Consider the following 50,570-nt stretch of genomic DNA (forward strand, 5'->3'; position numbering starts at 1 on the left):
GCTTGTGTAAATCACCCAACCGCCAGTGCTAAATACCTCACGCGTGCCCACTGGAAATCCCTAGTCCACTACACCTATAAAGTCATTTTAGTAAACGTTCGACGTACTCGAATGCTTTGGCATAATCCCGTCGTGAACCTGGCCTGCCGAACTTCGTTTCCAGAACTTCCATCGCCTTAGCCGGCTGACCCAACAAAATGTACGCCGCCGCCACGTAGATGTAGAAGTGGCGCTGGGCGGGAATACGCTCGTCCTTGGATTCGTAAAAATGAGTCAATGAAGCAACAGTTGTATAGTCATCCAGGAAAGGAATGATCCATTTCTCGATATAACCCTGGATCGAACGGACGCAAAGGACGTAATCGTCTTCGCGACCGTAAGTGAACCAATAGATATGGGCTTTCTTAGGAATTACGAAGTCCACAGGTTGCGCAAGTGTGATATCGGTTGTTCCAATCGCTCCATGCTGTCCTCCGACAATTTCCGATGCTACTCTATTTACCTCGGGGAACTTCAATCTAAGCCACGGATAAATGTGCGCATTGGCCCTTGAATCGAGCGCAGGCTTGAAGGTAAAATGAATTTGCAATAGTTGCTCGCCAGCGTCGCATCGCCGAATGTAATCAAGTGAGTTCCTGTCGCGCGAAAATCCTTTATCTTCCATGGTGAAATCGAGTTTCGCAGCAATCGCTCGACAAAGATTGTTGTGAACATCTTTTTTAGTTTCGTTCATCGGCGCACCTCAATTGCACGCTCGATAACGATCTGGCTACTCTGCCCGACGCCTTGTGCTGTATTCGCACGACTCGAATTAAGCCTGAAGTCGAAATCGCGCTGAGCCGGCGTTAATCTTCCCGTTCCAGATTTCGTTTCAAGCCCGATATACCTGCCGCCTGGAGAAATTGCTGCCCCGTCATAAACTCGCAATTGCCCAGTCGCATCCCGAACATATACAGGATCGCTAATAACACGCCAACCGGACTTTTGTCGAACCGCATCGAAGGTGGCCTGCTCTGCAAGATATCCTGGACGTACTTCACCTCCGGACTTTGATAAGAACCGTCCAAGGGCGTCTCGCGGTTGTTCGACCAGAGCTCTATTTGGCCCCACCAAAATCTCATTGAACCTTGCACTCCCGGCAACTCCGGCGAATTCATCGGCGTGGAGGGTGCGGAAGGTGGCTCGAGTGCCGGCGAGGCCTAAAAATCCCGCGCCGGTCTGCAAGGTGCCCTGCACGTACTTGCCTTGCGAGAAGGACTCGGCGCCTTCGGCCAACGAGACGCCGCTGGTATAGGCATCGTAGGCGGCGACTCCTTGCGCAGCCGTGTACGCGCCACGGTAGCCCTGCTGCGCTAGTTGTGCGAACCGCACCCCGCTGGCCGAGATCAGCGCCTCGCGTGAAACGGTGGCCGCGCCGACGGTGATCTGTTGGGTCCACGTCCCATTGAGCCCCGAGGCATCCCACGCGTGTTGTGTCTCTTGCCCGTAAGCAAGCCCGAAGCTGAATGTGTTCGCCACCTGATACGCGCCGGCCCGGAGTCCGCGTCCCGCGCCGTAAGCCATCTCCCAGCCGACCGACTCCGGCGTCGTGTCGGCGCGGGGCGGACGATAATTGAAGAAGCGCCCTGGATCGTCGATCATCGTCGCGCCGAGGGTCGAGAAGGACGAGGCGACAGCCGCGGCGCCAGTTCCGCCAAATCCGCTTCCCAGACCAAAGCCGGCGGCCTGAACCACGGTCCGCTGCTGATCGAGGGAAAGGCCGGCGAAACGTTTGGCGGCCAGTCCCGTGGGATCAGTGGCATTGACGGCATCATTGCCGACGTAGCGATAGGGATTGATGTCATCCCAGGCGGGGTCCTGGCTCAAAAATCTTGCGGTGTCGGGGTCGTACCAGCGGCGGTCGTAGTAGTGGAGTTTGACCGTGGCGTCGTATTCCTGGCCGGTGTAGCCGAAGAGGACGTCGACGGCCCCGTTCGAGTCGCTGGTGACGCGGCCGAAGCTGTCGAACGTGCGGCGGTCGATGATCGCGCCGGCGTTGTTACTGACGTCGCGGACGGTCCCTTGCTGATCGGCGTGCAGCCAGCGCAGCTCGCGCCCGCCGCCGACGAGATCGGCCTCGTCCAACAGCACCTGATCGACCAGCGGGCCATAGGCGTAGCGATGCCGAACGTCCGCCACGCCGCTCCCCCCAGCGTCGTTGTCGAACAACTCGAGGATCACCTGATCGAGCTCGTTGTAGAGATAGTGCGTGACCGAGGAGGGGGGCTGCGGCGAGGGGAAGAGGTTCGTCGTGTCGTAGAGCCGCGCCACACGCCGATCACGGTAATCGTACAGATACTCGACATGGCTGGTCTCGAACCCACCGACCGCCATGGAAGTGATGACCGACACGAGCCGGTTCCGATGATCCCAGCCATACTGGGTGAATTCGCCGCTGGTCTTGTGCGTCCGCGTGAGTTGGTTCCCGTCGGCGTCGTACGTGTAGGTGTACGTGCCGTCGTCGATCACGCGGTTCAAGGAATCGGTCTGGTAAGCGGTCGCCAGGCCGGGGGCGGACGAGGAAGTGCGGTTGCCCGTGGCGTCGTAGCCGTACGATTCGTCGTTCGCGCCCGAGTGGTTCACCCCCAGCAACTGGCCGGTCTGGTCGTAGCTGTAGGCGTAGGTGCCGAAGTCGGGCGTGGCCGTGCGTCCCAGGGAGGCGAGCCGCCCGTCGGGCCGGTAGGTCAGGTCGTAGGCGGCGATCGCCCCCTGCAGCCCGAAGTGCGCCACGCTGGTCTGCCAGCCCGCCGGATGCTGATAGGCGTAGGCGCTGCTCCCCACGGGCGTGGCCCCGTGAAAACGCTGGAGACCGGTCAGTTCGCCGGCGGCGTTGTAGGCGAAGGTGATCTCCATCGGCGTGGCGTCGACGCTGTTGCCGCCGTGGATCACCGAACTGAGCCGCCCCGCCACGTCGTAGGCGGAGCGCCTTTGCAGCACGGTCGCCGGGCCGCCGGGGGGCTCGTAGCGCGTGACGTGATGCTGCACCTGGCCGTCGCTGAAACGCGTGTCCTGCGCGCGGATCTTCGCCAGGCCGTAGGGGCCCGTGTAGTCCACCTGCCCCACTCGTCCCGCCGCATCGATGGCGATCTCGTACAGCGTGGCCTGCTCGGGACTGGAACCCGAGTCCCCCACCCGCGTCAGCAGCCCGTCCGGATCGTACTCGTAACCGAGCGAACGAACCGGCGTCCCGCTGAACGTCCCGCCGGTCCGCCACTCCTCGGTGACCAGCCGGTTGAGTGCGTTGTAGACGTAGAGCGTCGTGTTGTTGCGGCGGTCGGTCTGGTGCGTCAAATTCCCCGCCGCGTCGTAGAAGTACCCCACCGTCCCCCCGACCAGGGCGCCGGCGCTGGTGAACTGCTGCTCCGCCCGCAGGCGATTCAAGGCGTCGTAGGTCCACCGCGTCGTGTTGCCCGTCGCGTCGATCAGGGCCGTCTGGTTACCGAAGGGGTCGAACTGGTGGACCGTGACGAAGCCGCGCGGATCGGTCACGCGCACCGCGCGGTCGAGCCGGTCGTACTGATACGAAGTAGCTTGCGCGAGAGGGTCGGTCTCCGCCTGAACGTTGCCCGCCGCGTCGTACGTGGTGGTCCACGTCGAGAAGACGTTGGCGCCGTCCATGATCCGCCGCGTGGTCGGACGGTTCAGGGCGTCGTAATTGAATTCCGTCCGCCGTGCGAGAGGATCGGTTTCGGCAATGATATTGCCCGCCTTGTCGTAGGTGGTGATCCACGATTTTCCGTCGTTGTCGGTCACGCTCGTGCGACGGTCGAGGGCGTCGTAGCCGAAGTAGGTGTGCCGCGTGGCCACCGAGTGGACGTTGTCCAAATTGGAAACGTCCAGGACGTCGACCGCCTCGTCCAGTAGGTTACCGTTGGCGTCGAAGATCGTCACCACGTGCCCCACCAGGATCTGGGTGCCGCCCCCCCCTGGATAACGCCACTGCCGCGTGTGCGTCAGGTGGTTGAGCGCGTCGTATTCATAGCTGAAGCTGCGGCCGCGCCGATCGTCGGTCTTGGCCACGTTGCCGAAGTTGTCGTACGTGGTTCTCGAGATTTGATTGAGGGCGTCCTTTTCCTCGATCTCGCGCCCCAGGCGATCGTAAGTGAATTGCGTGGGATTCAGCCGCGGGTCGATCACCTTCGTAAGATTGCCGAGCTTGTCGTACTCGTAGCGCCAGACGGGCGAAACGTAAGCCGGGCCGCCGCCGTCCGGGTCGGAATCGACCCGCCGAATGAGACGATTCAGCTTGTCGTACTCGTAAAGCGTGGGACGTTCGAGCTGGCCGCCGCCGGCGGAGACCAGCGTCAAGACCACGTTGCCGACCAGGTCGTAACTCGTCTTCGTGCTGGTCAGCAGGGCGTCGAGATGCTCGATCCGCCGGTTGCGCTCGTCGAATTCGCTGTAAGCCGTCCGGCCGAGCGGATCGGTCGCCGACACCTGGTTGCCCGCCGAGTCGTAAGCGACTGACGTAGCGCTGCGGACCACGTTGCCGCTGTCCAACCGTTCGCTGAGAACCGGGCGGTTCATGCGATCGTAACTGGTGCGGGTCTGGTTGCCGCGCGGATCCGTTTCCAGCGTGCGATTGCCGTTCGCGTCGTACGCGTACTGCCAGACGGGCCGCGTCTCCGGGCCACCGCCGAACGGGGCGGGCTGCGTCACCGTGACGAGCTCGTTCCGTGCGTTGTAGTCGTAGTTGGTCGTGTGTCCCAGGCGGTCGGTAAAGGATTTGACGTTCCCCACCGCGTCGTACGTCGTGGCCGTGCTGTAGAGCTGCGTCCCCGACGGCCCCCCCTCTTTGAAACGCTCGACCGTCCTGCGGTGCAGGCCGTCCACGTCGAATTCCGTGCGACGCACGGGCAGGCTCGTGTTGGGCACGTCCTCGGACACCGCCCTCAAGTCGCCGTCCTCGTAGTAGGTGTTCGTGATGCGACGGCGCAAGAGTGGGCCCGCGTTGTCCGGGTCGACAAAGAGGACGGAAGTCACGCGAGAAAGCCGGTCGTACGCCGTGTCCGTGCGAGAATTCAGTGGATCGATGACGGCGGTCCTGTTGCCCAGGTCATCGTAGCGGAAGTTCCAGACGGGCGAGCCGCTCCCGTCCGGATCGGGATCGGTGCGCTTGATCAGGCGTCCCAGCTTGTCGTACTCGAATCGCGTGCGGCGGCCCAGCGCATCGACCATCACGAGCGGTTGACCGGCCTCGCTGTACGAGACGAGCACCGTCGCGCCGTCGGCATGGATCGTTCGCCAGGGGCGATTGCGCGCATCGTAGTCGAGCCGCGTGAGGCCCCCCCTCCCGTCGGTCTGGAAGGCTACGTTGCGAATCGCGTCGTGCCCCATCACGAGCGTTACCTTGTCCGTGGGATCCCCCGCCGGCGGAACAAAGGTGGTCGAAATCGGCAGTTGTCGCAGGTCATACGTGTAGAGCACCGAGCGATCGTCCAGTGCGGGAGTGCGACCGTTCGGTTCGGTCGTCATCTCGACCAGCCCGTTGCGGAAATACTTCGTTTTCCACGTGCGATCGATCATCGCCTGGCCGGCGAACTGTTCCGGGCGGATCTCGACGATTCGCCGACCGAGCAAATCGTTCGTGTAGAGCGTGCGCTGGTTGTTGGCGTTGACGTATTCATTCAACTGTCCCAGGCCGAAGGAATCGTACTGGAACGTTTCGACCGCCGAGACCCCCGCGCTGATCCAGGTTGTCGTCGAGGCGACTTTTCCAGAGCCGAACACGTCGTAGGTATAGGTCGTCTTGAAATCGTCGGGAATTCCGCTCGACGCGGTGCCGCGCGGCTGCGTGACGCTTTGGAGCAGACCGTTCGCCAGGTAGGTCATTGCCGTCGTATTCTGCTCGGCCTGCCCCACCGCTCGCGTCATTCCAGTTACGTTGCCCTTCGCGTCATATCCATAGTTCGTGAGCGTGCCCACGCGATCCGTCGAGCTGGTCATCACGCTGACGAGGAAAGGATTATTTGGGTTGCCCCCCTCGTGCAGGCTTTGATAAGTGAAAAGCTCGTCCACCTGCATGTGACGGGGCGGGTTGGTGCCGTCGAACAAGTCGGTGATCGCATGAGTTGCCCCGCCGTAACGGAAGAACCGCCGAATCGCCGTCACGTTGCCCAAACGTTCATTCTCGCCTCCATCGCCGGGAATGAAGTACTGGTAGCCCTCGGATATCCCCAGGGGGCCGATGCGCTCGCGCACCAGCCCGTCGTTCCAGAGGGTGTATTCCGTGCCGCGATCGTGGTTGATTTGTTTCTCTAAGCCACCGCCGGCGTTGTAGACGAAGGTTTTCGAGTGGAGTCGCTCGTCGATGAATCGGGCTTCATTCTTGTGCTGGTCGTATTGGAACGTTTGAACGTAACCTTCAGGGTCCGTCACTTGGAACGCGCGCCCGTTGGGATAATACCGATAGGAGATCACCCCGCCGTCGGGCTGGGTAACTTGCTTCAGCTTGAAGTGAGTGGGGTCGAGCCGGCTGTTGCCATAGGCGTATTGAAACGTCGATTCCAACGTGCTGGACGACGAGGGAGACTTCACCTCGCGCAACAGTCCGTCATTGAAGAGGTAGCGCCACTCCCGACCCGCCATGTCCTGGATGCGGTCAAAGCGGTCGTCTCCCGCATTGTAGTGAAAGATCAGCCCGTTGTTGGTGGCGTTATGGATTGCCGCCCTCAACCGCACCGGGCCGCCATGCTGCGCGGGATCGTACTGGAAAGTAATAATATTTCCATTGCGGTCCGACATCTTGGTAAGAGCGCCATACACCTTCTCGAATTCCAGCGTGAAGCCTGTCTTGTCGCGCCAGAGGTAGTGTTCTGGCACGCCGCCGCTGGCTAGAACTCGTCGAAACTCGCCCCGGCGCGTGTCGGGAATGATATATCCGCCCGAGCCATTCGGCCGAAAGATGGTGCGGATCCCCTTGTCGTCCGTCCAGGCCACCGTGCCGGTCGGTTCGCCCGTGGGATTGAACTCGAGAAAATGACTATAGGTATGTGTCCAGCCGAGCCCCAAACCTCGATCGATCTTGAGCGACGAGTCGTAGTACCGGGCAAAGTTCAACGGCAAGCCCGGTCGCGGGATCTCGATATCGATCACCTCTTCATATACGGAGCCATTTGAAATATTGACCGGGTCGCCTTCGATATGACTCGCGACGGTCTTGAGAGGAGTTGAGTACGCATTTGCCTTTGTGGAAGCACCGCCGCCATTTCCCGAATTTCCTTGTTCATCCGCGATTCCGAAAATGTAGTAGAAGTCGCCGGGGACACTCTTTTCAGCCAAGTAACCTACGCCGGTCCAGTTGCCGCCCGTAATGACAATTGGATGCGTATGGACGCGCACGATCGCGCCATTGTTGAGGTACCCCCAGATCGTTCCCGCCGCCTTGGTGTCGCTCGACGTGCCGACGAGTTTAGGCCCCAGAACAGGTCCGTAGTTGTTGATGAGAGTGGTTAGAAACGATGCAAGATTCGGTGTTTGTCCCAGTTTCAGCGCTTGTACGAAGTTCGTGTCGCCGCTGTTGGCGTTGGCGATCTGCAGTGCTTTAATGGTCGAAATGCTTTCGGCATTGACCACTTCCTCCCAAACTCCATGCTCCAGCACCGATCTGGTAAACATCTGCAGCCGGGCACGATCAAATTCGTAGTCCGAATGAAGTGTAGACGCATCGGTGGCATAGATGTCGTGCCCCACGGTGTAGTTCACGTCCTTGATATCAATGAATAGTCCTTGTGGAACATACGGGTTTTGTACATCTGGCCGTAAGATCAAGGTTCGCGTCGAACTCGTCATGCCGGCCTCGACGCGGTTTCGCGAGCGCACCGTATGCGCGTAGGCATCGAGGATGGCGTTGGCTTGATCGGCACGGCGATAATGAGTCCACACCGCCATCGTCAGCAGGTGTCCGATGCCATCCTGGCCGAAGTCGTTCATGCTGCGGTTTTCCACAAGCTCGTTCAATCGAGCCTGTTGCTCGGCCAGCGTGACGTCATTGCTTTGGTTGGCATCGAGTCCAAGGGCGATTGACGTGCCCACCTTGCGCGTATATTTCGCGGCATGGTTCGGAGTCGCGCCTCCGCTATGACTGGTTCCTGGTTCAAAGAGACTCAGCGTCAACGTGATCTGGTTGGCAAAACCAAGATCATTTTGGACGAAGTAAATTGGGATAGTAGTAACGACATTACCGACATGCAGCTTCGCTAGTCTGCGATCTGGAAGTTGTCCCTCTTCATCTGGTATGTCTACCCAGGTGATGAAGATGGGCTCAAGTCCGATATTGCGAGTCTGCAAGGTGGTCACATAATCCGGCGTTGTCGTCCCATTCGAGATCACAAGTTGTAAACGGTGCGTAAAGAGTTCTGGCCCGGTGGCGGAGTGGCTGGCGAAATAAGAAGCGGGTGCGGATGCGTAAGTGGAGAAATCCGGGCCAGATGGAACACCTGCAGGTCGCTTGATCAGCATGCCGGAAACAAAACTCGGCAAGAAATCAAATGTTTGTGCCCGGATGGGGCCTTCGCGACTGATATCGGCCAAGCCGGCGCCCGGATAGTGTTCGCGCAAATATTCGGCGATACGGTCTTCGTACCATTCATAAGGAAGCTGATCACGGACTTCGCTCAGGTACTGAGACTCGAGCGTTGAACTGCTGATGGAAAAGGGGAGATTTTTCACCACATCCTTGATGCCTGGCCGGTAATCGCGGAATTTCCAGGCAGGATCCAGGGCCACGCTCGCGGAACCACCCACGCCTGAGAAATTTACGTCTACCCAAGCATGGTCGATGATGAATCCACCAGCGGAAACCGACATGACACTATGGAGCCCGCTCAAGCTCAAAACATCGCGCGCGGCCTGATCCGTTTCTACCCCTAACCAGGCGCGCCCTCTGTCGAACGGAAGAAGAACCTGAGCCGTTGTATACGACAAGTTGGAGAGAGAGGTGCCGGCTGCATTGAGAAGACCGATCAATAACTCTGACAAATCCCAGGAATTTCCCGCGCGGGTAAGAAGCGTGCCTCGCACGCCTTTCATCAGCCCGGCATACGCCTGGAATTCAAAATTGTTGAGCACATACTCATAGATCTCGACCGGGGAGAAATGGAGTGCGCGTGCCACTCCCATCAAGGCGTCTTCCGCGTTGGAAATCCGCTCCGCCTTCTCAAGCCCAACCGCCGGTAGATCGGTCTTGAAGAGTCGCCCACGCAGTGTCGAGAAATCTGGTGTATTGGAGTTTCCATGGAGCAACAACTTGCGGAGCGTGGTCACCGCCGCGAGATTGCTGAGCGCTGTCAGGCTGTTGTAGCGCAGATCGGCGGTCACGATGCCCGCCGGCAGATTTGGTGCCGCGACGAACGCGTTATAACTCAAATCGACCGTCTCGATGCCGCTGGCAGAAACCGGCAAGTTCGCGGCCGAGAGGCCATTGTGGCTCAAGTCCAACACGTCCCCCGTGACGTGGGGCCCGCCTTGGACAGTCGTGCCGCTGGTCAGAGGTTCTCGTACAACGATGGTGTCGTCCCCAGCATCGCCGCTGAGAACAAAGTTTCCAGAATTTGGGCTTGCTAGCTCGATGCGATCAGCATCACTTCCGCCAAGCACCGTCGTTATTCCGACCAGTGTGCTATCTCGCAGCACGATGTGGTCGTTGCCACCGAGCGCGTCAATCGTCAGGTGGGCAACATCGGAAAAGAGAACGCGCGAGCCATTCACGGCGTCGAGCGAGCTTCCATCCAACTCGAAATAGTCTGGGCTCGGTGTCCCACGCACCTCGACTAGATTCGATCCTACGCCGCCGTGGATGGCGAACAGCGTTGTGTGGGGCGTTACACCGAGGAGGATCGTAATCGTGTCATTTCCCCCGTTCGAGACGATTAGTATCTCGGGAGGCAACTCGCCTATATCCGGTTGAAACACATTGATCGTGTCCGCGCCATCGGCTGTATGCAATTGAAGGCGAGCAAGGTTACGGAAATTAATGATTCCATTGGAAATATTGACGGAATCCAAATCGATCGATACCGCTTGCCCAGCAGAGCCGGCTGGCATGTTTACCGTCAATGAATCGTCGCCAGGACCGTCGTCCGTCGATACATTCACGGCTCCAACTACGAGATCGGCTCGAAACAAGTCGTTGCCCGCTTCACCGAACAGCATGTCGTTTCCGATGGAAGCAACAAGCGTATCGTCACCATCCGCCCCAAAAAGGCAATCGTTGCCGGCTCCAGCGGTTAACGAATCGTTCCCCGCGCCCCCCATTAGCACGTCGTTGCCGGAGCCGCCGCTCATCGTGTCGGCGCCATCGCCACCCCAAAGGGTGTCGTCGCCGCTGCCGCCAATAATGGTATCGTCGCCGCCGTTGCCGCTAATATCGTTGGGCCGATCATTGCCCGTGATGTGCTCGGCGTGGTTGCTCCCGTAAAAGTGTTCCAGGCCAGCGGAGTCAAGCAAGGTGATCGAGGTGCTGCCGCCGATCGCTTGCAGGCTTGTGATGCCTAGATGGAGGGTGATACCCGCCCCAAAGGCTCCAAAATCCAGCCTGTCTCCGTCGTCTCCCGTCCCTTCATCAATCGTATCGCTGCCTTGATTCGTGCCGATGAAAAGGTAAGTGTCAATCCCGCTCCCACCCACCATTGAGTCGTTGCCACCGCCTCCCTCGAGGGTGTCATCGCCACCCAGGCCGATCAGTGTGTCCGCAGCACCTTTGCCTTCCAGCCAGTTTGGACGACTGTTGCCAGTAATGCTATCAGCAAGATTGGTACCTGTGACATCTTCGATAGATGAAGTCGTCGAAAGCGTGATCTTCGTATTCGTGCCAACGGTTTGTTCAGTCGTGATGCCGATGTTGATCGTAATCGCGCCACCCGAAAAGCCCGAGAAATCTATCCAGTCATTCGATTGGTCGGCGTTTTCATTGATGGTGTCGCTACCCAGATCGGAGCCTACATACAGGTAGACATCGCTGCCATTTCCACCGGTGAGAACGTCGTTGCCTGCGCCGCCGGAGATCGTGTCGCCTTCCGCCCCGTCGCTGCCGGTGATGGTGTCGTTGCCAGCACCACCATGTAACTCGTGTCCTTCGCTTCCGTCGCCCGCGAAGATGATGTCTGCTCCATCTCCACCATTAATGGAATCTCCTTGGCCGCCACCATGAAGCGAATCATCCCCGCCTTCTCCGTGAATGGAATCATATCCTTCGCCACCATCACCAGACCCAACGACCGTGTCATTGCCGTCTCCGCAGTTGATCGTGTCATTTCCTTTGTGGCCGGTAATAAGATCCGCGAACGCACTCCCCGTGATTGAATCGTCCCCGGCTCCGCCGTTGAGTGTCGTACCTGTGATGTTGGTAAAGCCGTTCCCGGCGGTGACCGCCGACAAGTTGATTTTGTCTGCCCCGTCACTGCCGGAAAGATTATTCGTACCCAGCACTTCGATGGTTTGCACCAGGCCTGGCGTGACTCCATCCCCCGAGCCACTCCAATGCACGACACTCCCGCTTTCATTCTCGACGTTGACGTAGCCGCCGACGGCACGCAGGTAAATCTGGTCGGCGCCATTGGTGCCCGTGACGGTGAGCTTACTGGTCATGGCGTTCCAGGAAGTGCTCACCGAGAGCAAGCGACGCTCCTCGAGTTGCTCGATGCGAACACCGTCGTTCGAACGGCGCGTTTGAAGTCGGTTGCGATGCTTGCCCTTACGTCCGGCCCATGGTGACATGTCGAAGCCCCTTTGCAGCGAGTGACTGGCGTCGGTATGCGCGCAGCACAAGCATCTGCCGTCGGCGCATCGCCTGCTGGGCAAGCGCGCACGTCGAGCGGCACTTATGCTGCGAGATGAGAAAGGTAGAAGCTGCCGCCTTACCGCCACAATTGAGAGCAGATTCGTGGCATCTAGCTTTGCCCCAGCAAAGAAAGCCCCCCTTGTCTGGCGTTGTATTCGTCGTGCGCGGCCAAAGCCCGTCGAGAAAGTTCGCCCAGTTATTCGCGAAGGGTATCCATATGCTCGGGAGATTTCAAGTTAATTCTTGACCTGCGGAGTCATGTTGACATGCCGCGATTGTAGAGAATCGAAGAATCAGGGAATCGGCGAGCGTGAAACACTACAAGACCTTCCTGGCGACCTACCCGCCGGTCGGCGGCGTGATTCGCGTGGTGCTCGTCCGCGAAGATCGTGGCTGGTACGCCTCTGCCTGTGATCAATACATTCGGGCGCACTTGCCGCGCAGCCATCAATACAGCTTCATGCCGGTGAACTCGCCGACTCGGTTCTTGATCGCTGGTTCCACCGGCAGGCGTTCCATGCTGCTGGCGCCGTAGAAGCCGACGATGCCTTCGGTGTGGTCGAGGATGTATTGCGCGTCGGCCGGTTCGGCGATGGGGCCGCCGTGGCAGAGAACCAGCACCTCCTTGTTCACGCGTTTTGCCGCATCGTGCATCGCCTGCACTTGCCGGGCCGATTCTTCCAGCGTGAGCGCCGTATGCGCGCCGATGCTCCCCTTGGTCGTCAGCCCCATGTGCGGGATCAGAATGTCGCAGCCCGCCTCGGCCATTGCCCGGGCTTCGTCGGGATTGAACGCGTAGGGCGTGGTCAGCAGGCCCATCTCGGCCGCCTGGCGGATCATGTCCACCTCGTGGCCGTAGCCCATGTCGGTCTCTTCGAGATTCGCGCGGAACGTGCCGTCGATCAGCCCCACGGTCGGAAAGTTCTGCACGCCCGAGAAACCTGCGGCCGCCACCTCGCGCAAAAAGAGCTTCATCAAGCGAAAGGGATCGGTGCCACACACGCCCGCCAGCACCGGCGTGTGCTTGACGACGGGAATCACCTCGCGCGCCATGTCCATCACAATGGCATTGGCATCGCCATAGGGCATCATACCCGAGAGCGATCCGCGACCCCCCATGCGAAAGCGGCCCGAGTTGTAGATCACCAAGAGATCGATGCCGCCGGCCTCCGACATTTTGGCGCTAATGCCGGTGCCGGCGCCGCCGCCGACGATGGGCCGCCCCTCGGCCACCTTGGCACGCAGTCGACGGAGGATTTCCTCGCGGGAGAAAAGGCTCATGCGGAATCTACTCCAACGGTAACCGGTGAGTTACGGCCAAATTTGTCGGATCATCACTCTCAACACGACAAGAAAATAGCAGATGCCGAAGAAGACAATTACGGCACCCGTATATCCAATTATGTTGTCCCATCGCCGTTCCAAGATCGTTCCCGTTTTAGGGCGGACGATGCGCCAACGAACAAGGAAACAAGTCAGCGACATGAGAAACCAATACGCACTGAATAGATCGTCAACTTCAAACCCCAAGGAGTGATCTGCGCCTCGCTTCATCGCAAACACAAATGCGTAGAGCAACCCGAGAAGCAGAAAGATGAGGCTGGCGAAAATAAGAGCCGCATTGGCCAGCGAAGAATCTTGGCCTGTTTGATTTGCTGCTCCCTGTCGCATTCCCGCCTGCAACTTTCGAATCGTCGTGCCTTAGCGGTTCTTCCTTGCCATCAGCGCAAGCAATTTCCTCGCGGCTGCTTCAGCAAAAGCGGCATCATTGATGTGCTGGTCCAGTTCGATGATCTCTGTCGATCCAGCCGCGTCGCGGATGCCGGCGTAGAGCGATTCTCGTGCCGCGGGATCGTCGAACGGTTGTCCCGTGCGGTCGATTGCCGAAACGCCTTGCCGTGGCAACAAAATCACTGCCGGTCCGCGTGCGGCAGCCACTTTGCGGCCGATGTCCTCGCCGATCTGGCGGTTCTCGTCGACCGTGGTGCGCATCAGCGTCACCGTGGGGTTGTGCTGATAGAACTTGCGGCCACGAAAGCGCTCGGGCACGGTCTCCGGCGCCTGAAAGTTCACCATATCGGTCGCGCCCACACTAACGACCTGCGGCACGCCCAACTCGGCGGCCGCGGTGAGTCGCGTCGGTCCGGCCGAAAGGGTGCCCCCTGCAAGCTCATCGGCCAGCTCGGTCGTGGTGATGTCGAGCACGCCGGCAATAAGTCCGTCGCGGATGAGCGATTCCATGGCCTGTCCGCCGCTGCCCGTGGCGTGAAAGACGAGCACCTCGTAGCCGGCCTCGAGCAGTAGCTTGCGAGCATGCTCCACGCAGGGAGTGGTGACGCCGAACATGGTCGCCGCGACGAGCGGCTTGTCATCGCCCGCCGCAATCGCGTCACCGGCGAAGAGCACCATGCCTGCCATCGCCCGTGCGGCTTCGGTCAGTACGATGCGGCTGATGCGATTGAGGCCGAGAATGTCGACCACCGAGTTGAGCATCAGGATGTCTTTGTCACCGACATATTGCCGTACTTGTCCCGAGGCGAGCGTACTGACGGCGATCTTGGGTACGCCGAGCGGCAACGCGCGCATGGCGGCGGTGCCGATCGTCGTGCCGGCCGACCCGCCGAGGGAGATCACGCCCGAGACTTTTCCCGCGGCGTGAAGCTGCGCGATGAGCTTCGCGGCGCCGTCGGCGGCGGTCGTCACCGCATGGCCGCGATCGGCCTTCTCGCGGACGGCGGCGAGCGTCGTGCCGGCGGCTTCATAGATCGTTGTCCGTGCGATATCGGCCTTCACGGCCGGCTCACCAAGGCAGCCCGTGTCGACAAGCACCGCTGCTACGCCGCGCGACACTAGTTGATCGCGCACGAAGGCGGCTTCGATCCCCTTCGTGTCGAGCGTGGCCAGAACGTAGACGCTCATCGGTTTTCCAAGATCTAAAAGGAAAACGCTTCAACGCAAAGGCGCGAAGGTGCAAAGACGCAAAGGGGATCAAGTGTCAGGTACGCGCGTACCCGACCTACAAAGTGGCACAGCTATGGAATCTTTGCGCCTCTGCGTCTTTGCGTCTTTGCGTTCAAAAAACAAAGCCGGACTAGTACCGCGCCAGGTCCTTCTCGACGCTGCTCGGCGCCAGCTCACGCAGAACTTCTTGTGCCTTGGTCGACATGAAACGCAGCTCGCTCCCGACGGCGATGAACTGCATGCCTTGTTCCGCGCGTCGGTGGGCGGCGCCGGTATCCATCACGTGCATGCCGGTGGGGGTGCCGGTTTCGCGGCCGATGGCCACCACCTGCGCGAGCATCTCCTCGAACTCTTCATCCGAAGCCTCACTGCCGTCGGCGCGTCGCATGTTGGCCCGCAGGTCGACCGGTCCGACGAAGATGCCGTCCACGCCGGGGAGCGAATAGATTTCCTTCGCGTTGCGGACGCCCGTCGGACTCTCGGTCTGCAGGATGACGAGAATCTCGTCGTTGGCCTGTTTGAAGTACTCGCCGCTGCTGGCTCCGAAGTTCATCGCATGCATGCCCCCCCCCAGGCTGCGATTTCCCTCGGGGGGATATTTGGCCGCGGCGATGGCGACGCGGGCCTCTTCGACCGTGTTCACCATCGGCACCACGATGCCCCAGGCCCCCGCGTCGAGCACGCGTTTGATGAGCTGATGCGAGCCGCGCGGCACGCGGGCCAACGGCACCCCTCCCGCATCGGCAATGCAGCCAAAGATCATGGCCGCCTGCGACCAGTCGATCGCCGAGTGTTCCATGTCGAGGGTGAGCCAGTCAAAGCCCATGCGGGCCAGGACGCGGGTCGCGTAGAGATCTCCCAGCGAGAGCCACGTGCCAAAGCTGGGCTCGCCCGCTTGCAGTTTTCGTTTGACGGGATTGGTGCGCATCGTGGTGTGGTTCCTGGCGTGGGCAGCGGTACGTACGTAGTGTTTCACACGCGACGCAAGGGTGCAAGCATGCGTCGGCCGGCGACGCGCGCGAGCCATTTTCCCCCGTGCGGCCCTGGGATAGAATTCGTTGCTCGACCGTCCGGGCGAGCGTCGACTTTCTTTCCGCGAAGCAGAGATACGAATTCCAATGACCGAGGGAACCGCTGCCGGCGATTTCGTCACCGTGGCCCGCGTGGGTTCGATCCCCGAGGGACGCGGTGGCACGTTCTGCGTGAACAAACGCCTGGTAGCAGTCTTTCGCACCAACGACGAGTACTTTGCGATCGACGATCTCTGCCCCCACATGGGCGCGTCGCTGGGGGCCGGCGAAGTGCAGGATGGCGTCGTGGCCTGCCCCTGGCATGCCTGGCGCTTCAGCATCTGCGACGGCACCTGGTGCGATAATCCCCGCATCAAGATCTCGAGCTACGAAGTGCGCGTCGTGGAGGGCGAGATCCAGGTCCGCGTTCCGCCCGAGTAGAAAGCCCTTTGGTTATGGCTACTGCGAAGCGACCGCCATCAAGCGTGGCACTGCTGGCTGGATGATTGTCGAGCGTTAGATCTCGATCGTGCCGCCGGGCTCGAGGACGAGCGGCTCGGCCTCTGTTTCTGATTTCACCTTCGCGGCCCAGGCCGAGGCGTCCTGCGCGATGGGGGGCCAGGTGTTGTAGTGCGCCGGGGCGACGCGGCGCGGCTTGATCCGCTTGATCGCCTCGAGCGAATCGTCGGGGCCCATCGTGAACCGGTCGCCGATCGGCAGCACGGCCAGATCGATCCCCGCCGAGCCAATCGTGCGCATCTCCTCGAAGAGGGCCGTATCGCAGGCAAAGTAGATCGTGGCGTCGGCGAGAAAGAGGAGGAACCCGCCCGGATTGCCGCCGTACGTTCCGTCGGGCAGGACCGAGCTATGGTGAGCGATGGTCAACTTCACGCGTCCCCAAGGCTGCGCGATCGTCCCCCCCAGGTTCATGTACTCGACCTTCTCGACCCCTTGCTGGTTGGCCCAGGCGCAGATTTCGTAGTTCGCAATCACCGTGGCGTCGGTCCGTTTGGCAATCTTCACCAGGTCGGCCACATGGTCGAAATGTCCGTGCGAGACAAGGATCGCGTCGGCGTGAATATCGTCGGCGCGCACGGGGGCGGTGGGATTATCGTCGAGAAACGGATCGAGCAGGATCTTGGTGCCGGCGGTTTCGATCGTCCACGTGCCATGTCCGAGCCAGGTGAGTCGCGTCGCCATCGATAACATCCTTCTTCACAGTCGTTGCGGCCATTCCCCGGACACTGCACGGCCAGGCAGTGTGGGGCGCTCGAAGATACCGCAGCCTCGCCCCCCGTTCTAGCCGCCGCCGGTGACTTGTGCTTTCGACCTGTTTTGCTACAGAAAGGGCAGGGCGGCCGGCCGTTTATGGACCCCAAGGCTCGCAGAGCACTTTTCGGAGCACGACGATGGACCTTCACGATCTGACCCGCAGCCTCAAGCAAAAGAACGATACGAAGATCGTGCTGCTGGTGGCCGATGGCCTGGGGGGACTGCCGCTCGAGCCCAGCGGTCTGACCGAACTGGAAACGGCCCAGACGCCCCATCTCGACGAGCTCGCGCGACGCGGCGTGCTGGGGCTCTCCATTCCGGTGAAGCTGGGCATCACGCCCGGCAGCGGGCCGGGACACCTGGGACTCTTCGGCTACGATCCGCTCGTCTACCAGATTGGCCGCGGCGCGCTCGAGGCCACCGGCATTGGATTCCACTTGCAGGCCAACGATGTGGCGGCCCGCGGCAACTACTGCACGCTCGACCCGTCGGGCAAGATCAGCGACCGCCGCGCCGGACGCATTCCCAGCGAAGAGAGCGCCCCGATCGCCGCCATCTTGCGCAACGTGAAGATTCCTGGCGTCGAGGTCTTCGTCGAACCGGTCAAGGAACATCGCTTTGTCGTGGTCTTCCGCGGCGAGGGACTGCGGGGCGAGGTCCACGATACTGATCCCCAGGCCACGGGCGTGGCGCCGCTCGACCCCGTGGCGGCCAACCAGGAAAGCCAGCGCACGGCCGAGGTAGCCAAGGAATTCATCGCGCAGGCCACCAAGCTGCTCGCCGATCAGCCCAAGGCGAATGGACTCACCTTGCGGGGCTTTGCCGCTCGCCCGGCGCTTCCCAGCTACGAGGAGGTCTACGGCCTGCGAGCGGCGGCCATCGCCGTCTACCCGATGTACAAGGGCTTGGCCCGGCTCGTGGGCATGGAAATCGTCGGCGAGGCGAAGACCCTCGACGAACAGATCAACGAGCTCGAGCGACACTGGCAGGATTTCGACTTCTTTTTCCTGCACTACAAGTACACGGATAGCACCGGCGAGGACGGCAACTTCGCGGCCAAAGTGGGGAAGATCGAGGAGTTCGACGCCGTGCTGCCGCGCGTCGCTGCCCTGGCGCCCGACGTGTTGATCGTGACCGGAGATCACAGCACCCCCAGCTTCCTGCGTTCCCACAGTTGGCACCCGGTCCCCACGCTGCTGGTCTCGAACTGCTGCCGCCCCGACGAATGCGGCGGTTTCAGCGAGCGTCAGGCGTTGCGGGGTGGACTGGGCCAGTTCGAGGCCAAGCACTTGATGACGCTGGCCTTGGCCAACGCCGGCCGGCTGGGCAAGTTCGGGGCGTAGCCGTGACGCAAATACCCGCGGATGGGACCTGCTCCCTAGGAGCATATGCAATCGTTTTGCACATGCATTTTCTTTTTGAAAATCGCCGATTCGATCTTGACCGGCCTGCGCTGCGCCCCTAGACTCCACGACGGTCTGTCTTTTTTGGACGGATACGCCGCTGCGAAGCTCCAAACGGTCCGCACGATCTCATGGCCTGCTCCCTTTCCAAGACGGCACCTCGCCTGCTGATCGCCGCCCTGTTTGCGGCTTCGCTGCTGGTGCAAGCCTGGCACGGGCCGGTCGGCGGGTGTGCGCACGGCAGGCCCGGCGCCTGCGACGTGGCTCCAGGTCACGAGCATGGCGCCCACGAGCACGCGGGCCATGCCCACCACGAGCATGCGCATCACGCTGCTCCAGAGCATGAGTCTGTTCCCGAGGGGCAGTGCCCCGCGGGAGACGATTGCGTCATCTGTAAAGTCCTGGCTCAGGCCCAGGACGCACCGGTCCCGACCCTAGCCTCGTGCCGCGTCACGCTGGTCGAGGCGTTGGTCGTTTCCTTCTCGCGCCGACCGGTCGCTCCCTATTCTCCCGGCTGCTGGCCGCGCGGACCTCCGATGGTCGCCTAAGGCATCTTCTTCGGCGCCCTGGTTTTGCTCGTAGGTTGTTGCGCGCTGCGCACCTCTCGACGACGCGATCTCCCTGGCGCGCCGATGCTTCTTGCCCGGCCCTCGAGATTCGCTCATGAAGCCATCGCCCTGCATCCCCTCGTGATGACGCAGGCCGTCGATCGTCGCGCGGCATGTCGCCTCGACATGCTGGCGCGCGAAACGTCTGCACGCACCCGGTAGCCCCGGCATCGTTCGCGCTGGCCCGCTCACCGTGCGCCGTCATCCGTTGAGGGACCCACTCGGCGTGCGCGCTTCTATCCCGCCTTCAACATTGTGGAGCTATCAAGCATATGAATCCGTACCGAATGATTACCTGCTCGACGACCGCCATCGTGGCCCTGGCCACCCTGCTGGCCGCTACTGTTTTCTCGCGCACCGTCTACGCCGAGTCGATCTACTCGGGGGGCCACGGAGATATCGGCGCCGCCTACGAAATCGACGAACCCAACGAGTTTCATCTGCACCTGCACGCAGGAGCGGGGGCGATCGTCGACGGTTCTCCCTTGATCGACGAAGAGGAGTTTCATGCCGAAGATGTGATCATCCAGGTCCCGACGAGCTCGAACATCGGCCGCACGGCGGGCGTGCTCGGCGGAAGCTTCGAGGCGTACGACTTTACCGGCGCCGGCTTCAACTTTCTCGGCACGGGTGTCGGCGACAACCTGTGGGTGTTGATGTTCGACTCGGCCGATGCCTCGTACTACGGGCAACCCTTCATGGGATTGGCGGCGGAAGAGGGATTTACCCCCAGTCAGTGGAGCGGCAGCATCCAGTTTCAACTCAGCAATTTCAGCGGTCCCGGCCAATTATCGGTCCTCAGCGGCGCCTTCTCGCGACGCTGGGATACCTTCGACAACTCGTTCGCGAACGATGTGATCAACATCGGGCCGGGGGGGCATAGCCATTTCTATTGGGCCTTTACCGAGCCGGGCACTTATCAGGTGGAAGTCACCGTGCAAGGCACGCACAACCTGCATGGGCTGGTCACGGGGACCGACACGTTCACGTTCCACGTCGTGCCCGAGCCGGGTTCGTTGGGGTTGCTGGGCCTGGGGGCCCTTGGATTAGTCGGCTTCGGCGCGCGATACCGCGTGCGCCGCGGCACCCGTTGACGTCGCCTGCTTCGTTTCGCGCGGCGCCTGGGTTCCTCGTGCCCGGGCGCCGCGCGGGCGAGTCTCCAAACCTCTCTCCCACCGGAGTCTAGCCATGCAGCGTCAGCGCTCCTCGCAGGCCTTCTCTCGAAATGCCTTTACACTGGTCGAGTTACTCGTCGTCATCGCGATCATCGGCGTGCTGGTGGGGCTATTGCTACCCGCCATTCAAGCCGCGCGGGGAGCCGCGCATCGCATGCAGTGTACGAACAATCTGAAGCAGATCGGCATCGCGCTGCACTCGTATCACACGGCACTGGGATCGTTTCCCATATCGATCGCGGGGGTCGGCAAAACCGCGCCGGGGCAGGCGCTGACCGGGCTCTACAGTTGGCAAGCGCTGCTGCTGCCTTTCCTGGAGCAGGATCCGCTTCACCGCCAGATCAATTTCCAGGTGAATAACGCCAGCTCGACCACGGCGTATAACCCGCGTATTAACGCCGATCATCCGAACGCCGCCGCGGCGCGCACCGTCGTGCCCACGTTTCTCTGCCCCTCGGACAGTTTCATCGAGCTCGAGACGATGGGCACCGCGCGGTCGGCGGGCAGCAACTATACGGGCAACGCCGGTTGGCCCCCCTATGCAACGGGCATCGACGGGACGCGTCGCGTGCCCGCCCAGCACAATGGCTTCATGGGGCTCACCTCCCCCAATCCAGCGTCGTGGCACACGGGCGCCACGACCGCGGCGCAGTTCACCGATGGGTTGTCCAACACGATCGCCGTGACCGAGCGGCTCATCTCCAGCTACGAATCGGCCGCGGACATCGAGTCGGGCGACCCGCGCATCGTCTCGTTGTGCGGCAGCAGCGCCGGCACCAAACGCACGCTCGACGGCTATTACGAGGAGGTTCAATACTCGCACATGGACCTGAGCTATTCCAAGCTCGTCGGCCGGGCCTGGATCTCCGGCTCCGCCCTCGTGGGCAACACCTACCTGCACGCGCTCCCCATGAACAAGTTCAACGTACACGTCTACGACGGCGAGCTCGATGGGCAGGTGATGATCTCGCCCAGCAGTCAGCATTCCGGGGGCGTACACGTCCTCATGGGGGACGGCCGCGTGCAATTCGTCTCCGAACAGATCGACAAATTGATCTGGTGGAGCATCGGCTCGCGCAACGGAAATGAGGTGACTACCGAAGTGCCGTGACCTTGATTAGTCTCGCTCTAGCTTCAGCTTCTCGGCAAAGAACTCGAGCGTGGCCTGCACGGCGCGCGTCTGGTTCTCCTCGTCAAAGCCGTGGCCAGCGCCGGCGACGATCTCGACGCGTCCCGGCACGCCGGCCGCCGTCAACTTTTCGACCATGGCTACCGATTGCTGCCAGGGAACGAGCAGATCGCGCGTGCCGTGGAAGATGAGCATCGGGGCGTCGTTCTTGTCGAGCTGATGAATGGGCGAGGCAAGTCGGTAGGCCTCTTTCAACTCGCGCGGCTCCCCCCCCATGAAATCGGTCACCGTGCGCCCCGCTTCCTCGAGCGCACTGGCGGCTTCGCCTCCTTCGATCGTATCGCCGCCGACCTTTAAGCTACGACCACCGCCCCCCGTGGCGCGCACCAGCGAGGCCAAGGCCCGGGCATTCGACGAGTAGCGAAACTCGTCGACCATATCCGAGGGACCAAAGAAAGAGACCACGGCCTGCACCTTGCTCGACTGTTCGGGATGGCCCCCCTCTCCTTCGAGCATCGGCGCGTCGTCGAGCGTGCCCAAGAGCATCGAAAGATGCCCACCCGCCGATCCACCGACGGCTCCCACCCGTTCGGCGTCGATGCCGAGCTCACCGGCATTCGCTCGCAGCCAGCGGACCGCGCACTTGCAATCCTGGATTTGTGCCGGCCACTTGTGAGCGGGGGCCAGGCGATAGCCGAGCGACGCGGCGACGAAGCCCTGCTCGGCAGCCAGCTTGATCTCGCGCACGTGATTGCTCTTATTGCCCATCCGCCAACCACCGCCGTGGATAAAGACGACCAGCGGCGCGGGAGTCGGTGCGCCGATGGGGCGCGCCAGGTGCAGCGTGAGTGGCTCGTCTCCCGCCTTGCCGCACTCGACGTTTTCGCGGAACTCGACCTGATAGGGACCCTTGGCTTGAGCCTTGTCGGCATAGAGTGCGAACAAGATGAGGCCGGCAACGAGCACTGCGAACGAGCGTGGCATGGCAAAACCTGGGGCAGGGCAGGGGGGAATGACTGGTAACCGCACCATTAAACTTGCCGGCGCGATCGGTGTGCAAGGGGACGATTTAGACCCTAACGGCAACGATCAGGGCAGATTTGCACAGGCCAGCGGCCTGTGCAAGAAGGGCAATGCTACGCCGGCGGGTCGAGCAGGCGGTTGTCGATCAGCCGAGTCTTGCCCACGCGGGCCGCGATGGCGGCAATCGTGGAACCGCGCAGCTCCTCGACGGGGAGCAGCGTATCGGGATCGGCCAGCGCGATATAGTCGATCGCGATCGTCGGTTCTGCGGCGAAGATTCCTTGCATGCTGGCCAGAATCGCCCCCGCATCCCGTTCGCCCGCGGCAACCAGCTCACTGGCCCGCGCCAGGCTGCGCGACAAGGCAAGTGCCTGCCGCCGCTCCGTCGCACTGAGGTAGACATTGCGCGAGCTGAGGGCAAGGCCGTCCGCCTCGCGGACGATCGGGCAGACGCAAATCTCGATTGGCAGGTCGAGATCCTCGGTCATGCGGCGGATCACGAGGGTCTGCTGGTAGTCCTTTTGACCGAAGTAGGCACGATCGGGCGTGATGATGTTGAACAGCTTGGCCACGATCGTCGCCACGCCGGCAAAGTGGGTCGGACGAAATTTCCCCTCGAGCGGACGCGCGACCGGACCCACGTCGATCGAGGTGTCGCTACCAGCCCGGTAAATCTCCTCGTCCGCGGGAGCAAACACCGCATCGACGCGATAGTCGTCCAGGGCCGTGCGGTCGGCTTCCAGCGTGCGGGGGTACTGGCGGAAGTCTTCGTGGGGGGCGAACTGCGTGCGATTGACGAAGATCGTCACCACGGTGAAATCGCATTCGCGCTGACAGGCCTCGACCAGACTGACGTGCCCCGCGTGCAGGGCGCCCATGGTCGGTACGACACCGACGGTCTTTCCCGCGCGGCGTGCGGCCGCCACCAGGGCCCGCATCTCGCGAATCGTGGTCACCAGCGCGTGACGATGCGCGTCGGCGCTCGGGTCGCCTGCGTTGCCAGTCGAGTTGTCGAGGTCCGATTTCACGGTCGAATGGTCACTGCATGGATTGAATGGCTGCCACGATTTCCCCCACCTGGTCCGCGCGATTCGCCGGTTCGACCGTCAGCAGCGGTCCCTCGCCGGGGCGAGTGAGCTGCGCGATCAACGTATCGCGGTACCAGGCGAGCCGTGCCGACTCGTGTGCCTCAGGCGGATCTACGGTGTCGTCGACGAATACGGTCAACTTCGCAGCGATCGTGCTGGCGCGGGCCGCCTGCCACTGGGCGACATACGTCGCGAGCTCGTCGTCTGCCAGCGACAGGCTTGCCGCGACCAACAATTCGACGAGGGAAAAATCGCTGATCGAACACGTATCGCCCGCGGGCCACCGTGCGCGATCCATCTGCTCCCTCTTCCCAGCCAACAATTTTAGATGGCTCGGCAAAGATCGACCAGCGGGTTCGCACGGTTCGGCGTGCAAGTAGCGAGCCTGCAAGCGATTCGCCGCCTCGGCAGCCAGCGTAGAAGCCGCTCCACCGGGTACCCCCACCACGGCGACCAGGGTCTCTGTCCGATCGAGATTCTCCAAGAGCTCACCCACGCTCCACTGGAGGGCCGGGTGCAGCATGTCCGGTGCGATCTCGGCTGCCGGTTTTAAGGCAAAGCGACGCCAGGCCAGACGAGGATGGGGCACGACGAGCCGCTCACTCGCCAACTCCAACTCGTCGTACAACAACAGGTCGAGATCGATCGTCCGCGATCCCCAATGCTCGGTACGCACGCGCCCCAGCTCATGCTCGATGCGCTGCAATTGATCGAGTAGCGCAAAGGGGGACAGTTCTGAAGCCAGTAAAGCGGCGCAGTTTAAGTAGGGGAACTGTGCAGCCGGCCCTCCGATCGGCGCTGTCTCATAGACGCTGCTTCGCGCGACGGACTGCGTCTCTGGTAGTTGGGCTAGTGCGGCCAGTGCGCGCTCGACCAGCGCAGCGCGGTCCCCCAGATTCGAGCCGATGCCAATTAGGCAACTGGCCATGTGACGTGATTCGATCGTCGCTGTAGGAAAGAAAAATGGCACAGGCCGCTAGTCGGTGTGACGAGTGGTCACACACAGTTTAGCAGCCTGTGCCATGAAAAATGATCTTGGGGGGGACATCCAGGCCACGACCTTGGGCCGCCGACATTCGATCCATCAGGTCGCCGCCCCCCAAGTGGAATTCGCAGGGGGATCGCTGCCCCACCACAAGGGCAAGTGCATGCGATCGTTGCGTCGCACCACGACGCCTTGCAACCCGATCGAAGTCAGAGCCTATTCAGCCAATCTCGGCGCGCACCACGAGTGTGGTCGTTGCCGCAGTATTCGCCGATCGACGCGTTCCAAGTGGACCGTGCCGGAAGCCCCATAGACTACGATTGATCGCTCATCCGATTGACGGTGAGCGTTGAATTGCAAGACGTTAGGCTCAAAACACAGGCCACATTTTGCGGAGATGGGAGCGAATGTCAAGCAACAAATGTGGAAGAGATTTTTGGCGGCAACTGGATCTTGCAAAGTCGGAAGAGAAGTGCTCAGCGCGCCGGCAGGCTTGCTTGGCGCGGCGTCGCGCGGTAGGGCGATCCTGAACGGACATCAAGGAAGCCATCCACCCTACAGGTGGACAAATCGCGTTGCGGCCCGCGCCTTTACGAGCGCGGCGCCCCGAACGGCAACCGCCGATGTGCCAAGGCGGGGAGATTGCGGCGAATTTCTGCCAATCGCGCGCGATCGATCTCCGCCACGGCCAATCCCGGCTCATCGGCTGCCACGGCCAATGGTGTACCCCACGGGTCGACAATCAACGAATGACCATACGACTCGAGTCCTGGCGCATGATGCCCGACTTGATTCGGAGCAATCAGAAAGGCCTGGTTCTCCACGGCGCGAGCGCGGATGAGCAGTTCCCAATGATCGCGTCCCGTGGCCCGGGTAAAGGCGGAAGGAACGACGATCAGTTCCACCTGGCGCGCGGACAGCTCGCGGAACAGTTCGGGAAATCGCAGATCGTAGCAAATGGCCTGACCGAGGGTGCCGCAGGGGGTCGGGCAGGTCGCGATCGAGTCGCCCGGCAACGACCAGTTCGATTCGCACACCGTGACGCGGCCCGGCAGATCGACGTCAAAGAGATGGATCTTGCGGTAGCGTGCCAGCAGGGTTCCCTCGGGTCCGAAGACGAGGCTCGTATTGAAGACCTTGCCCGGCTGCGATGCGGCCTCGGGCAGGCTGCCACCGATCAGCGTGATGCGCAGCCGTTCAGCGAGCGCGGCGAGCAACTCGCTGGTCGGTCCCGGGATCGGCTCGGCGGCGGCCAGCATCGCCTCGCGCCGGCCGTAGCAGGTGAACATTTCAGGCAGCGCGATCAGTCGCGCTCCGGCCGCGGCTGCCGCCTCGATCCAGTGCTGCGCCGCCGCGACATTCGCCGCTTTGTCCTCGCGGGAATTGAGTTGGACCGCGGCCGCTAGAAAACGCTCATCCATCGCCACTGCTCATCGCCAGTCGCCGAAATTGCTCAAGATATGACCTATATCAATATAGCGGGCTGCGCGCGGACCGAACCGCAGAATCAGCGTCATGCCCCCAGCAACTCTCGCCGGCACGTGCCGACTCGTGAAACAAAACGCTGCTATTACCGCTCTGCCGGCCACGGCGCCAGCCAAACGCTGGTGGCTCGAGCCGTTGGCACTCTTCGGCGGAACACGCTTGCTGGCTGTGGCGGCCATTTATCTGGGCGCGTTGCTCGTGCCCTGCGGGTACGACTACCGCCAGGAAAGTGCCGCCGCGGGAGTGGTCGACGACCTTCCGGCGTTCTATGCCGCTTACGCGCGCAATCCCGCAGTCCTCGGAAAACGCCCCTTGGTCGGACTTCGCGCCGGAGGCTGGCTCGAACCTCTCGTGCGTTGGGATGCGTTCTGGTATCTCAGCGTGGCCGAAGTCGGCTACGTCTACGATCCGGCACACGCCGGCCAACAGAATGTGGCCTTCTTTCCGGCCTACCCGCTCGCTATTCGCGGGTTGCGCGCCGTGGGAATACCCGCCCTCCCCGCCGCGCTGCTGCTATCCAATGTGGCGCTCGCGTGCTCGGCATGTCTGTTCTATCGCTTGATCGCCAAACGCTTCAGCATCGACGCCGCGCGTTGGACCGTGGGCTTGTGGCTTCTCTATCCAACGTCGTTCTTCGGCAGCGTTCCTTATTCCGAATCGCTCGCTGCCCTGTGCGGCGTGCTATGGCTCGCCGACATTGTTGAACGTCGCTACCTTGCCGCGGGCACGTGGGCAGGGCTCGCGTCGGCGGTGCGACCGCAGGGGTTGTTCTTCGGCCTGGCAAATCTCGATGGCATCACCACACCTGGCCGGCGGCGCGCCGCATGGCTGGGGCTCGGGCTGAGCGGCGTGGGGCTGGCCGCGTACATGGCCTACCTGTGGTGGCGGTTCGACGATCCACTGCTGTTCGCCGAGGTGCAACGCTACTGGCGTCCCGAAGCGAACGCCAGTTGGAATCCCCTGCGGTGGCTGCTGTTGATCGCCAGTGGCCTGATGTTTCCAGCGGCCGCGATCGTGGCGGGCGAGCCCACGTTGTTGCTGTCGAGTCGCACGTTCGACCCGTGGCTACTCGTCTGGTCGGTCGCCTGGATACCAGCAGTCTACCGTCGACTCGGCAAGGGAGTGACGCTCGCCACGATGGCGATGTTCGTCGTGCCCTTGGCCACCGGTGGGCTCGCCTCTTTCGGCCGGTTCACGTGGCTGATGCTGCCCGTGTTTCTCGCCTCGGGGCTGATCCTTGCGCGGCATCGCGCACGCTGGATCGTGGCGAGCACGTACGCCATCCTGTTGTTGATACTGTCCGCGCTGTATGGCGGCTATTGGATGGTGATTTGACGCGCACCGTCCGGGGCGCGCTTCACATTCGCGCTGGACGTAGCGGGCCGGGCGACTTGCGCCGTACGGGCATTGGAACCCCGTTTCGCGTGGCGCGGATTCGGCTTGGGCAGACGATTCAACTGCGGGAACGTATCGTGGCCATGCTCGTTTGGCGGTGCCGGCGGCGGATCGAGCGTCCGCAAGTCGTCGCGAATCGTGCCTGGCACGGGCGTCTCCACTTCTTCGACGACCTCTTCCGTCTGGTACGAGAAGAGTGACGTCGGCTCGTGCGGTTCCGCGTGCCAAGGATAGTCGAAGGCGTTCCGCCAGTTATAGGGCGAACGATAGTAGCTGCCATGAAACGCGGGATAGCGATGATTCGTCCGCGCGTTGCCGGGATAGCAGCCGTAGCGCGGCTCGTAACAAGTCTGCGGCATGGGGCCGCAGAACCAGCGTTGCTCCCAGGTGAGCCCATCCCCCGCGCAGGCGCCGCTCGCGCAACCTCCCGTGCCACACGTCTCACAGGCTTGTCCCACTACGAGCAACAGCGTGGCAATCGCGGCATGCATCGGCGCTTTCCTTGCGTGGCTGGGGCGCAGAGATTGCGTCCCTACCTTCGATCCATCGGCTGATAGGACCGCTAGATCAAGACTGCTCGGCAGGACCCGGTGTCTTTACGCAGCTTGCCCGGTCGCGGTCAACCCTCACCGTCGAGCGCCGCCCGCGGCACCGTGGCACGGGCTGCCACCCTGTGCGGGTGTAAAGGAACGACGCTCAAAGCGCGATTCCAGGCAAAAAGCGCCGGGTTCTTCCGGTCGAAGCGGTCGTACGTTGTCAACTTTCGTGAATTTTGTTGTCAGCGATTGTTAGCGCTTGCTAGCAGATCGCCCCTGAATAGTGTGGCGAATATGGGTTGAGTTTTCCGAACAGCTCGACCCTGGCGAACGCATCACTTCCGGGCCATTCAGCCCCTTGGTTCGCCTTGTTTCTCGCCTGCCAACTGCCTCGCTCCCTGCGCGCATCGCGTCGCGTCGGCGGAGAGGGGTGCAGTTCGAATGTCTTTGCAGCAAAGGAACGGGAGTGGATTCCCTCGACGAATTCGATTTGTCGCAGCCCAGCTACGAACTGCGCAGCGCCACCCGCTCGCTCGTCACCTACACGCCGGCGATGTTCGACATGCTAGCCGAGCTCGAAGTTGCCGCGACGCACGACGTGACGGTGCTTCTCATCGGCGAGACGGGGAGCGGCAAGACCTACCTTGCGCGGCTCATCCACGAGCTTTCCAGCCGCGTCGAGGAACGGTTTTGCACGGTCGCGTGCGGGGCCTTGCCCCCCGATCTGATCGAGAGCGAGCTCTTCGGCCATGTGAAAGGGGCGTTCACCGGCGCGGAACGCGACAAGGCTGGCAAGTTCGCCGCCGCCGGCCGCGGTTCCTTGCTACTCGATGAAATCGACGTCCTGCCGCTCGACCACCAGGCAAAGCTGCTGCGCGTCCTCGAAACCGGCGAATACGAACCGGTCGGCAGCAACGACACGGCCCATAACGAATCGCGCTTGATCGTCGCCTCGAATTACGATCTCGAACAACTGGTCGCGGCGAATCGCTTTCGCATGGACCTGTACTACCGCCTGAACGTGCTCAAATTCCATCTGCTGCCCCTTCGCGAGCGCCCGCGCGACGTCGAGTTTCTCGCGCGGCAGTTCGTCGCGCGGCATGCCGTCGAGCACGGCATCGTGCTGCACGAGATCACGAGCGATTTTCTCGACGCCCTGGCCAACTACGACTGGCCGGGCAATATCCGCGAGCTGGAAAACGTCACGCGGCGCGCGGTCCTGTACTGCCGCGACGCGGTGCTCACCTCGGAGCAGTTGCCGAGCAATCTGCGTCCCGCGCGCGAGCTGGTCGCGGTCGGCGCCGACGATCGACGACGCAGTTCGCGACTCGAGCTGAGCGTGGAGACGCACGAGCGCCGCATTATCGAAGAATCGCTTGCCCGGCACCAGCAGCATCGTGGCGCCACGGCCCGCTCGCTCGGGATCAGCCGCGTGACGCTCTACAACAAGATGAAAAAATTCGGCCTGTTGGGTTAGGTTTTTCCACCGTGAACCGTCCTATGTTTCGCCGCCTTCGCACATGCTTGCTGCCTGCCGCCGCGCTGGTCGTGGCGTGTGGCGCCTATCGTCTGCTGGCGACGGCCACTCCATCGGTCGCCGCGACCGAGTCGGAGCGCGCCGACAGTCCCGTCTCGATCGTACCGCGGCACAACGTGCCCGCAGTGGTCACCAACGAACAGATCGCGTCGATTCTCGCGCGCGTGCGTCCCCGTCGCAGCGTGATCGACACGAATTATCTGGTACACGCCTTGCGGTTGTGGAGCGCAGCAGCGGACTTCGGCCCCGATGCGTACTCGAGCGGTGGCGAGATGCTCGCCTATTGTCTCGACGATCGCCAGTTCGCGCGTGTTGCCGGCTACACCGCTCCCGCACTAGTAAATGTCTCGTCGCAAGGCGCCAGCGTACGTCGCGCGGTGAGTGGCCGGCCCGATAGCACGACGGGGGCCGTCCACACTGACGATCTGCTCGCCACGCTCGCCGAAATAGGCGTTCCGCTGAGCACGACCGTACACGGGCGAGAAGGCGAAACCACCGTCCAAGCGATGCTCGAGACGTCGCTGGCGAACTTCCACTCGCGGCAATACGAATACGAATGGACCGCCATCGCCGCCGCACGTTATGGCCACATCGATACGCCCTGGAAAAACAGCTTCGGCGAATCGCTCGACGTGGATGACCTCGTCGACGAGCTGCTCGAGCACCCTTGGCGCGAAGGGGTCTGCGGAGGCACGCATCGCCTCGAAGCGCTCGTTGTCCTGCTCCGGGCCGACGAAACGACGCAGGCCTTGTCGGCACGAAACCGACGCCGCATCCGCCAACACCTGGGGGCGGTAGTCGCCCGGCTGACGGCGACGCAAAACAGCGAGGGTTATTGGACGCGAGATTGGGCCAGCAACAAGACCGTCGCGCGCAGTCAGCAAGCGAACGCCGGCAAGACGTCTCCGCTCGCCGATCGCATCCTCGCCACGGGACACCATCTCGAGTGGCTCGCCTTGGCGCCGGCAGACCTGCTGCCGCCACGCGAGGTGATCGTCCGCGCTGGTCAGTGGCTCGCGCGGGCCATGCTCGAAGTCGACGACGAGACGCTCCTGGTCGAGTTCGGTCCCTTTTCGCATGCGGCAAGGGCCCTGTGTCTGTGGCGCGGCTCGGAACCTTGGGAGCTTTGGCAGGCGACGCACGCCGTGCGATCGGCGCACGATTCGAGCACTTGAGTTCTGGATTTCACCGGTACGTGGATTTCGGGCTGGAACGCGAATGAGCACCTACGACACCACCATGCAAGAGACGCTAAGTCTGCCGGCACGCGCGAGCACGTCGTCGTCCGGCGAGCGCGCCGAAAACGCCTGGGTCGTGCGCACGTCGGCGGGGGGGCTCGCCGTCGTAGCAACGCTTGCGATGGTGTTTCTGGTGACGAGTTTCCATCGCCTGAACCACACCGATCTGTGGGGGCATCTCGCGCTGGGACGCTGGATGGTCGATCACCGCGCGCTCGTCAATGCCGAGACGCTCCACGATCTGGCCGCGGGAGTTCTTGACGCCAATGCCTCGCACAAGGCCGTGGTAAATGTTCCCTGGCTGGCGCAGGTACTCGGATACGCCACCTATCGCTTGGCCGGCGCCGATGGCCTGGCCCTGGGACACGCCGCAATCGTGACCTGCGCTTGCGCGTTGGTGATTCTGGCCGTCACGGTGCGTAGCGGTTCGCTGCGTTGGGGAGTAGCGGCGGCCATCGCTACCTATGTGCTATCCCTGCCCGTCGTCGGCACCATCCGTCCGCAACTGTTCGGCATGTTGTTTCTGCCGTGCGTGCTGTATGGCATCGCCGATCTCAAGGACCGTGCGCAGGCCATTCTCTGGCTGCCGGTGGTCATGGCGGTCTGGGCGAATCTGCACGGTTCGTTCGCGGTGGGGTTAATCGTGCTCGCCTGCTGGACCGCCGGCGTGCTGCTCGAGAAGCGGCGCGAGCTGCGTTGCTTTCGCGATGCCGTCCGCGACGAGGAAGTGCGCTGGTACGGCGCCGCGTTGATCCTTTCGCTGCTGGCCTGCTCCGTCAACCCGGCCGGCCCAGCCTTGTTGTGGAACGTGGCACGCTTCTCCGGAGGGTCGAATCTCGCCGAGATCAGCGAGTGGCGCCCGCTCGTGCTCGAAAGCCTGGGAGGAGCGCTCTTCTTCGCTTCGGTGTTGGCGACCTTTGTGGTCGTGCGCTACAGCCCTCGACGCCTGCGGGCAGAAGAGATCGTCACGCTGGTCGTGTTCGCGGCACTCTCGCTGTCGGCGATGCGCATGCTGGCCTGGTGGGCCATTCTGTGGCCGTTCGTGCTCGCACCGCACGTGGCGGCTTGTTTCCGCCGGCAACGTCAGCCGGGCGCCTACGAGAACGAAGCGACGACGCGCCGCACCTGGTTGGCCGTGGCCATCGTCTTTGTGGCGATCATCTGGTCGCCCCCCGCCCACAGCTTGTTGACGGCAACTCCACGAGGGTTGGGAGCCGCCACGGCGCCGACGACTCCGTTGCACGTGGCCGAAGCGCTCGAAGAACACCTGGTGACGGGCCCGCTGTTCGCGCCGATGGACTGGTCCGACTATTTGATCTGGCGCAACGGCGCCCACGTGCGTCCCTTCGTGTTCACCCACGTACACCTGATTGCCGGAGCCGTGTGGAGCGACTTCCTCGAGCTGTCTCGCGGCGGCGCGGGTTGGCTCGACGTGATCGATGCCTACGGCTTGAAGCATCTCGTGCTCGATCGGCAGCGAAACGGCAACCTGCACATGCTTGCCCTGATGAGCCCGCGCTGTCGCGTGCTGTATCAGGATCAACAAGCGGTGCTGGTCGAGGTGTTGCCCGTCGCCGTGAGCCAGCAAGCAGGGCAGGGGGGTGTGGCCGCGGCGCCGGTGCCCCCTTTTACGTTCGAGACATCCACGGCCGAGCGCGATGTCGCCGGAACGCCACCGACGGCAACGCCGGGAAACCGGCATGTTGACGAAACGCCACGCCCCGACAGGGCCAGCGGCGGCGGGGGGGCGGGGGCGTAGCACGCTAAGGCAAGCCAACAAACCACTTGGAGAGTTTCGAGTCGCCGCGCAGACCGTGCCACTCGTGGTGGTACGCCATGTGCTTTGACTACAGCCCGAGGGCTTCGAGCCCCGGGCAACAGGGCCAGACGTCGTCCGCTGCAAAACAACCGCACGACGACTGGCAACGCGAGAGTACAGTCCGCCCAACGTCGGGCGAGCTGAGAGTTTGTTCCCGGGACGAGAAGAAGGAGTATCCCTGTGAAGCGTTTTCTCAAACGCATGTGGAAGGACGAAGGAGGCGTTCTGACGTTCGAATGGATTCTGCTGATTACGGTCCTCACGATTGGTGTCGTGGGGGCGTTGAGCGCGGTTCGTGACGCGATCATCGATGAATTGAGTGACGTCGCCCAGGCGATGTTGGCGCTTGATCAGAGCTACTCGATCATCCAGCCGGTCGAAGTCACGGTCCACGACACCGAAGTTGACGGAGCCGCCGGCTCGCGCTTCATCGACGGTGCCACGTTCAACCAGTGCCGTCTCGTCGCGTACCCCGGTGCCGTCGGCAAGGGTTCGCGTAGCGAGGCACAGGAATTGTCGCAACCGTAACGAGGGTGACCTCGAATTGTACGTGAGCCAGGATCCCGGCCACCACCGGCATCCGCTCCACGATGGCCGCATCGTATGAACCCGCGGCACGGCACACCGCCGTGCCGCGGGCTGCCATCGGCCCTGGCCGAGAAGACTCGCGACGACCACGCAACGACAAAACACCACTATGAAACCAAAGCAACTACTCCATTACATCTGGCACGACGAACGCGGGGTCCTCAGCTTCGAGTGGATTCTGCTCGTGACCGTCGTCGTGATCGGCATCGTCGGCGGCGTCTCTTCGGTGCGCGACGCCCTGATCAGCGAGTTGGGAGACATCGCCGGTGGCCTGGTCGCGATCGACCAAAGCTACTCGATCGCCCCCGACCCGTTCTTTCAGAGCGGTGGCTTTTCGTTCGACGACACCGAGTGCAACAGCTCCGACACCTTCCGCCCGACGACGCCGATCGTGCAGCAGGACTTCAACCCGTAAACCTCCCAGGTACCGATGACCTCGATGATTGCCTTGCTCGTCAGTGTCGGATTCTACGTTTGTGTGCGAACGCAACGCATGCTCTCGGCTCAGGAGAACGACCACCAGTAGCCCGTATCGGTCCGAGTGAAATTCCTTGCCAAACATCGATCGCCAGGCTTGCCAACGAAACGAACCCATGTTGAATCCTGAACACACCCAAGATCGAGCCGAAGCGAAAGAGACCGAGCGCGAGCATGCCGCTCCGGCGACCACGCCTGCTCGCGGCGCCGGCCTGGGGGCCTCCTTCGGTTCCGCATCGGCGGCCGTCGCCCGGCGCGGCTTCGCCTTCGGTCGAACCGCCTGGCGCAAAACCGATGGCGTGCTGAGCTTCGAATGGATTCTGCTCGTCACGCTCGTCGTTGTCGGCATCGTAGGCGGGCTTTCGGCTGCTCGCGACGCCGTGATCAGCGAGTTGGGCGATATCGCCGGCGCGATCATCGCCGTGGATCAAAGTTACACGGGATTCTGCTCGTCGTACGACGACACGCCCGTGACTTACACCAGTTGCCGGCCCGACGTTGCGACCGGGACTTAGCCCACTCGACAACTAGCCGCCGACGCACCGTACCTCACAGACGATTCCCAGCCTTCGAGAACCTGCGATGTCCGCCAGCACGATACTTGTGGGAGCCGTGGCGACCTATACGGCCGCTGCCGCCGTGAGTGACTTCCGCACGCGACGCGTGCCGAACTGGCTGACATTGCCCGCCGCGATCGCCGGCCTGACGTTTCACACGTTCGCGCCGCAGGGCTGGGGCATTGCCACTTCGCTCGCCGGCCTGGCCTTGGGCTTCTCGCTGCTCCTGATTCCCTTTCTGCTGGGGGGGGGTGGCATGGGGGATGTGAAGCTGCTGGCGGCGCTCGGCGCCTGGCTCGGCCCGCGACTCATGCTCGCCGCCTTTGCCGTGAGCATGCTGCTCGCCACCGTGATTACGCTCGGCATCCTCGCCTATGTCGCCGTGCGTCGCTACGTGCTCGACGTCGAACCCGAGAACGTCAGCGCCTCGGGTGAAACACTCGTCCAGCCACGGGGCTACTTTCGACAGGCACTCCCCTTCGCCGTGCCGCTGGCCCTTGGCACCTGGTTGCTCCTAGCTTGGGTCGTAACGCTGGGGGCCTCGTCTTAGTTCGTTGGGTCAAGCACGATCAGCGTCGAACACACTGCTGGACGAGCCAACAGTGCCACGCAGGAATCGCTCTCCGAGATCTCCATGAAGTTACAGCACGCAACACCTTCGCATCACCGCCATACGACTCGCCGCGGTGCGCTGACGCTCGAGATGGTGCTCGTGCTGCCGGTGCTGCTCATCGTCGTGCTTGGCGTCGTGCAGCTCAGCATCATGCTGATGGCCAACCAGGCGTTGGGCGCTGCTGCCAGCGTCGGTGCCCGCGCTGCGACCCTTCCTGGCGCGACCGCCGCGTCGGTCGAGGCCGCCGTGGCCGGCGCCCTGACGCCCTGGAGCTTCGCCGACTCCGTCGATCCGGTGAGCGTCTCGCCCGATCCGGCCTTCGCCCCCACCGGCACGCCCCTGTCGGTCACGGTGAGCGTCGACACGAACGCCGCCACGCCCGACCTGCTGAAATTCATCGGTCTGTCGATCGACGGACAGAAACTGCAAGCGACCTACGTCGCTCGCAAGGAATAGCAAACCCCGTGGAACCTACGCTTCTCCGACCTTCGCCGAGGAGTTTTCTTTGAAACGCATTAGCCCCGCTACCGTCACCTTCGCCGTCGTCACGATCTTGTTGGGCCTGGTGGCGGCGTACTCCGTCAAGCGTTACCTGGCGCCCAGTGCGGGTCCGCGCACGGCCACGGCCATGATCGTCGTGCCGCGCGTCAACCTGCCCAAGTTCGCGCGTATTCGCGAAATCGACGTCGAGGTGCTCGAGGTGCCCAAGTCGCGGGTGCCGGCCGGCGCGGTGACGGTCGCCTCGCAGGCGCTCTACCGGCTATGTCGCGAAACCGTCATGGCGGGCCAACCGATCCTCGAATCGAACTTGTACGAAGTGGGCGCCGCGCCGACCCTGGCCGAGCAACTTCCCCCCGGCTATCGCGCCGTGACCATCACAGTGGATCGCGACAACGCGGTCGATGGCCTCGTGATGCCCGAATCGGTGGTCGACGTCTCGCTGACCGTGCAGGGAGATCATCCCGAGTTGGAAGGCGTGGCTACGGTCACCTTGATGCGCAAGGTGAAAGTGCTGGCGACGAGCTTCGAACGCTTCAAAGGCGAAGAGCGTTTGAATGTGCCCATCCGCAGCGTCACCCTGTCTGTCACGCCGGAGCAGGCGAACAAACTGATTCTGGCCCAACGCTATGGTTCGCTCAGCGTCACCTTGCGTGGCATGGTCGAAGACGATCTGCACCTGACGGCCGCGTCGAAATCGGATAACGACAACCTGGTGAACCCGAGCGATCTGATCAAGCTCAGCCCGCGCGTCGACGCCCAGAAGTTTGTGCGCAAGGCGCAGATCTGGCGCGGCACGTCGGTCGAAGAGGTCGAGTTCACCGACAGCCAGGTGCAAGAGGCCAACGCCGCCGGCGGCGTTGTCGACGATGCCACGGCCGGCGAGCCGATCGTTCCGAACTTTGCCCCCACCGCTGCGATTCGCCCCACGGGCATGTTCGCCCCGGTGTCCGGTCGCTCGCGTTAAAATTCCAGCGTAATCCTTGCAGACTCTTGCCTACTCGCACGATTGGTTAGGTCGTGCAGTGCCACGCGAGATTGTCGAGAGAACTACCGAGAGTCCGCATCATCGCTTCTTACCCGTCCATCAACCTTGTCCAGTGCCGAATGATGGGGCCGGAACAGAGAACCGTGCGACATCGAGAAGAGGCCGGCCTTGGACCAAGGGACCGCCGCGGCGAGCGCGCGAGCGCGTGGTCTGCAACAACCACGCAGTTCCGCTCGCCAGCGGCTGGCGAACACCCGCCGCGTCGTCCACCTGCACGACGCGGCGTGGTCACGCTCGTCTGCCTGATGTTGCTGGTCGTCTTTCTGCTGCTGGCAGCGCTCGTGTTGGACTGGACCTATCTCGTGCTCGTGCAACGCGACATGCAACAACGTAGCGACCTGGTGGCCTTGGCGGCCGCGCCCGCTCTGTTGGACGAGGACACGCTGCGTGACGCCGCCGGCTCGCCGCTGGCCGACCAAACCGACGATGTGAACGACGCCTCGCATGCAGCTCGGACGTATCGCCTGCAGAACAACGCCGCGACGTCTGCCTTGCTCGAAATCAAGGAAGACGATCTCGTTGTGACGCCGGGCTACGTCGCCGACGTTCATGCCCCGCGTGACGACACCTATTTCGACATGTCGGGGCAATTGCCCACCCCGTCCCCGGCGTTCAACGCGCTGCGGATCGACGTCTTGCGGTCGTCGCAAGGAGCGAATCCCGTCGGCCGCCTGCTGCGTGGCTTTTGGAACGCTCCGGCGATCGACGTCGCCAGTAGCTCCTTGGCCACGCTCGACAATGTCGTCGTCGGCTTTCGACCCACGACGACTACGAATGCACCGGTAGTCCCCTTGGCGATCCATCGCTCGGCGTGGCAAAACGGCCGCGTCGGCAACCTCGATCTGAACGACGTCCGCGATCTCGAGCTGCGACTGGCCGCTCCCGACGCCGACATCGAGGCGGCCGCGCCAGCGAACACGGCACTGGTGAGCTTCGACGGCGGGTTGAACCCGGCAACCGCGCTGACGCAGATTACCGCGGGGGTCTCGGTCGCCGACCTGCCAGCGCTAGAACCGCAAATCGGCCCTGCCACGCCTGGCACGCCGTTGGCGCTCGCCGGCACCCAGTCGGGCCTGAGTGCGAGCTACACCTCGGCCCTGGCCAACCAATTCAATCTACTCGCCGCGGCAGGACAGCCCGGCTGGCGCGTGTTTCCGCTGTATGACGAGATGAGCACGCCACCGCAGTTCAACATCGTGGGCTTCATCGCCGCACGCGTGATCGAGGCCGACGTGCGCGACGATCGACTGGCCGTCACCGTCGAGCCCACGTTCCTGATCGAAACCACGGCCTGGACTGTATCGCCGACATCCGTTCTTGCGCCCGAACGCAATCCCTATATCCACAAGCTGCGACTCTCGCGTTAGTCGCGAGCACCACCACACACGGCACGCCGCCGAGACCCTTTCGACGAGGTACAAGACATGCGAATCGTTCTGGCCGATCACGATCAGGTGCGCAGCGTCGCGTTGCGCCGCGTTCTGCTGGGCGAGGGGCTGCTCTGCGAGGCGGCGGACGTCGTGGGCTTCGAAAGCCTGCCGGGGCGGCTCGCCGAAGTGGAGCCCGATCTCGTCCTGGTCGCTGGCGATGGCCCCGTCGAGGATCTCCTCTCCGCCGTTCGCGCGGCGCACCAGGTGACCGGCGTGCCGATCCTGGCCGCGGGTCCCGTGACCGATGGAGCCCGCATCCGACAGGTGATGGCTGCCGGCGTACGCGAGTATCTCGACATCACGCGGCTCCGCGAAGATCTGAGCGACGCCCTGGTCCGCCTCGAAAAGAGCTTCGACCGCCATCAGGCGCCGGGCAAGATCGTCTCGATCTTCTCGCCCAACGGCGGTGTCGGCGTCTCGACCGTCGCGGTCAATCTGGCCGCGCGGCTCGCCGCCAAACGCCCGGGCAAGATCTCGCTCGTCGACCTGCATCCGACGCCGAGCGATCTCTCGCTGCTGTTGGATCTCGATCCCCAACACACGCTCGACCACGTCTGTCGCGCCTGGGAACGCCTCGATCGTCAGATGCTCGCCGCCTCGATGACTCCACACAACAGTGGCGTACACGTGCTCGCGCAGGCCGGCTATCCGGCGGGTGGCGGCCTGGTCGACAGCCATCTGCACCGCACGGCCGTGCGGCAGGTGCTCCTGTTGCTGCGCCGCATGTACGCCATCTCGGTGCTCGACCTGGCGCATACCTTCGACGAAGAGCAGGTCGAGGCGATGCGGATGTCGAACTTCGTTGCCCTAGTAGTCCGACCGGACGTGCCCGGCCTGCGACGCGCCCGTTGGGCCCTCGAAACGGCTAGCATGCTCGGCTTGTCACGAGATCGCTTCCGCCTGGTGCTCAACCGTTGCGGCAATCGCGGACAGGTCACGGCCGACAAGGCGGAATCGATCCTGGGGATCAAGGTCTTCTCGTCGCTCCCCGAGGACGATGCCGCGATGAACCGCGCCGTGAACCAGGGGGTGCCCGTGTCGGCCGTGACATCTCGCTTCTCGCTGCTCGCGCGGAGCTTCAACGCCTTCGCTCAGAATGTGTAGAGCAGAGCAGTGGCACAGGCCGCCGGCCTGTGCTGAGAGCGACAATACATCGAAAAGCACAGGCTGGCAGCCTGTGCCACTTTTCATCGCAGAGACCAATTACCAAGAGTCATCACCATGACGCCCAGCATGCTTGCCTTTCGTTCTGCGACCGACGCCCCCACCGTGCCACGTTCGACGGCGACAGACGCCTTCGAGGCGGACTTCCAGCGGCTGAAGACCCGGCTGCATCGCGAGCTGATCGATTCGCTCGACCTGGGACGCATCGGCCAGATGGACGAGCCGCGTCTCCGCGTCCACATTCGGCACGCCGCCGAGAAGCTGCTCGCTTCGCGCCGCGAGGCGCTTTCCAGCGTCGATCAAGAACGCCTGGTCGATGAGTTGCTCGCCGAGTCGTTCGGTCTCGGGCCGCTCGAGCCTTTCATGCGCGACCCGGCAGTCACCGATATCCTGGTGAACGGACCGCACGAGGTGTTCGTCGAGCGTCACGGCCGTCTGGAAGAGACGAACGCCCTCTTCGCCGACGACGCCCACTTGTTGCAGATCATCCAGCGCGTGGCTGCCCGCGTCGGACGCCGCATCGACGAGCTGTCGCCCATGGTCGACGCGCGACTCCCCGATGGCTCGCGCGTCAACGCGATCATCCCCCCGTTGGCCCTGCGTGGACCCACGCTCTCGATTCGTCGCTTCGGCGCCAAGCCGCTCGAGCTCGAAGACCTGCTGCGTTACGGTTCGCTGTCTCACGAGATTGTCGATTTTCTGCAGGCCGCGATTGCAGCGCGTGTCAACATTCTGGTGAGCGGCGGTACCGGCGCCGGCAAGACGACGCTGCTGAACTGCCTGTCGCGCTTCATTCCCGCCGGCGAGCGACTCGTCACGGTCGAGGATTCCGCCGAACTGCAATTGCAGCGGCGACACGTCGTCTCGCTCGAGACACGCCCCGCCAGTGCCGAAGGCACCGGCGAAGTGACGTCGCGAGACCTGGTACGAAACAGCCTCCGCATGCGTCCCGACCGCATCATCCTGGGCGAAGTACGCGGCGGCGAGGCCCTCGACATGCTCCAGGCAATGAACACGGGCCACGAGGGTTCGCTCACCACGATTCACGCCAACGGCACACTCGACGCCTTGTCACGTCTCGAGGTGATGGTCAGCATGGCCGGTTTCGACCTGCCCGTCATGGTCGTGCGGCGTTACATCGCGTCGGCCATCACGCTGGTCGTACACGTGGCGCGCTTGCAGGGGGGTGTGCGTCGCGTGACCCGCGTCAGTGAAATCACCGGCGTGGCCGATGGCGAGTACGTCATGCAAGACCTGTTCCGCTTCCAGCAGCAAGGGGTCGACGAATCGGGTCGCACGCGCGGCGAGTTCGTCGCGACGGGTCACACGCCCCAGTGCGTCCGCCGCTTCGAGGAACTGGGTATCGAATACCGCCGCGATCAGTTCACGGCCGCGGAGACCGCCGTCGAACCGGCGGTGTTCTCGGTGCAGCGCACGACAAGCCTTGGGGAGAAATAGCCCATGCTGAACCTGACAATCGTGGCTATCCTCTGCTTTGCCGCCACCTCGGCGCTAACTGCCACCGGTGGACTGCTGGTGGCCGATCTGCGCCGCCGGCGCGGCGACCGCCTCGAGCGGCGATTGTTGGTCGACGTCGACTCGTCACTCGCGCTCTCTAGGGCGACGATCGAAGACGAGCCGGCCAACCGCTTCGATCGCGCCTTCGTCGAGCTGGTCGACCAGTCGGGCGTCGGCCTTTCGATGTCTCAGGCATTGTCTCTGGTGGCGGGCTCGGCCGTAGTGTTCTGCGCCGTTCCGCTCGTCTTTTTCGAAAACTTTCTGCTCGCGGCGTTGGGGCTCGTGCTGGGAGCCGTCTGGCCGATCGGCTGGTTCTTGTTGCGACGTTTTCGCCGGCGACGAGCCATGCGCATGCACCTTTCCGAGACGCTCGAGTTGCTGGCCGACGGTGTCCGCTCGGGGCGCACGCTGGAGCAGGCCTCGGAGCTGGTCGCGGCGGAATCTCCCTGGCCGTTGAACGAAGAGTTCGGCTGCGCCGCATCACAACTCAAGTTGGGACATACGCCGGTGGCGGTGCTCGATCGCATGGTGCGACGCGTCCCCATGCCCGAGTTTCGTATCTTTGCCACCGCGGTGCTCGTCCATCGCACGGCCGGCGGCAATCTGGCCACGCTCATCGAACGGCTGGCGGTCGCTGCCCGCGATCGCCACGAGTTCTTTGGGCATCTGAAGGCGGTGACGTCGGGTAGCATGCTCTCGGCGATGGGGCTCGTCATCGGTTCGATCGTGGCGGTCGGGCTTTTGTCGTGGATGCAGCCCGAGTATCTCGAGATGTTCCTCAAGCATCCTTGGGGGGTGCCCCTGCTGGGCATCGCCGGCGCGTTGCAGTTGATCGGCATGGTGTGGGTGTGGCGCGTGTTGCGGATGAATTATTGAGCCATCCGATCTTTTGCTGGAGCCGCCCGAAATCCTGTCAGGTACGGGGTACCTGACCTACCTTCGACCTAGAGACACTAATGTTGCTTGATATCGATCTCGTCCATGGCTGGTTGATTCCTCTTGGCGCCTTCGTCGCCACGCTGGCTTTGGCCTGGCTTGCCCTGCGCACGGTACAGGGAAAGAGGAAGCCAGTCGATCTGCGCCTGGAAAAGATCTCGCCCGAGGAGTCCGATCAGAGCGACGAGCCGAGAGGCGTCTTGGGAAGCTTGGCGCCGGCCCTGGCCGCGCAGATTCCCGAATCAAAGAAAGAGCGTCGCGACTTCCAACAATTGTTGCGGGGAGCGGGACTCTATAGTCCCCACGCGGCCACCTGGATCTATGCCGCCCGTTTCGTGCTGTTGTTGGTGCCGCTAGTCACGGCCGGAGTCCTTGCCGTCGCCTCGGACGGCACGCACACGTTCGGCATTCTCGTGCTCGGCGGTCTCGTGGCGGCGGCTCTCTCGATCGTACCGAGACTGTACGTCTTCTTCCGCCGCCGACGCCGCGTGGCCCGCATCCGGCAAGCCTTGCCCGACGCCATGGACATGCTCAGCATGTGTACCAGCGGCGGCATGAGCCTGGGCACGAGCCTCGAACAGGTCAGTCGTCAATTGACTGCCCACCGCGAGCTGGCCGAAGAGCTGCGCATCTTGCGCCGTCAGGCGGAAATGGGGAGCCTGTCGCGGGCCCTCGCCGATTTCGCCTCGCGCGTCGACATCGTCGAAGCGCGACAGTTGGCCAACCTGCTGACGCGCGGCGACCGGCTCGGCACCGGCCTGGCTGGCTCGCTGCACACGCAGGCCGATCACCTGCGCGTCCGTCGCAAGCAACTTGCGATTCAGCGCGCCAACAAGGCGCCAGTGAAGCTCGTCTTTCCCCTCATGTTCTGCTTCGCCCCCGCGGCGCTCATTCTGCTCACGGCCCCCGCGGCGCTCGAACTGAAAGAGTTCCTCGCGCCATCGAAGGGGAACAGCATCCTCTCCGTCGATGCCGACGTGATGAGCCCCAGCGGTCTGATCGGCGTGCTGGAAAGCCTGGATCAAGACATGAACGCCGGCCGGTAGTAGTGGAGTGTCGCGAGCGCCGTGGGATCGCCCGCCGTGCGAAGCGACGCCACTTCCGTTATATTGCCGGGGGTCAGCACGAAGTTTCACGACTACTCGATCCACTCGCGACGCGTGGGTGATGGACCGCGAGCCCCAGCAGACGCCGAGCCTGGATCCTTCCTTTTCGCCCGACGGGTTGAAGCGGGCGGTTCGTAGCGGCACCCGGGCGACCGTGGCCGCCCAGGTCGCTTCGCAGCTTGTGTCGCTCGCTCAACTGGCGATTCTCTACCGCCTGCTCGCCCCGAGCGATTTCGGCCTCCTCGGCATGGTCTTGCCGCTCGTGCTCTTTCTGCGATTGTTCACGACATTGGGGTTGAACGTCGCCACGGTGGGACGTGTCGAGATCAGTTCGGCACAGGTCTCGGCGCTCTTCTGGATGAATGTGGTGCTCGGCGCGGCGACGACCATCGTCGCCACCTTGTTGGCGCCCGTGCTCGTCTGGCTCTACGACGTCCGGAGTATGCTCTCGGCCGACGAGGCGCGTAGCCTGCTTTGGCTTACGGTCGCGTTGGGGGGCACAGCCCTGATCGGCGCCCTGTCGGCACAACATCAGGCGCTTCTCGAACGGCGTCTGCAGCTTGCGCGGGTCCATGGTCTGCGGCTGGCCGGACAAATCGCCGGTGCCCTGGCCGGCATCGTGGCAGCCGTCGCGGGCACGGGGGTTTGGGCACTCGTCGCGGCGCAGTATGTCGAGCTTGCGGCGCTGGCCGCCATCGTCTGGATCGCCGAGCCCTGGCGACCGCACGCGCCCACCCGGCGCGCGCCGGTACGCGAACTGTTGCACTTCGGCGGATACTACACCGCGAGCAGCGTGTTGTTCTTTCTCGGCACAAACCTCGACAAGGTGCTGGTGGGCGCCGTGTTCGGCCCCACGGCGCTAGGCTATTACAGCCAGGCGTTCAATCTGGCGATGAAGCCGGTGCTGGCGGTAACGACTTCCGCCAGTGGCGTCATGCTGCCGGCCTTGGGTCGCGCCGCGCGCGATGCGCAGCAATATCGCTCCTTGGTACTCGTCTTCTATCGACTGGTGGCGGTGCTGCTTTTGCCGATCGGATTCGGCGTGGCGCTCGTGGCGACCGACGCGCTGGTGGTGCTGGGCGGAACAGCATGGCTCCCCGCCGGCGAAGTGCTACGCGTCTTCGCGCTCCTGATTCTCGCGCAGGGCTTCATCAATATCGCGGGCAGCGTGTTTGCCTCGGCCGGACGTGCCGATCGCTTGATGCTGGCCGCGGCCCTCTTGCTGCTGGTGATCGTGCAGGGGATCGCGGCCGGCTGGGGCTTCGCCACCTACTTTGGCGGGGGGAGCGAAGTCGAAGCGGCCCAATGGATCGCCGGCGGCTATTCGCTGGCGGTGGTTGTCGTGCTCGCGCCCTATCTCTGGTTTTGCTTTGCCACGGTGGGATTGCCACTGGCCGATGGGTTCCGCGCGGTGCGCCGACCGCTCCTCGCGTCCTGCTCGATGGCGCTCGTGGTGCTGGCGCTGCGTCGCGCGTTGCTGGCCTCGTTCGATGCCCCCTTGCCGGTACTGCTGGCCATCGAGATCGGCGTGGGAGTGGCGAGCTACGCGCTCCTGGCGCGCAGCGAGCTCCAATGGTTGGCCTCGCAGGCAAGACGAGACTGAAGCACAACGCCGAGACGCACCATCAGGCGGCCGCGGCAAAGCGAAAGGGCTCGCGGCCCACTTCATAGCCGGGTCGCATCGCGATATTGGCGAGCAATCCCAGCGCCAGGGCGTGCGCCAACATGCCCGATCCGCCATGGCTGACGAACGGTAGCGATAAGCCCGTGACCGGGGCGAGGCCGACCGTCATGGCCGTGTTGATCAACACCTGGCAACCGATCAAGCCTGCAACACCAGCGGCGACGAGTCGCCCGAACGGTTCGCGCGTCGTGCTGGCGACACTCGTACAGCGCCAGATCAGCAACGAATACAGCAGAAGCACCCCGCCGGTTCCGGCCAGGCCCAATCGTTCTCCCAACAAGCTGAAGACGAAGTCGGTTTGTGCCTCGGGCAGATGGATGCCGGCGGCTTCGATCGCTTCGTCGCCCGCCAGCCAGTTTCCGAACGTGCCCCCCAGGGCCATCATCTGCTTGCCCTGTCGCAACTGGAACGTGTCGTCCGTGGGGCGGGCATCAGGGCCGGCTTGCTCGAACAACGCCGTCACGCGCGAGCGCTGCTCGCGACTCATCTGCGTCCACAGCAAGGGGCTCACGAGCACCCCCAGGCAGGCAACAAGCAGCAAGTCGCGCAGTCTTGCCCCGGCGACGTACAGCATGACGAACAACACCGGCACGAAGACGAGCGATGTGCCCAGGTCGGGTTCGCGCAGGATGAGCACCAGCGGCACCAGCGCCACCAGAAACGGCGCGACGAGTCCTCGCGGCGTCCGGAAGTTTTCGCGGTACATCAAATAGCGCGCCAGCGCGACGACGAAGGCGAGCTTCGCGAACTCCGAAGGCTGCAGACCGACCGGACCGAGGCGAATCCAGCGGCGCGCACCATTGATGGGGGGAAAGAAGTACACCGCCACGAGCAACACGATCGCCAGACCAAAGGCCGCATAACTCCACCGGCCGAGCACGCGGTAGCTGGGAAGCGTCATCGCCAGAAAGGCAACGAGCGCGACAATCGACCAGCCCAACTGGCGAGGCAGATAGCGACCCGGCGTGGCGGCAAGGTCTTCGGCCCGCGCGATGCCAATCCATCCTAGCGCCGCCAGCAGCATCACGATCGCCAACAGCGACCAGGGAAAGCGCGCGAGCCAGAGCGTGGACGTCATGGCGATCTTGGGCCGAACTGCAAGCCCAGCTTGGGGCATGAATGAGACAACAAAGGGGCGCGGATTATAGGCCGGCTTCCCAGCGGATCAGAGGCCAACTCGCGGAGCAGGGCAGGGGAGGAGCCGCGTCCCGATCCCGCGCTTGAGCCTCGCTAGCATCCACTGTCTGCTTCGCCAGGCTCAGGCGGCTGACCGCCTGAGTTGCTGTTTTCAAAACTGCTGGCAGGGGGTGCTTTCGCCACAACTGCTAGCTTGCCGTTACAATCGGAATGTCCGGAAAACACCACGCTAACGTGGCACGTAAGGCATTTGCAATCAAGCATTTATGGAAACAGTCCAACGCATGCATCCCACTCTACGAGACCGGAAAAAACTACGCATGTTGCTTGAATTACGTGCTATCGTTGGTATGTTTTGCGGACGATAGCGACTTCGACCTTAGACTCGTGACATGGAGCTAGAAACGAATGTCTGGTCTCAACTTGCAACGAATTCTGTTGGGTGCGGCGGTAGCGGTGGCAGCGTTTGCTGTCGATGCCCCGCAAGCGAACGCCTTCTGGCGTTGGCATGGTAGCTCGGGTGGTTCGTCGGGCGGCTCTTGGGGCGGTTCGTCGGGCGGTAGCTGGGGTTCGAGCGGCGGTAGCTCGGGCGGCTGGCGCCACCATCGCCGTTGGCACCACTCTTCGGGCGGTTGCTCGGGTGGCTCGTCGGGCGGTTCTTCCGGCGGTTCGTCGGGCGGTAGCTGGGGTTCGAGCGGTGGCTCCTCGGGCGGCGCGGTTGCCGCTGGTTGGGGCAGCGGCTACGGCACCGGTTCGTACGGCTCGTGGGGTTCGAGCGGTGGCGGTTCGTACGGCTCGGGTGGCGGCTCGCACGGTTACGGCAGCCTGCCCGGCGGTTACGAAGTGCAAAGCGTGCCGGCTGAAGAGACGGTTCCGGCTGACGCGGCTCCCGCTACGAATGACATTAATTATAACCTCGACGACTCGAGCATGATGCTGTCGGTCTCGGTCCCGGCGGACGCCAAGGTGTTCGTCAACGATCGTCCGACCACCAGCACGGGCACGGTCCGTCGCTTCATCTCGCGAGGCCTCGATCCGAACGCGACCTACACCTACGAGGTCCGCGCGGAACTGGTCCGCAACGGCAAGACGGAAACCAACACGAAGACGATCAAGGTCGGCGGCGGCCAGGTGGCTGATCTCGCCTTTGCCTTCGATCGTAGCGAGGCCGAGCACGTGGCCCGACAGCCGCTGAAGACTTCGCTCATCCTCCGCGTCCCCAGTGACGCGAAGGTCTTCCTGGCCGGCCAGGAAACGAAGTCGACCGGCGAGGTTCGCGAGTTCGCCACCACCAAGCTGCCCAACGGCGGCGAGTGGAACGATTACTCGATCCGCGTCGAGCTGAACCGCGATGGCCAGACCCTCAGCAAGGAGACGAACGTCTCGCTGGCTGCCGGTGAAGCCCGCTCGGTGATGATCGACTTCGACGCCACCGAGGTCGCTCAGGCGATCAACCGCTAGTTTGCGAAAAGGAATGCAGCGTCGACCACGAGGAGGGCCGCAGCGGAGGTGGCCTGGTCGAAAGTCGCTAGCTATCTAAGCCCTCGCTCGGGCAGGCTGCCCAAGCGAGGGCTTTTTCATGGACGCACCGGACTCGAGCAGAGCATCGAACGCGCGGGGCAGCGGGCTCAGGGTGGGGAGCATCTCTCCCAACGCCACCACTCCGACCGGGTGTGACAAGCCGGTTCGTTTTGTCACACCGGGAGAAACTTCCTCCCCCCTGCCGCTTGGCAACGACCGTCAAAGTTTGCCAAACTTGTGTCACCGAACCGGCATCTGTGGACGCGTCGCGTTTCTGCGGCGGCAGGGCGGGGTCCGGCCGATAAGAGTTGTAGCCATGCCCAATCCCACCCCCTCTACGTCTGCCGCGCGATCGTCCCTTCCTCAAGTGCCCACCTTGAGCACGAGCTGGAAAGTCGCGATCAGCGTTGCGCTCGCCGTTCATCTATTAGCGGTGTTCGCCGGCCCGTTTTCGGTCGAACCCTCTTCGATGTTGAGCGGCTACTTGTGGCGTGCGCTGCGCCCCTATCTCGAAGCCGCCTATCTCAACCACGGATATCACTTCTTCGCGCCAGAACCGGGCCCCAGCCATTTGATTCGCTACGTGGCTGAATTGCCCGACGGCACCACGCGCGAGGGGATTTTTCCGAACCTGGCCGAGCATCAGCCGCGACTGTTCTATCACCGGCACTTCATGATGAGCGAGTTTATCAATGCCTCGCCTCCCGAATCGGAGATCGAAAAGGCCTACGCGGCCAGCTACGCCGGCCATCTGCTCGATGAATTCGACGCCACCAAGGTGACCCTGGTGTTGCGCCGCCATCTGATTCCGCCTCCGCAGGCGATCATCGACGGCGCCACGCTGCGCGACGAGCGTTTCTACGAAGAGCGCACGCTCGGCACCTTCACGAGGAATAAAACGTGAACCTCGTGACCGACTATTGCCGCGACCTGGGCCGCGAAACGGTGCGCGGCTGGAACCGGTTCTGGTTCACCCCGACCGACCCAGCCACGTATTCGCTGCTTCGCGTGCTGGCCGGATCGATGTTGTTCTACACGCACGCCGTGTGGACGCTGGGCTTGAACGACTTCTTCGGTCCGCACAGTTGGATCTCGCCGCAGGCCGCCGCCACGTTCCATCGCGACGGGTACGCATGGAGCTGCTTCTGGTGGATCGAATCGCCGGCGATTCTCTGGACGGTCCATTTCGCGGCCCTGGCCATCTTCGCCATGTTCGCGCTGGGGCTCTACACCCGTGTGGTTGCGGTGCTGTCGTATCTGCTCACCGTGGCCTACGTGAATCGCGTTCCTGGCGCCTTGTTCGGGCTCGATCAGATCAACGCCATGCTGGCGATGTACCTGATGATCGGACCCAGCGGCGCGCGCTATTCGCTTGATCGCTGGTTGGCGCGACGCAGGGCAGGGGGGAGCTTGCCCGAGGTGACACCGAGCATCTCGGCCAACATCGGCATCCGCCTGATTCAGCTCCACATGTGCGTGATCTACTTCTTCGCGGGCATCTCGAAGCTGATGGGCCCGAGCTGGTGGGAAGGGACCGCGTTGTGGGGGGCCTTCGCCAACGCCGAGTACCAGTCGCTCGACATGCTGTGGCTCGTGCATTATCCGCTCATCATCAATCTGATGACGCAGATCTCGCTCTTCTGGGAGCTGACCTACTGGGCCCTGGTCTGGCCCCGTTGGACCCGGCCGATTGTCATCGGCCTGGCCGTGCCGCTGCACTTGGGCATCGCCATCTGCATGGGCATGGTCACCTTCGGCCTGGTGATGCTCTTCGGCAATATGGCGTTCATCTCGCCGCGACTGGTGCGAATGACGTTGGAACGCGACTACCGCCGCGAAGGGGATGACGACGCAGGCATGTCGGTCGAAAGCAACAGCAGCGTCCAGGGCAGGGCAGGGGAGTCCCCCCGCATCGCCAACAAGCCGGCCCACGCAAAGCGCCGCGATCAAGGCGGTACTCGCGCCTCGGCCGGACCGCGGTAGAGTGGTCAGTGGTAAACAGACGTCTAGTGTTCGCGAACTTTGATGCTTTGAGAAAGGTTGCCGTTGGTGGTGCGCGCGGCAGGCACGATCATTCTCAAGATGGCGTACAGCCGTGCGGTTGTATGCCAAGGGATGGCGGCCAAGATTCGTCGCGGGACCTTATTGAGACTAATGCGGGAGGATGGCAGAGTCTTGGCGTTGAAACGTCGCGTCCTTCGTTCATCTGCGCGCATCTGTGGATACTTCTGAATGCGATTGGTGTTTGATCCTCAGATACGCGCAGATGGACGCAGATACGGCGTTATTGATCCCTGCGCCGCCGATGACCCGAGGGCGACCAGCGGAAGCCCGACCGGCGCTGGTCGGACGCCGCGCTGGGCTCATCCGCTGCGCAGGCATGAATAATGATTTGCGGCGTCGGTCTGGTGAAAGGTGCATTGAATCGAGGTGGTCAGAATATTTCATGATGCTGGGGCAGGTGATGCAATGAGCGAGATACGCGATCCTCGGACGTATGCCGTCATTGGCGCGGCGATGGAGGTTCAAACAGAAGTTGGTTGCGGATTCTTGGAGTCGGTTTATCAAGAGATGTTGGCGCTGGAAATGACCGCTCGTGGAATACCGTTCGCGCCAGGGAAGTCGGTCTGCCTCTGTTCTACAAAGGTCAGAGGCTGCTTACCCATTACCAGGCTGATTTTGTCTGCTTCAACGAACTGATTGTTGAACTCAAGGCCTTGGCTGGCCTGACGAACATTGAAGATGCTCAGCTTCTCAACTATTTGAAGGCAACAGGAAAAGAGGTGGGATTACTGCTGAACTTTGGTAAACCAAATCTCGAATGGAAACGACTGGTACGCTCGTCACAATGGTCGCCGCAACGTCCTTTGCCGCCAAACTCAGGTCTGGAAAAGAATGAACTCGACTGTGATCCGTGATAGGGTACAAAACAAGAGGTTCTTCGGGCTTTTGAACTCTGTGTTCATCGGCGGAACCGACTGAGTACCTATGTGCCTATCGGGATTCATCCGCAGATGGACACAGATTCACGCAGATCAGACAAGATCGGTCGCCTTTCTCATCTGCGTAAATCTGCGTTCATCTGTGGATGAATCCAATGATCCATGAATGAACGGTGCAAGAGCTGTTTGCTTGCCGGAAGCGATCAATGACCGAACGCGATGAACGCAATTATGTCCGCAATTCCATCAGTTCCGACGAAGCAGACCGGCGGTCGCACAGCATCAGGAACTGCGATACTCCGACTCTGGAAACGAGTTTTCCTCAGTGGAATCGTCACGTTTGCCGTTCTGTCCGCGATCATTACTGCTTTGCTCGCGGCGGATTTTTTTTGGCGTCTTTCCGGCGCGGCCGAAGGTCTCAACTTTGGCCCTGGTTCGCTGATTTTTTCGGTATCCTTTTTCGGTGAAATCGTCGCGCTGGCTGTCGCAGTGCTTGGTGCTGTGGGTTGGCTAATTACCTGGTGCATTTCACTGTTTTGGAGAGCAGGCATGTCGACGACGATGGAAGGTGTCGAAGCCGCCTCAATCACTTCACAGCCAAGCCAAACTGTAACTGACAATCCCTATGAGGCTCCGCGTAGTTATTCGGGCGGTCATCGTTTGTATCCGTTGGCAATTCTTGCGGCTGGAGTCTTCTGCACGCTGATGTCGCTCCTCTACTTGCTTACTGGGTTTCACACAATCTCGCGTAATAACACCGGATCTGGCCCGAGGCCAGAAGACTCAACTTTCCATTTCGTGATTGCTGCCGCCACGTTCGCGGCGGCTGTTATGCTTTTTCGTGCTGCACGAAGGCGTCGGGTTCTGTG

Annotated in this window: 39 protein-coding genes; 25 read left to right on the plus strand and 14 right to left on the minus strand. The window is 62.6% G+C overall.

Annotation, left to right across the window (positions count from 1 at the left end; all coding sequences use genetic code 11):
- Positions 1-82: 82 nt before the first annotated feature.
- The 6 genes from KF708_22780 to KF708_22805 form a co-directional block, all read right to left on the minus strand.
- Positions 83-733: a hypothetical protein gene (locus KF708_22780; protein MBX3415527.1), complete on the minus strand. Its 651-nt coding sequence runs from the start codon at positions 731-733 to the stop codon at positions 83-85.
- A complete protein-coding gene (locus KF708_22785) occupies positions 730-11,655 on the minus strand; it encodes a hypothetical protein (GenBank protein ID MBX3415528.1) in 10,926 nt (3,641 codons plus the stop codon). The genes KF708_22780 and KF708_22785 overlap by 4 nt, the downstream gene beginning before the upstream one ends.
- Before the next feature lie 610 nt (positions 11,656-12,265).
- The gene (locus KF708_22790; protein MBX3415529.1) at positions 12,266-13,099 is read right to left on the minus strand and encodes a phosphoenolpyruvate hydrolase family protein; all 834 of its coding nucleotides are present in this window, start codon (positions 13,097-13,099) and stop codon (positions 12,266-12,268) included.
- Between the two features lie 30 nt (positions 13,100-13,129).
- Positions 13,130-13,501: a hypothetical protein gene (locus tag KF708_22795; protein ID MBX3415530.1), complete on the minus strand. Its 372-nt coding sequence runs from the start codon at positions 13,499-13,501 to the stop codon at positions 13,130-13,132.
- A gap of 18 nt (positions 13,502-13,519) precedes the next feature.
- Positions 13,520-14,737, minus strand: coding sequence for a Tm-1-like ATP-binding domain-containing protein (locus KF708_22800; protein ID MBX3415531.1), 1,218 nt, complete (start codon positions 14,735-14,737; stop codon positions 13,520-13,522).
- A 172-nt stretch (positions 14,738-14,909) separates the two neighbouring features.
- Positions 14,910-15,707, minus strand: a complete 798-nt coding sequence (locus KF708_22805; GenBank protein MBX3415532.1) for a 2-dehydro-3-deoxyglucarate aldolase — start codon at positions 15,705-15,707, stop codon at positions 14,910-14,912.
- Between the two features lie 190 nt (positions 15,708-15,897).
- Between KF708_22805 and KF708_22810 the strand changes: the two genes are divergently transcribed.
- The gene (locus tag KF708_22810) at positions 15,898-16,230 is read left to right on the plus strand and encodes a Rieske 2Fe-2S domain-containing protein (protein MBX3415533.1); all 333 of its coding nucleotides are present in this window, start codon (positions 15,898-15,900) and stop codon (positions 16,228-16,230) included.
- Positions 16,231-16,305: 75 nt separating this feature from the next.
- Here the strand turns inward: KF708_22810 and KF708_22815 are convergent, their stop codons facing one another.
- Complete coding sequence (locus tag KF708_22815) at positions 16,306-16,989, minus strand: metal-dependent hydrolase (GenBank protein ID MBX3415534.1); 684 nt, start codon at positions 16,987-16,989, stop codon at positions 16,306-16,308.
- 209 nt (positions 16,990-17,198) lie between these two features.
- Here KF708_22815 and KF708_22820 point away from each other — a divergent pair, with 209 nt between their 5' ends.
- The gene (locus KF708_22820; protein MBX3415535.1) at positions 17,199-18,404 is read left to right on the plus strand and encodes a 2,3-bisphosphoglycerate-independent phosphoglycerate mutase; all 1,206 of its coding nucleotides are present in this window, start codon (positions 17,199-17,201) and stop codon (positions 18,402-18,404) included.
- Between the two features lie 35 nt (positions 18,405-18,439).
- Here the strand turns inward: KF708_22820 and KF708_22825 are convergent, their stop codons facing one another.
- Positions 18,440-18,808, minus strand: a complete 369-nt coding sequence (locus KF708_22825; protein MBX3415536.1) for a hypothetical protein — start codon at positions 18,806-18,808, stop codon at positions 18,440-18,442.
- Positions 18,809-19,344: 536 nt separating this feature from the next.
- On the opposite strand from KF708_22825, the gene KF708_22830 reads away from it, so the two are divergent.
- Both KF708_22830 and KF708_22835 read left to right on the plus strand, forming a co-directional pair.
- Complete coding sequence (locus KF708_22830; GenBank protein ID MBX3415537.1) at positions 19,345-20,166, plus strand: choice-of-anchor M domain-containing protein; 822 nt, start codon at positions 19,345-19,347, stop codon at positions 20,164-20,166.
- Between the two features lie 94 nt (positions 20,167-20,260).
- Positions 20,261-21,358, plus strand: coding sequence for a DUF1559 domain-containing protein (locus KF708_22835; GenBank protein MBX3415538.1), 1,098 nt, complete (start codon positions 20,261-20,263; stop codon positions 21,356-21,358).
- 6 nt (positions 21,359-21,364) lie between these two features.
- Here KF708_22835 and KF708_22840 read toward each other — a convergent pair whose 3' ends face one another.
- The 4 genes from KF708_22840 to KF708_22855 form a co-directional block, all read right to left on the minus strand.
- Entirely contained in the window at positions 21,365-22,360 is a 996-nt protein-coding gene (locus KF708_22840; protein ID MBX3415539.1) for an alpha/beta hydrolase, read from the minus strand.
- A 152-nt stretch (positions 22,361-22,512) separates the two neighbouring features.
- Positions 22,513-23,337 (minus strand): pantoate--beta-alanine ligase, encoded by an 825-nt coding sequence (panC, locus tag KF708_22845; protein MBX3415540.1) that lies wholly within the window; start codon positions 23,335-23,337, stop codon positions 22,513-22,515.
- 100 nt (positions 23,338-23,437) lie between these two features.
- Positions 23,438-24,415: a 2-amino-4-hydroxy-6-hydroxymethyldihydropteridine diphosphokinase gene (gene folK / locus KF708_22850; GenBank protein MBX3415541.1), complete on the minus strand. Its 978-nt coding sequence runs from the start codon at positions 24,413-24,415 to the stop codon at positions 23,438-23,440.
- Positions 24,416-25,062: 647 nt separating this feature from the next.
- On the minus strand, positions 25,063-25,893 hold the full coding sequence (locus tag KF708_22855; GenBank protein MBX3415542.1) for a carbon-nitrogen hydrolase family protein: 831 nt from the start codon (positions 25,891-25,893) through the stop codon (positions 25,063-25,065).
- 94 nt (positions 25,894-25,987) lie between these two features.
- On the opposite strand from KF708_22855, the gene KF708_22860 reads away from it, so the two are divergent.
- Positions 25,988-27,292, plus strand: coding sequence for a hypothetical protein (locus KF708_22860; GenBank protein MBX3415543.1), 1,305 nt, complete (start codon positions 25,988-25,990; stop codon positions 27,290-27,292).
- Here KF708_22860 and KF708_22865 read toward each other — a convergent pair.
- Positions 27,274-27,843 carry a hypothetical protein gene (locus KF708_22865; GenBank protein ID MBX3415544.1) on the minus strand — a complete coding sequence of 190 codons (570 nt, stop codon included), beginning with the start codon at positions 27,841-27,843 and terminating at the stop codon, positions 27,274-27,276. The two genes, KF708_22860 and KF708_22865, sit on opposite strands and share 19 nt — an antisense overlap.
- Before the next feature lie 511 nt (positions 27,844-28,354).
- On the opposite strand from KF708_22865, the gene KF708_22870 reads away from it, so the two are divergent.
- From KF708_22870 to KF708_22940, 15 genes are all read left to right on the plus strand, one after another.
- Entirely contained in the window at positions 28,355-29,365 is a 1,011-nt protein-coding gene (locus KF708_22870; protein ID MBX3415545.1) for a sigma-54-dependent Fis family transcriptional regulator, read from the plus strand.
- Positions 29,366-29,388: 23 nt separating this feature from the next.
- Entirely contained in the window at positions 29,389-30,600 is a 1,212-nt protein-coding gene (locus KF708_22875) for a hypothetical protein (protein ID MBX3415546.1), read from the plus strand.
- Positions 30,601-30,643: 43 nt separating this feature from the next.
- Positions 30,644-32,422: a hypothetical protein gene (locus KF708_22880; protein ID MBX3415547.1), complete on the plus strand. Its 1,779-nt coding sequence runs from the start codon at positions 30,644-30,646 to the stop codon at positions 32,420-32,422.
- 240 nt (positions 32,423-32,662) lie between these two features.
- A complete protein-coding gene (locus KF708_22885) occupies positions 32,663-33,010 on the plus strand; it encodes a hypothetical protein (protein MBX3415548.1) in 348 nt (115 codons plus the stop codon).
- Positions 33,011-33,179: 169 nt separating this feature from the next.
- Complete coding sequence (locus tag KF708_22890) at positions 33,180-33,485, plus strand: hypothetical protein (GenBank protein MBX3415549.1); 306 nt, start codon at positions 33,180-33,182, stop codon at positions 33,483-33,485.
- Positions 33,486-33,663: 178 nt separating this feature from the next.
- Complete coding sequence (locus KF708_22895) at positions 33,664-34,062, plus strand: hypothetical protein (protein ID MBX3415550.1); 399 nt, start codon at positions 33,664-33,666, stop codon at positions 34,060-34,062.
- A 67-nt stretch (positions 34,063-34,129) separates the two neighbouring features.
- Positions 34,130-34,654: a prepilin peptidase gene (locus KF708_22900; GenBank protein ID MBX3415551.1), complete on the plus strand. Its 525-nt coding sequence runs from the start codon at positions 34,130-34,132 to the stop codon at positions 34,652-34,654.
- Positions 34,655-34,738: 84 nt separating this feature from the next.
- Complete coding sequence (locus KF708_22905) at positions 34,739-35,173, plus strand: pilus assembly protein (GenBank protein ID MBX3415552.1); 435 nt, start codon at positions 34,739-34,741, stop codon at positions 35,171-35,173.
- Positions 35,174-35,222: 49 nt separating this feature from the next.
- Positions 35,223-36,182, plus strand: a complete 960-nt coding sequence (cpaB, locus tag KF708_22910) for a Flp pilus assembly protein CpaB (protein MBX3415553.1) — start codon at positions 35,223-35,225, stop codon at positions 36,180-36,182.
- A 305-nt stretch (positions 36,183-36,487) separates the two neighbouring features.
- The gene (locus KF708_22915; GenBank protein ID MBX3415554.1) at positions 36,488-37,630 is read left to right on the plus strand and encodes a hypothetical protein; all 1,143 of its coding nucleotides are present in this window, start codon (positions 36,488-36,490) and stop codon (positions 37,628-37,630) included.
- A 57-nt stretch (positions 37,631-37,687) separates the two neighbouring features.
- Entirely contained in the window at positions 37,688-38,797 is a 1,110-nt protein-coding gene (locus KF708_22920; GenBank protein MBX3415555.1) for a hypothetical protein, read from the plus strand.
- Positions 38,798-38,926: 129 nt separating this feature from the next.
- On the plus strand, positions 38,927-40,315 hold the full coding sequence (locus KF708_22925) for a CpaF family protein (GenBank protein MBX3415556.1): 1,389 nt from the start codon (positions 38,927-38,929) through the stop codon (positions 40,313-40,315).
- Positions 40,316-40,318: 3 nt separating this feature from the next.
- Positions 40,319-41,251, plus strand: a complete 933-nt coding sequence (locus KF708_22930; protein ID MBX3415557.1) for a type II secretion system F family protein — start codon at positions 40,319-40,321, stop codon at positions 41,249-41,251.
- Positions 41,252-41,331: 80 nt separating this feature from the next.
- Positions 41,332-42,357 carry a type II secretion system F family protein gene (locus tag KF708_22935; GenBank protein ID MBX3415558.1) on the plus strand — a complete coding sequence of 342 codons (1,026 nt, stop codon included), beginning with the start codon at positions 41,332-41,334 and terminating at the stop codon, positions 42,355-42,357.
- Between the two features lie 121 nt (positions 42,358-42,478).
- Positions 42,479-44,020 (plus strand): lipopolysaccharide biosynthesis protein, encoded by a 1,542-nt coding sequence (locus tag KF708_22940; GenBank protein MBX3415559.1) that lies wholly within the window; start codon positions 42,479-42,481, stop codon positions 44,018-44,020.
- Positions 44,021-44,042: 22 nt separating this feature from the next.
- Here KF708_22940 and KF708_22945 read toward each other — a convergent pair whose 3' ends face one another.
- Complete coding sequence (locus KF708_22945; protein ID MBX3415560.1) at positions 44,043-45,179, minus strand: rod shape-determining protein RodA; 1,137 nt, start codon at positions 45,177-45,179, stop codon at positions 44,043-44,045.
- Positions 45,180-45,646: 467 nt separating this feature from the next.
- On the opposite strand from KF708_22945, the gene KF708_22950 reads away from it, so the two are divergent.
- The 5 genes from KF708_22950 to KF708_22970 all read left to right on the plus strand — a co-directional run.
- Positions 45,647-46,699 (plus strand): TIGR03000 domain-containing protein, encoded by a 1,053-nt coding sequence (locus KF708_22950; GenBank protein ID MBX3415561.1) that lies wholly within the window; start codon positions 45,647-45,649, stop codon positions 46,697-46,699.
- A gap of 376 nt (positions 46,700-47,075) precedes the next feature.
- Positions 47,076-47,663: a hypothetical protein gene (locus KF708_22955; protein ID MBX3415562.1), complete on the plus strand. Its 588-nt coding sequence runs from the start codon at positions 47,076-47,078 to the stop codon at positions 47,661-47,663.
- Complete coding sequence (locus tag KF708_22960; GenBank protein MBX3415563.1) at positions 47,660-48,742, plus strand: HTTM domain-containing protein; 1,083 nt, start codon at positions 47,660-47,662, stop codon at positions 48,740-48,742. Before KF708_22955 ends, KF708_22960 begins: the two co-directional genes overlap by 4 nt.
- Positions 48,743-49,299: 557 nt before the next feature.
- Positions 49,300-49,677: a GxxExxY protein gene (locus KF708_22965; GenBank protein MBX3415564.1), complete on the plus strand. Its 378-nt coding sequence runs from the start codon at positions 49,300-49,302 to the stop codon at positions 49,675-49,677.
- A gap of 243 nt (positions 49,678-49,920) precedes the next feature.
- The coding region (locus KF708_22970) for a hypothetical protein (protein ID MBX3415565.1) at positions 49,921-50,570 on the plus strand (650 nt) is incomplete at its 3' end.

This window comes from Pirellulales bacterium, from assembly GCA_019636335.1.
Classification (GTDB): Bacteria; Planctomycetota; Planctomycetia; order Pirellulales; family JAEUIK01; genus JAHBXR01.

Excerpts from the sequence above, each read along its gene's own strand:
- KF708_22780 (MBX3415527.1), bottom strand. The coding sequence starts at position 733 with ATGAACGAAACTAAAAAAGATGTTCACAACAATCTTTGTCGAGCGATT.
- KF708_22790 (MBX3415529.1), bottom strand. The coding sequence starts at position 13,099 with ATGAGCCTTTTCTCCCGCGAGGAAATCCTCCGTCGACTGCGTGCCAAG.
- KF708_22800 (MBX3415531.1), bottom strand. The coding sequence starts at position 14,737 with ATGAGCGTCTACGTTCTGGCCACGCTCGACACGAAGGGGATCGAAGCC.
- KF708_22805 (MBX3415532.1), bottom strand. The coding sequence starts at position 15,707 with ATGCGCACCAATCCCGTCAAACGAAAACTGCAAGCGGGCGAGCCCAGC.
- KF708_22810 (MBX3415533.1), top strand. The coding sequence starts at position 15,898 with ATGACCGAGGGAACCGCTGCCGGCGATTTCGTCACCGTGGCCCGCGTG.
- KF708_22815 (MBX3415534.1), bottom strand. The coding sequence starts at position 16,989 with ATGGCGACGCGACTCACCTGGCTCGGACATGGCACGTGGACGATCGAA.
- KF708_22820 (MBX3415535.1), top strand. The coding sequence starts at position 17,199 with ATGGACCTTCACGATCTGACCCGCAGCCTCAAGCAAAAGAACGATACG.
- KF708_22825 (MBX3415536.1), bottom strand. The coding sequence starts at position 18,808 with ATGCTCTGGAGCAGCGTGATGCGCATGCTCGTGGTGGGCATGGCCCGC.
- KF708_22830 (MBX3415537.1), top strand. The coding sequence starts at position 19,345 with ATGAATCCGTACCGAATGATTACCTGCTCGACGACCGCCATCGTGGCC.
- KF708_22835 (MBX3415538.1), top strand. The coding sequence starts at position 20,261 with ATGCAGCGTCAGCGCTCCTCGCAGGCCTTCTCTCGAAATGCCTTTACA.
- KF708_22840 (MBX3415539.1), bottom strand. The coding sequence starts at position 22,360 with ATGCCACGCTCGTTCGCAGTGCTCGTTGCCGGCCTCATCTTGTTCGCA.
- panC (MBX3415540.1), bottom strand. The coding sequence starts at position 23,337 with ATGCGGGCCCTGGTGGCGGCCGCACGCCGCGCGGGAAAGACCGTCGGT.
- folK (MBX3415541.1), bottom strand. The coding sequence starts at position 24,415 with ATGGCCAGTTGCCTAATTGGCATCGGCTCGAATCTGGGGGACCGCGCT.
- KF708_22855 (MBX3415542.1), bottom strand. The coding sequence starts at position 25,893 with ATGGATGAGCGTTTTCTAGCGGCCGCGGTCCAACTCAATTCCCGCGAG.
- KF708_22860 (MBX3415543.1), top strand. The coding sequence starts at position 25,988 with ATGCCCCCAGCAACTCTCGCCGGCACGTGCCGACTCGTGAAACAAAAC.
- KF708_22865 (MBX3415544.1), bottom strand. The coding sequence starts at position 27,843 with ATGCATGCCGCGATTGCCACGCTGTTGCTCGTAGTGGGACAAGCCTGT.
- KF708_22875 (MBX3415546.1), top strand. The coding sequence starts at position 29,389 with ATGTTTCGCCGCCTTCGCACATGCTTGCTGCCTGCCGCCGCGCTGGTC.
- KF708_22880 (MBX3415547.1), top strand. The coding sequence starts at position 30,644 with ATGAGCACCTACGACACCACCATGCAAGAGACGCTAAGTCTGCCGGCA.
- KF708_22890 (MBX3415549.1), top strand. The coding sequence starts at position 33,180 with ATGAAACCAAAGCAACTACTCCATTACATCTGGCACGACGAACGCGGG.
- KF708_22895 (MBX3415550.1), top strand. The coding sequence starts at position 33,664 with ATGTTGAATCCTGAACACACCCAAGATCGAGCCGAAGCGAAAGAGACC.
- KF708_22900 (MBX3415551.1), top strand. The coding sequence starts at position 34,130 with ATGTCCGCCAGCACGATACTTGTGGGAGCCGTGGCGACCTATACGGCC.
- KF708_22905 (MBX3415552.1), top strand. The coding sequence starts at position 34,739 with ATGAAGTTACAGCACGCAACACCTTCGCATCACCGCCATACGACTCGC.
- KF708_22920 (MBX3415555.1), top strand. The coding sequence starts at position 37,688 with ATGCGAATCGTTCTGGCCGATCACGATCAGGTGCGCAGCGTCGCGTTG.
- KF708_22925 (MBX3415556.1), top strand. The coding sequence starts at position 38,927 with ATGCTTGCCTTTCGTTCTGCGACCGACGCCCCCACCGTGCCACGTTCG.
- KF708_22930 (MBX3415557.1), top strand. The coding sequence starts at position 40,319 with ATGCTGAACCTGACAATCGTGGCTATCCTCTGCTTTGCCGCCACCTCG.
- KF708_22935 (MBX3415558.1), top strand. The coding sequence starts at position 41,332 with ATGTTGCTTGATATCGATCTCGTCCATGGCTGGTTGATTCCTCTTGGC.
- KF708_22940 (MBX3415559.1), top strand. The coding sequence starts at position 42,479 with ATGGACCGCGAGCCCCAGCAGACGCCGAGCCTGGATCCTTCCTTTTCG.
- KF708_22945 (MBX3415560.1), bottom strand. The coding sequence starts at position 45,179 with ATGACGTCCACGCTCTGGCTCGCGCGCTTTCCCTGGTCGCTGTTGGCG.
- KF708_22950 (MBX3415561.1), top strand. The coding sequence starts at position 45,647 with ATGTCTGGTCTCAACTTGCAACGAATTCTGTTGGGTGCGGCGGTAGCG.
- KF708_22955 (MBX3415562.1), top strand. The coding sequence starts at position 47,076 with ATGCCCAATCCCACCCCCTCTACGTCTGCCGCGCGATCGTCCCTTCCT.